This window comes from Luteitalea sp. TBR-22 (assembly GCF_016865485.1).
Lineage (GTDB): Bacteria > Acidobacteriota > Vicinamibacteria > Vicinamibacterales > Vicinamibacteraceae > Luteitalea.
Genome location: NZ_AP024452.1, coordinates 519045 through 576715, shown reverse-complemented (window position 1 = coordinate 576715; position 57671 = coordinate 519045). Strand labels below are relative to the sequence as shown.

Annotated in this window: 43 protein-coding genes (2 of these 43 cut by a window edge); 21 read left to right on the top strand and 22 right to left on the bottom strand. The window is 70.9% G+C overall.

What is annotated here, in order from left to right:
- The 3 genes from TBR22_RS02405 to TBR22_RS02395 all read right to left on the bottom strand — a co-directional run.
- Positions 1 to 1305: the 5' end (the start) of a TonB-dependent receptor gene (locus TBR22_RS02405; protein ID WP_239491360.1), read on the bottom strand. 1914 nt of this gene lie to the left of the window's left edge; 1305 of the gene's 3219 nt are visible here — the first part of the coding sequence; it begins with the start codon at positions 1303 to 1305; its stop codon lies beyond the left edge, outside the window.
- A gap of 143 nt (positions 1306 to 1448) precedes the next feature.
- A complete protein-coding gene (locus TBR22_RS02400; RefSeq protein ID WP_239491359.1) occupies positions 1449 to 2366 on the bottom strand; it encodes a phosphatase PAP2 family protein in 918 nt (305 codons plus the stop codon).
- A complete protein-coding gene (locus TBR22_RS02395; protein WP_239491358.1) occupies positions 2350 to 2880 on the bottom strand; it encodes a hypothetical protein in 531 nt (176 codons plus the stop codon). Before TBR22_RS02395 ends, TBR22_RS02400 begins: the two co-directional genes overlap by 17 nt.
- A 96-nt stretch (positions 2881 to 2976) precedes the next feature.
- On the opposite strand from TBR22_RS02395, the gene TBR22_RS02390 reads away from it, so the two are divergent.
- The 5 genes from TBR22_RS02390 to TBR22_RS02370 all read left to right on the top strand — a co-directional run bounded on the left by TBR22_RS02390 (position 2977) and on the right by TBR22_RS02370 (position 7784).
- Positions 2977 to 3519, top strand: coding sequence for a methyltransferase domain-containing protein (locus TBR22_RS02390; RefSeq protein ID WP_239491357.1), 543 nt, complete (start codon positions 2977 to 2979; stop codon positions 3517 to 3519).
- Positions 3520 to 3674: 155 nt separating this feature from the next.
- Complete coding sequence (locus TBR22_RS02385; RefSeq protein WP_239491356.1) at positions 3675 to 4751, top strand: energy transducer TonB; 1077 nt, start codon at positions 3675 to 3677, stop codon at positions 4749 to 4751.
- 9 nt (positions 4752 to 4760) lie between these two features.
- Positions 4761 to 5645 (top strand): hypothetical protein, encoded by an 885-nt coding sequence (locus TBR22_RS02380; RefSeq protein ID WP_239491355.1) that lies wholly within the window; start codon positions 4761 to 4763, stop codon positions 5643 to 5645.
- A 108-nt stretch (positions 5646 to 5753) separates the two neighbouring features.
- Entirely contained in the window at positions 5754 to 6779 is a 1026-nt protein-coding gene (locus TBR22_RS02375) for a VWA domain-containing protein (protein ID WP_239491354.1), read from the top strand.
- 264 nt (positions 6780 to 7043) lie between these two features.
- Complete coding sequence (locus TBR22_RS02370; protein WP_239491353.1) at positions 7044 to 7784, top strand: ZIP family metal transporter; 741 nt, start codon at positions 7044 to 7046, stop codon at positions 7782 to 7784.
- Here TBR22_RS02370 and TBR22_RS02365 read toward each other — a convergent pair.
- A complete protein-coding gene (locus TBR22_RS02365; RefSeq protein ID WP_239491352.1) occupies positions 7765 to 9012 on the bottom strand; it encodes an MFS transporter in 1248 nt (415 codons plus the stop codon). The genes TBR22_RS02370 and TBR22_RS02365 overlap by 20 nt on opposite strands.
- A 223-nt stretch (positions 9013 to 9235) precedes the next feature.
- Between TBR22_RS02365 and TBR22_RS02360 the strand changes: the two genes are divergently transcribed.
- On the top strand, positions 9236 to 9793 hold the full coding sequence (locus tag TBR22_RS02360; protein ID WP_239491351.1) for a BON domain-containing protein: 558 nt from the start codon (positions 9236 to 9238) through the stop codon (positions 9791 to 9793).
- A gap of 216 nt (positions 9794 to 10009) precedes the next feature.
- Here TBR22_RS02360 and TBR22_RS02355 read toward each other — a convergent pair whose 3' ends face one another.
- Together TBR22_RS02355 and TBR22_RS02350 are read right to left on the bottom strand one after the other, a co-directional pair.
- Complete coding sequence (locus TBR22_RS02355) at positions 10010 to 11398, bottom strand: cell wall metabolism sensor histidine kinase WalK (protein WP_239491350.1); 1389 nt, start codon at positions 11396 to 11398, stop codon at positions 10010 to 10012.
- The gene (locus TBR22_RS02350; RefSeq protein WP_239491349.1) at positions 11395 to 12111 is read right to left on the bottom strand and encodes a response regulator transcription factor; all 717 of its coding nucleotides are present in this window, start codon (positions 12109 to 12111) and stop codon (positions 11395 to 11397) included. The genes TBR22_RS02355 and TBR22_RS02350 overlap by 4 nt, the downstream gene beginning before the upstream one ends.
- 219 nt (positions 12112 to 12330) lie before the next feature.
- Between TBR22_RS02350 and TBR22_RS02345 the strand changes: the two genes are divergently transcribed.
- Positions 12331 to 12957: a Spy/CpxP family protein refolding chaperone gene (locus TBR22_RS02345; RefSeq protein WP_239491348.1), complete on the top strand. Its 627-nt coding sequence runs from the start codon at positions 12331 to 12333 to the stop codon at positions 12955 to 12957.
- 133 nt (positions 12958 to 13090) lie between these two features.
- The gene (locus TBR22_RS02340; RefSeq protein ID WP_239491347.1) at positions 13091 to 13630 is read left to right on the top strand and encodes a Spy/CpxP family protein refolding chaperone; all 540 of its coding nucleotides are present in this window, start codon (positions 13091 to 13093) and stop codon (positions 13628 to 13630) included.
- Positions 13631 to 13687: 57 nt separating this feature from the next.
- Here TBR22_RS02340 and TBR22_RS02335 read toward each other — a convergent pair whose 3' ends face one another.
- On the bottom strand, positions 13688 to 14443 hold the full coding sequence (locus TBR22_RS02335) for a hypothetical protein (protein WP_239491346.1): 756 nt from the start codon (positions 14441 to 14443) through the stop codon (positions 13688 to 13690).
- 222 nt (positions 14444 to 14665) lie between these two features.
- Here TBR22_RS02335 and polA point away from each other — a divergent pair, with 222 nt between their 5' ends.
- Together polA and TBR22_RS02325 are read left to right on the top strand one after the other, a co-directional pair.
- On the top strand, positions 14666 to 17347 hold the full coding sequence (polA, locus tag TBR22_RS02330; RefSeq protein WP_239491345.1) for a DNA polymerase I: 2682 nt from the start codon (positions 14666 to 14668) through the stop codon (positions 17345 to 17347).
- On the top strand, positions 17326 to 19296 hold the full coding sequence (locus TBR22_RS02325) for a heparinase II/III family protein (RefSeq protein WP_239491344.1): 1971 nt from the start codon (positions 17326 to 17328) through the stop codon (positions 19294 to 19296). The genes polA and TBR22_RS02325 overlap by 22 nt, the downstream gene beginning before the upstream one ends.
- 124 nt (positions 19297 to 19420) lie before the next feature.
- Here TBR22_RS02325 and TBR22_RS02320 read toward each other — a convergent pair whose 3' ends face one another.
- Positions 19421 to 20215, bottom strand: a complete 795-nt coding sequence (locus tag TBR22_RS02320; RefSeq protein ID WP_239491343.1) for a hypothetical protein — start codon at positions 20213 to 20215, stop codon at positions 19421 to 19423.
- Positions 20216 to 20299: 84 nt separating this feature from the next.
- Between TBR22_RS02320 and pcnB the strand changes: the two genes are divergently transcribed.
- Positions 20300 to 21619, top strand: coding sequence for a polynucleotide adenylyltransferase PcnB (gene pcnB / locus TBR22_RS02315; RefSeq protein ID WP_239491342.1), 1320 nt, complete (start codon positions 20300 to 20302; stop codon positions 21617 to 21619).
- Positions 21620 to 21703: 84 nt separating this feature from the next.
- Here the strand turns inward: pcnB and TBR22_RS02310 are convergent, their stop codons facing one another.
- The 3 genes from TBR22_RS02310 to TBR22_RS02300 all read right to left on the bottom strand — a co-directional run bounded on the left by TBR22_RS02310 (position 21704) and on the right by TBR22_RS02300 (position 26501).
- Positions 21704 to 23923: a TonB-dependent receptor gene (locus TBR22_RS02310; RefSeq protein WP_239491341.1), complete on the bottom strand. Its 2220-nt coding sequence runs from the start codon at positions 23921 to 23923 to the stop codon at positions 21704 to 21706.
- Positions 23924 to 24062: 139 nt separating this feature from the next.
- The gene (gene serC / locus TBR22_RS02305; protein WP_239491340.1) at positions 24063 to 25160 is read right to left on the bottom strand and encodes a 3-phosphoserine/phosphohydroxythreonine transaminase; all 1098 of its coding nucleotides are present in this window, start codon (positions 25158 to 25160) and stop codon (positions 24063 to 24065) included.
- 129 nt (positions 25161 to 25289) lie between these two features.
- Entirely contained in the window at positions 25290 to 26501 is a 1212-nt protein-coding gene (locus TBR22_RS02300) for a DUF1015 domain-containing protein (protein WP_239491339.1), read from the bottom strand.
- Positions 26502 to 26730: 229 nt separating this feature from the next.
- On the opposite strand from TBR22_RS02300, the gene TBR22_RS02295 reads away from it, so the two are divergent.
- Together TBR22_RS02295 and TBR22_RS02290 are read left to right on the top strand one after the other, a co-directional pair.
- Entirely contained in the window at positions 26731 to 28041 is a 1311-nt protein-coding gene (locus tag TBR22_RS02295; RefSeq protein WP_239491338.1) for a M23 family metallopeptidase, read from the top strand.
- A 288-nt stretch (positions 28042 to 28329) separates the two neighbouring features.
- Positions 28330 to 29988 (top strand): M20/M25/M40 family metallo-hydrolase, encoded by a 1659-nt coding sequence (locus TBR22_RS02290; protein ID WP_239491337.1) that lies wholly within the window; start codon positions 28330 to 28332, stop codon positions 29986 to 29988.
- Positions 29989 to 30177: 189 nt separating this feature from the next.
- Here TBR22_RS02290 and TBR22_RS02285 read toward each other — a convergent pair whose 3' ends face one another.
- On the bottom strand, positions 30178 to 31152 hold the full coding sequence (locus TBR22_RS02285; RefSeq protein ID WP_239491336.1) for a sugar phosphate isomerase/epimerase: 975 nt from the start codon (positions 31150 to 31152) through the stop codon (positions 30178 to 30180).
- 51 nt (positions 31153 to 31203) lie between these two features.
- Here TBR22_RS02285 and TBR22_RS02280 point away from each other — a divergent pair, with 51 nt between their 5' ends.
- The gene (locus TBR22_RS02280; protein WP_239491335.1) at positions 31204 to 32307 is read left to right on the top strand and encodes a winged helix DNA-binding domain-containing protein; all 1104 of its coding nucleotides are present in this window, start codon (positions 31204 to 31206) and stop codon (positions 32305 to 32307) included.
- A 151-nt stretch (positions 32308 to 32458) separates the two neighbouring features.
- On the opposite strand, the gene TBR22_RS02275 is transcribed toward TBR22_RS02280, so the two are convergent.
- The 3 genes from TBR22_RS02275 to TBR22_RS02265 form a co-directional block, all read right to left on the bottom strand.
- A complete protein-coding gene (locus TBR22_RS02275; protein ID WP_239491334.1) occupies positions 32459 to 34384 on the bottom strand; it encodes a DNA/RNA helicase domain-containing protein in 1926 nt (641 codons plus the stop codon).
- Between the two features lie 102 nt (positions 34385 to 34486).
- The gene (locus tag TBR22_RS02270; protein WP_239491333.1) at positions 34487 to 35056 is read right to left on the bottom strand and encodes a hypothetical protein; all 570 of its coding nucleotides are present in this window, start codon (positions 35054 to 35056) and stop codon (positions 34487 to 34489) included.
- A 190-nt stretch (positions 35057 to 35246) separates the two neighbouring features.
- Positions 35247 to 37292: a winged helix-turn-helix domain-containing protein gene (locus TBR22_RS02265; RefSeq protein WP_239491332.1), complete on the bottom strand. Its 2046-nt coding sequence runs from the start codon at positions 37290 to 37292 to the stop codon at positions 35247 to 35249.
- A 289-nt stretch (positions 37293 to 37581) separates the two neighbouring features.
- Here TBR22_RS02265 and TBR22_RS02260 point away from each other — a divergent pair, with 289 nt between their 5' ends.
- The 4 genes from TBR22_RS02260 (at position 37582) to ggt (ending at position 42031) form a co-directional block, all read left to right on the top strand.
- On the top strand, positions 37582 to 38619 hold the full coding sequence (locus TBR22_RS02260; protein WP_239491331.1) for a beta-propeller fold lactonase family protein: 1038 nt from the start codon (positions 37582 to 37584) through the stop codon (positions 38617 to 38619).
- A 48-nt stretch (positions 38620 to 38667) separates the two neighbouring features.
- Positions 38668 to 39657: an aldo/keto reductase gene (locus TBR22_RS02255; protein ID WP_370651564.1), complete on the top strand. Its 990-nt coding sequence runs from the start codon at positions 38668 to 38670 to the stop codon at positions 39655 to 39657.
- A 137-nt stretch (positions 39658 to 39794) separates the two neighbouring features.
- Complete coding sequence (locus TBR22_RS02250) at positions 39795 to 40319, top strand: YfiT family bacillithiol transferase (RefSeq protein ID WP_239491329.1); 525 nt, start codon at positions 39795 to 39797, stop codon at positions 40317 to 40319.
- Positions 40316 to 42031, top strand: coding sequence for a gamma-glutamyltransferase (ggt, locus tag TBR22_RS02245; protein ID WP_239491328.1), 1716 nt, complete (start codon positions 40316 to 40318; stop codon positions 42029 to 42031). Before TBR22_RS02250 ends, ggt begins: the two co-directional genes overlap by 4 nt.
- 71 nt (positions 42032 to 42102) lie before the next feature.
- Here the strand turns inward: ggt and TBR22_RS02240 are convergent, their stop codons facing one another.
- The 4 genes from TBR22_RS02240 to TBR22_RS02225 form a co-directional block, all read right to left on the bottom strand.
- Positions 42103 to 42528 (bottom strand): OsmC family protein, encoded by a 426-nt coding sequence (locus tag TBR22_RS02240; protein ID WP_239491327.1) that lies wholly within the window; start codon positions 42526 to 42528, stop codon positions 42103 to 42105.
- 133 nt (positions 42529 to 42661) lie between these two features.
- Entirely contained in the window at positions 42662 to 44140 is a 1479-nt protein-coding gene (locus TBR22_RS02235) for a thioredoxin-like domain-containing protein (RefSeq protein ID WP_239491326.1), read from the bottom strand.
- A gap of 152 nt (positions 44141 to 44292) precedes the next feature.
- Positions 44293 to 45858 carry a 4-alpha-glucanotransferase gene (gene malQ / locus TBR22_RS02230; RefSeq protein ID WP_239491325.1) on the bottom strand — a complete coding sequence of 522 codons (1566 nt, stop codon included), beginning with the start codon at positions 45856 to 45858 and terminating at the stop codon, positions 44293 to 44295.
- A gap of 8 nt (positions 45859 to 45866) precedes the next feature.
- Positions 45867 to 47033 (bottom strand): pyridoxal phosphate-dependent aminotransferase, encoded by a 1167-nt coding sequence (locus tag TBR22_RS02225; protein ID WP_239491324.1) that lies wholly within the window; start codon positions 47031 to 47033, stop codon positions 45867 to 45869.
- 81 nt (positions 47034 to 47114) lie between these two features.
- On the opposite strand from TBR22_RS02225, the gene TBR22_RS02220 reads away from it, so the two are divergent.
- Positions 47115 to 47939 (top strand): hypothetical protein, encoded by an 825-nt coding sequence (locus TBR22_RS02220; protein WP_239491323.1) that lies wholly within the window; start codon positions 47115 to 47117, stop codon positions 47937 to 47939.
- Between the two features lie 49 nt (positions 47940 to 47988).
- Here the strand turns inward: TBR22_RS02220 and TBR22_RS02215 are convergent, their stop codons facing one another.
- Complete coding sequence (locus TBR22_RS02215) at positions 47989 to 49614, bottom strand: amidase (RefSeq protein ID WP_239491322.1); 1626 nt, start codon at positions 49612 to 49614, stop codon at positions 47989 to 47991.
- 41 nt (positions 49615 to 49655) lie between these two features.
- Between TBR22_RS02215 and TBR22_RS02210 the strand changes: the two genes are divergently transcribed.
- Positions 49656 to 52091 carry a prolyl oligopeptidase family serine peptidase gene (locus TBR22_RS02210; protein ID WP_239491321.1) on the top strand — a complete coding sequence of 812 codons (2436 nt, stop codon included), beginning with the start codon at positions 49656 to 49658 and terminating at the stop codon, positions 52089 to 52091.
- A gap of 73 nt (positions 52092 to 52164) precedes the next feature.
- The gene (locus TBR22_RS02205) at positions 52165 to 54714 is read left to right on the top strand and encodes a zinc-dependent metalloprotease (protein WP_239491320.1); all 2550 of its coding nucleotides are present in this window, start codon (positions 52165 to 52167) and stop codon (positions 54712 to 54714) included.
- A gap of 34 nt (positions 54715 to 54748) precedes the next feature.
- Here TBR22_RS02205 and TBR22_RS02200 read toward each other — a convergent pair whose 3' ends face one another.
- Together TBR22_RS02200 and TBR22_RS02195 are read right to left on the bottom strand one after the other, a co-directional pair.
- Entirely contained in the window at positions 54749 to 56068 is a 1320-nt protein-coding gene (locus tag TBR22_RS02200; protein WP_239491319.1) for an SMP-30/gluconolactonase/LRE family protein, read from the bottom strand.
- Positions 56069 to 56081: 13 nt separating this feature from the next.
- Positions 56082 to 57671, bottom strand: the 3' portion of a protein-coding gene (locus TBR22_RS02195) for a S9 family peptidase (RefSeq protein ID WP_239491318.1). 45 nt of this gene lie beyond the right edge of the window; 1590 of the gene's 1635 nt are visible here — the last part of the coding sequence; its start codon lies beyond the right edge, outside the window; the stop codon is at positions 56082 to 56084.

Genomic DNA, 57671 nt, shown 5'->3' with positions numbered 1-57671 from the left:
CGTGAAGGGGCCGCGGCTGCCGCGAAGCGCACGCCCGAGCGTCGCGGCGTTCGAGCTCGTGCCGCCCTCGTCGCGCTGCTGCTCGGCGATGACGCGAATGGCGAGCCTGTCGCGCGAGCTGACCACATGGTCGATGCGCGCGATGTACTGATCGAACCGCACGTCGTCGGCGATCGTGACGTTGGCGCGGGCAATCGCCGGGATGGGGCCCTCGGGGGTGACGAGCACGCGCTGGTCGAGGTACCCGTTGCCGCTGCGCACCGGCGTCGGCGCCGGGAACTCGCGGAACAGGCGCGCCGCGACGCTGCCGGGGGACACACGCTGGACGTAGTCGCGCAGTTCGGGCGTCTCCACCTGGTAGCTGTAGGGACGTTCGATGTCGTTGCGGGTGCCCTCGTAGGCGCCGAAGAAGAAGGTGCGGTTGCGCCGCAACGGCCCGCCCACCGAGCCGCCGAACTGGTGGAAGTCCTGCTGCGGCTTGGTCGTCGCGAAGTAGTTGGTGGCGTTGAGCGCGTCGTTGCGGTGGTACTCGTACAGGCGACCGGTGGTCGTGTTGTTGCCGGCGCGCACCTGGACGTTGATGACCGACCCGTTGCCACGCCCGAACTCGGCGGCGAAGTTCGACGTCTGCACCGACACCTCGTCGACCGCCTCGGCGCTGGGCACGATGGCCGGCTCGCCGCTGTTGTTCGGGTTGGTGTTCATCGCGCCGTCGAGCACGTAGTTGTTGCCACGATAGCGGTTGCCGTTGACGGTGACGACCGGCGAACTCGTGAGCTTGGTGGAGTTTGCCGCGCCCGGTACGAGCGCCGCGCCGGCGCTCAACGACGGCAGCAGGAAGATGTCGCGCTGCGGCAGGGGCAGGTCCTGCACGGCCTTGCGGTCGAAGGTCTCCGACAGCCGCGGGTCACGCGACGCGGCGATGGTGACGCGCGAGGCGGTGACGTCCACCTGCTCGGCCAGCCCGCCAGCATCGGGCAGATCCACGGTGACGTCGACGGTGGCGCCGCTGGCGAGGCGAAGGTCCGACTGCCCCACCGGCTGGAATCCCTGCGCCTCCACGAGCAGCACGTAGTCGCCCGGCGTCAGACCGGCGAGCAGGAACGTCCCCTCGGGCGTCGTCGAGGTGTTGCGCGACTGCCCGGTGGCGGCGTGCGTGACCGTGACCGTGCCGCCGCCGACGGGCCGGCCGTCGAGGGCGCGGACGTGCCCCTTCAGCGAGGCGTCCGTGAGCTGCGCAGAGGCGCGGCCGGGCGCAAGGATGGCGGACAGCAGGAGGACGAGCGCGAAGAGCCTGGCGAGCATGGAGTGCTGACCGACACACGGGCACCAGGAGCGACGGAAACGCGGGTCGCCGATGAGCCACGCGATGAGGGACGCGTCAGCGTAGCGACCCGGCTGTAGGGGGCAAATAGTACGAACGCGGTAGGCGACCCGGCACGATTGAATCAGGCGCGGACATCAAACGAGACTGGACGGCGAGCAGATCCGTAGGCCTGCCAGGCGACCACGGACACGCCGAACAGCGCGATCGAGAGGAGCACGTCGACCGCGTAGTGCGCCCCCGAGAGCACGGTCGCCGCACAGAGCGCCAGGTTGAGCAGGGCGATGGGCACGAGCACCCACCATCGCTCGCGCACCACCCACGTGACCACCAGCGCGCCGGCGACGTGGAACGACGGCGCCGACACCAGGCCGGTCACCGCGCGGTAGTCGATCAGGGTGAGGGCGCCACTGCGGAAGCCGGCGAACTGCGCGATGAAGTCGCCCTGCGGCAGCGTCGACGTGAAGCCGTACCACTGGAACGCGCAGGCCGCCGGGAACCACGCGAAGCAGGCGATCGTCGCCAGCAGGCAGGCGTGCAGCAGGAAGACATACTCCCAGAGCGCCCGTCGCAGGCCGAGCAGCACCAGCACCGGCGGCGCGACGAGGATCTGCAGGCCGAACGAGCCGTACGCCCACGCCAGTGCCGCGGCGACGCGTGGATGCGCCCGGGTCCACGCCGCCAGGTCGGGCACGTGCACGCCCAGCGCCCGATCCGCGGCAGCCAGCCACGGATCGATGACCGGGCGCGCCAGGGCGGCCCCCGCGTACTGCATCGGCACGCTGGTCAGGCAGAGCGCCACGACCAGCGCGAAGGCGATCAGGCCGTCGGGCACCATCCAGTCCAGCGGCCCTGCGGGGCGTCGACGCACGAACACGACCGCCACACCCAGGGCGGCCGCCATCACGACGATGGGCCAGGCGAGGCTCGAGGCGTCTACACGGAGCCCGAGCCGTGCGCAGGCCAGCAGCGCCAGCGACAGACCGGCGGCCTGCACCGCCGCCAGTTGCCACGCCAGCCTGTACTCACTGCTCGGGGGCATGCGGCCGGCCGGGATCGACAAAGCCCGGCACCGGCGGCGGGGGCGGCGCAGACGGCTTGAAGATGGCCATGCCGAGCAGGCCGCCGAGCGACGCGAAGATCGCGTTGACGCACAGGCCGAGCAGGAACGACAACACCGAGATGACGCCCCCGACGCCACCGCGCGCCAGCGACTGCAGGGTGCCGCGCATCTCGGGCGGAATGTCGTTGCCGCCCTGATCGAGGAGGCGCTGCAGCACGTCGGCGCCCATCGGCCCCGTGATCATGTGGACGGGGATCGCGATCAGCGCGGCGAAGACGGCGCCCGCCACGCCGGCCAGGGCGCCAGTGATGGCCGCGTCCACGCCGTCGACCGGCGTGGGCTGCGCCTGCTGCAGCAGGTAGGTGGCCACCACGCCGCCGAGTACCACCCAGGCGCAGCACAGGCAGTTGCCCATCGAGATGACGGGAAGCGCCGACAGCACCCCGATGACGAGTCCGCCGACCAGCGCCGGCTGCAGCTTCGATGCGCGCATGGCGTCACTCTACTGCACACCACCCGCGCCGTGCGCGCGTCGGTTCGCCGTCCGACGGGCCGCAGCGCCGCGGCGACGCGATGGTAGGCTGGGGGCGTGTCGCTCGCCGAGGTCTTCGCATCGAACGTGCTGGTCCGCTGGCTGCGCGGCGACCCGGGCCGTTACGACCTGCTGACGCGCATGATCGACGCCCGCCTCGGTGACCGCCTGCTGACGGTCGGCGCCGGCGACGCGGGCCTGGTCGCCGCCCTCGCGAAGGTCACGGGCCTGAGCGGCAAGGCGATCGCGCTGGCCACGACCGCCGAGGACGCCAACACCCTGCACCTGGCCGCGGAACGGGCCGGCGTGCTCGTGGAGGTCGCCGAGGTCGAGGCCGCCACCTGGCCGTTTGCCGAAGGCGACTTCGATCTGGTCGTCGTCGACGCCGCCTCGGCTCCGGTGGCCGACGTCCTGCCCGAGATTCGGCGGGTGCTCCGGTCGGGCGGACGCGTCGTGCTGGTGGTACGCCACAAAGCGCCCGGCGCACCGCCGCCGGCCGAGGTCCAGGCCACCTGTGCCGCTCACTTCCGCGGAGCCCGGGTCCTCTTCGACCGGGACGGCGCTGCCATCGTCGAGGCGCTCAAGGGGCAGCCCGGCTGAAGTGTCCCCACGGCAGGACACGCCTGTCCTGCCCGTCGCGCCCGGCAAGCCCGCTGGCGCGTTTCCCGCGAAAGATCGCCAGATTTCGCCCCGGTGGGCATCGGGCACGGTTGTTGCGCTGAGAGTCGGCGTTCATACACCCCGCGGGGGGACGGATGCCACACACACCTCTCACGCTGCCCGACGTCTTCACCGCCCGCGAGATCGCCAGGGCTGCCGGAGTACGTCCCAAGCTGGTCGCCGACCTGATCGCGGCCGGGACGTTGCGCAGCATCGACGGGGAGTTCGTCGCACCGGACGACGCCGTGGATGCCGCCCGTCGACTGCGCGCCGGCCTGCCGTTCCCGCTGGCCAACGCGGCCGCGGTCACCGCCACGCCCGGATCGTTGTTCTCCCGCGCCAACGGCTCCAGGCGCTCGCCGGGCCTGCCGGCCGCCGCCTCGGCGGCCGTGCACGGCGCGATGATCGGCGGCCTCCTGCTGGCCACGCTGGTGCCGCTCGGCTCGACGTCGGCGCAGGCCATCGAGCGCCCCGCCGAGAAGATGCGCCTGGTCTACCTGAATTTGCCGGGTCCCGGCGGCGGCGGTGGCGGCGGCGGGCTGCGCATGAAGACGCCGGCGCCGCAGGCACGGCGTGAAGGCACGTCGCCGCTGAAGAGCCCGCTCCCCGAACGCAAGCCCGTCGTGGAGAAGCCGGCCCCGACCATCGAGGAGCCGCCTCCCACGCCGAAGGCCCCCGAGCCGCTCCCGCCGGTCGAGGCGCCGGTGGCTGCCCGCAGCCACGATGCCGACACGCAGGCCGGCGTGCTCGAGCAGCGCCCGCCAGCCCCACCCAGCCGTGGATCGGGTGACGGAGGCGGTGCGGGCACCGGCTCGGGAACCGGCCTCGGCGAGGGGCAGGGCTCCGGTGTCGGCGAGGGCGAAGGGGGCGGCGAGGGCGGTGGCCCGTTCCGCCCCGGCAGCGGCATCCAGCCGCCGCGCCTGCTGAACGAAGTGAAGCCCGACTACACCGAGGACGCGCGGCGCCGCGGGGTGGAGGGCGAGGTGGTGCTCGAAATCGTGGTGCGGCGCGACGGACGCGTGGGCGACGTGCGCGTGCTGCGCGGACTGGGTGCCGGCCTCGACCAGCAGGCCATCCAGGCCGTGCGTCGCTGGTCGTTCGCGGCCGCGACGCGCAAGGGTCGCCCCGTCGACGTCATCGTCGAAGTCGCCGTCGAATTCAGGTTGCGCTGAGGAACTCCCATGTTCATCGTCACCATTGCCGCCCTCGTGATGGCCGCCAGCCTCGGCTGGTTCGCATACCGCCTGCTGCGTGAAGAACAGCGTCGGTCCGACGCGCGCGTCGCGGTGCTGACCGCCGCGCTCGACGGTGACTCTGCGTACGCCGCCGGCCTGCCACGCGCGACGCCCGTGGGCTTTGCCGCCCGGGCCGCCGCGCCGGCGGCGGCCGCGCCGCAGGTGGTGGGACCGCGCACTCCCGACGTGGTCTATCTCGAGTCGGACACGCAGCAGCTGCGGGCGTTCAGGAGCGAGGCCGTCGACGACGACGCGCCGACGATCGACGCGCCGTTGCACGATGCGCTGGCGCACCAGTGGGCGACGACCTCGTCGCCAACGCCGTCCGACGGTCCTGCGGCGCGCACCGGCGGACTTTTCGGCGAGGGGCCGGACACGGCGACCGGCACCGACCTGCGCAAGTTCATCGCGCTCGGTGGCCTGGTGCTGGTGAGCCTGATCGCCGCCGCCTATCTGCTGTTCGGTCGCCCGGCGACGCCGGCGGCAACCTCCACGACCGCCCCGACCCAGGCACTGGCCACGACCGGCATTCCGCTCGAACTGGAGGCACTGGGTCACGAGCGGAACGGCAACACGCTGCTGGTGCGTGGCCGCGTCAAGAACCCCGTGGCCGGCTCGGCGCGCACCAGCCTGGTTGCCAGCGTGATGCTGCTCGACCAGGCCGGCGGCTTCCTCGGCAGCGCACGGACGCCCGTCGATGCCGCCCGCTTGCGGCCGGGCGAGGCAGCGAGCTTCGCGGTCGAGCTCCCCGTGCACAAGGACGGACGCCGCTACCGCGTCACGTTCCGCGGCCCCGACGGCGCGCTGGTGCCGCACGTGGACAAGCGGTAGAACCGGCGGCCTTCGGCAGGCGGCCTTCGGCCTTCGTATCGGTCACAACCGTCAAGCGTCGGGTCATTCGACATCAGGCGTTAAGCGTCAAGCGTCAGGCGTTCACCCATGATCACCACCCTTCGTCGCTCGCTCGTTCTCCCCCTGGTCGCGGCGGCTTCGGTCGTGCCGCTCGCAGCGCAGGACGGCTTCAAGTTCCGCAGCACGACGGAGCTGATCAACGTCACCGCGACGGTCACCGACGCGTCGGGGCGGTTCGTGTCCAACCTCCGCAAGGAGGACTTCGTGGTGTACGAGGACGGCGAGCGCCAGCAGATCTCGCACTTCAGCAGCGAGCGCGTCCCGGTGAGCCTCGGCATCGTGCTCGACGTGAGCGGCAGCATGTCGGGCGAGAAGTTCCGGGCCGCGCAGGCGGCGCTGGATCGGTTCATGTACGACCTGCTCGCGCCGGAGGACGAGCTGTTCCTCCTGAGCTTCTCGGACCGCACCGACCTGGTGAGCGACTGGACCACCGACCGCCGCCAGTTGTCGGCGGGCCTGCAGCAGATTCGCCCGCGCGGCGGCACCGCCCTCTATGACGCGGTGGCCGAGGCCGTGCCCATGGCGCAGGGCGGACGTCACAAGAAGAAGGCGGTGGTCGTGATTTCCGACGGCAACGACACCGACAGCAGCACGGATCCGGTGGCGCTGCAGCGGCTGATCCGCGAAACGGAAGTGCTCGTCTACGCAATCGGCATCGATGGCGGCGGCACGCCGAGCGGCTACTCGTCGGGTGGCACCTGGCAGGGACCGGCGCGCGTGCAGCTGCCCTTCCCCTTCCCGTTCCCCGGCGGCACCTGGGGGGGCGGTCGGCAGCCGCGCACCGGCAGCCGCGGTCGCACCGGCAACGACGACGCGGTGAACGTGAACGTGCTGCGGGCGATCACCGACGACAGCGGCGGCCGCACCGAGGTGATCCGCTACGCGAACGACCTCGACCCGACCACCGCGAGCATCGCCGACGAGCTCTCGCGCCAGTACTCGATCGGGTACGTGCCCCCGCGGGCCCGCGACGGTCGTTGGCACGCCATCCGCGTCGACGTGACCGGCGGCCGCCACCAGGTCCGTGCCCGGCGGGGGTATCTGGCGCAGTAGTACCGGGTACCGGGCACCGGGCAGCGCGCGCCGGGCAGCGGGCAGCGGGCAGCGGGTAGCGGGTAATGGGCAGCGCGCCCTGGTACGCGCTGCCGGACAGTTCTTCGCCGAAGCGGAGTTCGTTCGGCTTCGGCATCGGCGTTTCACAGCCCTTCCCCCGTCGCCGCCGGGAAGCGCGCGGGGGCAGGCCGCCACCAGTGTCCCGATGGGCCGGGAGCCCTGAAGGCGCTGGTGGCGGGCACGGTGCCCTTATGATCGGGGCGCGTGTCCGTCTCCCCCTTCGTTCTCGCCATGGCGCTCAGCCTCGCCGGCAGCTTCGCCGGCGTGCTGGTCGCCTCGGCGATCTACCTGTTCGGCGACGAGGCACGTGAGCGGCTGGTGTCCTGGCTGGTCTCGTATGCCGTCGGGTCGCTGCTCGGCGTCTCGCTGCTGCACCTGCTGCCGGGCGCCCTCGAGACACTGCCGCCCGAGCGCGCGCTCGGCGCGCTCCTGTTCGGCATCCTCACCTTCTTCATCCTCGAGAAGCTGGTGCTCTGGCGTCACTGCCACGACACGCACGAGTGCGAAGTGCACAGCACCGCCGCCAGCCTGGTCATCATCGGCGACGCGTTCCACACGTTCATCGACGGCGCGATCATCGCCGCCGCGACGCTCACCTCGCCGTGGCTGGGCGTGACGACGGCGCTCGCGGCGGCGGCGCACGAGATCCCGCAGGAACTCGGCGACGCCGCAATCCTGCTCAAGGCCGGGTACGGCCGCGTGCAAGCGCTGGGGCTGAACCTGTTGTCGGGACTGGGCGGGCTGGTCGGCGCGGTGTTCGTGTACCTGGCGCTGAACCAGTTGCCCACCGTGCTGCCGTACGTGATCGCCTTCGCGTCGGGCAGTTTCCTCTACGTGGCGATGTCGGACCTGATCCCGAGCCTGCACCAGGGCCACATGGAAGTGAACCCGGTCGCGCAGGTGCTCCTCATCAGCGCCGGGCTCTTCACGCTGCTGATGCTCTGACCGACCGGCCACGCGTCTCGGGGATGAACACCCAGAGCACCGCGGCGAGCACGAACGCCATGGCGACCAGGGTGAACGCCGTGGCGAAGCCGCGCGTATCGGCAAGCGACCCGACGACGAACGGCGCGGCCGCGCTGGCCAGCCGGCCGGTGTTGTAGGTGAGCCCCTGTGCGGTGGCGCGCACGGCGGTCGGATACGACTCGGCCGTGACGATGCCGAACCCCGTGAAGTAGCCGGTGCCGAAGAACGCGACGAACGGCCCCAGCAGCAACAACACCAGCGGGACGCGGACCTGCGCGTAGAGGCCGAGCAGCAGCGCGGCCATCAACAAGTACGTCACGTACGTACGCTTGCGCCCGGCACGATCGGCGACCGCGCCGAAGGTCACGTAGCCGAACCACATTCCGACCTGCATGAAGACGACCAGCCAGGCCATGGTGCCCGCCGAGAGGCCGATGCCGCCCTGCGCGGGCGGCAACGACAGGTAGGCCGGAATCCAGGAGTTGAAGCCCCACCACGCAAACAGGCAGCACGCGTTCATGGCCGCCAGCGCCAGGGTGATGCCGAGGCGGCCGTCGGCCACGACGCCGCCCAGGCCGGCGCGTGACGCGTGCCCGGCGGTCTCCCGCCAGAGCGCCGGTTCCGGGACGGCCCGCCGAATCCAGACGGTGAAGAGCGCCGGCAGCACGCCCACCAGGAAGACGGCGCGCCACCCCCACCACGGGAGCACGAGGCTGGTCACGACGGCGGCAAGCGCGTAGCCGACGGCCCACGCGCTCTGCATGAGCCCGAGCGCCTTGCCGCGGTGCTCGTCGGGCCAGCTCTCGGCCACCAGCGCCGCCCCGCTCGCCCACTCGCCGCCCATGCCGAGGCCGAGGCCGATGCGGAAGGCGGCCAACTGCGTCGCCGTCTGCGCCACGCCACACAGCGCCGTGAACACCGAGTACATGACGATGCTGGCCATCAGCGCGCGGGTACGGCCGTGGCGATCGGCCACCAGGCCGAAGACCACGCCCCCGACGGCCCCCGCCACGAGCGTCACCGACCCGATGAGCCCGGCCGTCGCCTTGGTGAGCCCGAGATCGGCCATGACCGCGGTGAGCACGAGCGCGTAGAGCATCACGTCGAAGGCATCGAGCATCCAGCCCAGCGCCGCCGCCCAGAGGGCGCGCCGGGCCGCCACGGGGGCGTCCTGCCACCAGCCGAACCAGCGCGCGTCAGGGGTCATGGGGCGGTCATTGTCCCACCTGTCCCTCGCGTGGGACATCCCGACCGCGGCCAGTCGCCTGCCGATCACAGGCGACAGGGGACATCACGAGCATTTCTCGACTTTCAGCGCGGCTGCGTCGCCTCACGGGAGTGGCACGGGGTTTGATCAAGAGGAGGGCACGGAGGACGCTCCGGGGCAGTGGCATCGAATCGCCTGCCGCCACGAGCGTTGACCACAGATGATGACCGTCACTCGACTTCTCACCGCCGGCCTGCTCGCCCTCACTCTCGCCGCCAGCGCGCGCGCCGAAGACGTGGTCGAGCGCAAGGACTTCCAGATCTTCCAGGGCGTTGCTCGCCAGGTGCAGCAGTACGTCAACTTCACCGTGTTCGACAGCGTCAACGCCTCGGTGCAGGACGGCGTGGTGACGCTCACCGGCAAGGTGACCATGCCCTACAAGGTGCAGGACCTGACGCGCCGCGTGTCGCGCGTCGAGGGTGTCCGCAAGATCGACAACCAGATCCAGGTGCTCCCGGTGTCGCGGTTCGACGACGAGCTGCGGCTGCGGATCGCCCGCGCCATCTACGGCAACCCGTCGTTCTGGCAGTACGCGTCGATGGCCAACCCGCCGATCCACATCGTGGTCGAGCAGGGGCGCGTGAAGCTCGAGGGCACGGTGAACAGCCACGTCGAGCGGATGCTCGCGCAGTCGCTGGCCATCGGCTACGGCGAGTTCTCGGTCGAGAACCGCCTGAAGACCGACGCCGAGGTGGAGGCCGAACTCGAACGGATCGACTGATTCGTTCCACGGGGACCGGCGCCCCCGCGACGCGCCGGACAGACAGCCGCAAGACCTCCTGTTGCCCCACGGACTCCTTCCTCCGTGGGGCTTTTTCTTGAGCCTTGGGCCTTGGGCCCTGGGCCCTGGGCCTTGGGCCTTGGGCCTTGGGCCTTGGGCCTTGGAACCTGGAACTTACCAGGGCCGGCGGCCGAAGCCCGAAGGCCGCCCGTGCTCTTACTGAGGAAGCACGACCCTGAACGTGCTGCCCTCCCCCGGTGTGCTCGACACGGTGGCAGTGCCGCCGTGGGCCTCGGCGATCGCGCGGACGATCGACAGCCCGAGGCCGGTGCCCCCACGGCTGCGCGAGCCGTCCTGCTTGAAGAACCTGTCGAACACGCGCGCCTGACTCTCGGGGGGCAACCCCACGCCCGTGTCGCGCACCTCGAGGCACAGCCCCTCGGGCACCAGTGACGCCGTGACGTGCACCTGGCCACCCTCGGGCGTGAACCGCAGCGCATTGGCCACGAGGTTGGACAACGCCTGCTCCAGTCGCCCGATGTCGGCGGTCACTTCCAGGGTCGTGGGCTCGAAGGCCAGCGTGACGCCGACGGCAGTTGCCGAGGGCCCGTGCCGGTCACGCAGGCGCGACCACAGGAACGACAGGGGCGCGCGCTCGGGGCGAAGGCCCAGGCCCCCCGCCTCCATCTTGGCCAGGTCGAGCAGGTCGCCGATGAGTCGCTCCAGCCTGATCGCCTCGTCGTCCACCACGGCGAGATAGCGTGCGCGGTCGTCCTCGCTGATCGGCAGGTCGCGCATCTGCAACGTCTCCACGTACCCGCGGATGGTCGTCAGCGGCGTGTGCAGCTCGTGCGAGACGTCGGCCAGCAGTTGCCGACGGATTTCCTGCTCCGACGTGACGCGCTGGATCTGCGTCGCGAGCGCGTCGGCGGTCTGGTTGAAGGCGCGGGCGACGCGGCTGATCTCGTCGGCGCCTTCCTCCGGGGCGCGCGCCGACAGGTCACCCTGGCCGAGGCGGACGGCCGCCGACTCGAGCGCCTGCAGGCGGCGATGCGCCGGTGCGAAGGCGAGCCACGCCAGCAGCGCGGCGACGCCGATGGCCGTCATGGCCGCGCCTGCCAGCGCCATCGGGCCGAGGTCGCGCAGCACCGCCAGCCCTGGACGACGCGGCAGGACCACCACACGCCCCTCGAGTTCACCGAGGACCTCGACACGCGCGATCCCCACCGGTCGCTGGCGGCCATCGTCGGGAGTGGTGGCGGCCGAGGCGACCAGGGCAGCCTCGTCGTCGGGAACGGTGACGCCGTCCGGGCCACGGACGCGCCCGCCCGGCGTCACGAAGAACGCCGGCAGCGGTGTGTCGAGATAGCGGGCCAGCACCTGCGGCACGTCGGCGGCGGGGTCCACCTCCAGGGCCTCCGAGAGGTCGCGGGCGATGGTCTCGGCCAGTTGCTGGGCCGTGATGCGCGCGTGCAGGCCTTCCGGACGCGACAACTGCGCGACCACGAAGGCCATCTGCACCGCGAGGCCCGCCGCGAGCAGGCCGAGACAGGCGAGCGCGATGCGCCAATAGAGCGACCGCACCCACCGATCGCCGTCGCTCATGGCGTCGCGACGTCGCGGAACTTGTATCCGACGCCCCACACGGTGAGGACGCGGGTGGGCTCGGCGGGATCGGCTTCGATCTTCTGCCTCAGGCGCTTGACGATCGTGTCGACGCTGCGCTCGGTGACGTGCGTCCCCGGCCCCCAGGCGCGCCTGATGATGGCCTCCCGCGAGAAGACGATGCCGGGGTTGGCGGCGAGCACCTTGAGGACGGCGAACTCGTGCGCGGTGGTCTCGACGACCCGGCCGTCGACGGTGACCTGATGCCGCGAGGGGTCGATCTCGAGTCCGTCGCGGCGAATCACGTCGGTGGCGGGCTCGTCGCCGTTGGCCGGCGCGCCGGTGGAGGCACGGCGCAGCAGCGCACGCACCCGCGCCATGAGCTCACGGACGCCGAACGGCTTGGTCAGGTAGTCGTCGGCGCCGCTGTCGAGGCCGAGCACCTTGTCGGTCTCGTCGCGGCGGGCGGTCAGCAGGAGGATGGGGGCCTTCCGGGTCGACGGGTGCTGGCGCAGGGCGCGGCACAGCGCCACGCCGTCGATGCCGGGCAGCATCACGTCGACGATGAACAGGTCGTAGGCCTGGGTCTTCGCGGCCTCGAGCGCCGCGCGCCCGTCGAGGAACCTGTCGCTCGTGTGCCCTTCGAACGAGAGGTGCAGCGACACCAGTTCACCGATGTGGGCCTCGTCGTCGACGACCAGCACATGCGCCATGGCCCCCAAGGCTACCCCGCCTCCGGGAGGCGTGCGCAGGCCTGTCATGGATTTTTCACAGTCGGGCCTCCCCCGGCTCCGGTACTGTTTGGGATTCCGGCACCTGCAGGCGACACGGTCGTTTCACACGCGCGCCACCTCCCGGGGATGGCGACGGGCGACACTGCGGGGGACGGACTCGGGCGTGGCTTCCGAGATCGGCGAGACGGAGCAAACCGCATGCGGCGAGAGAACGTGACCAAGCGCGTGAAGTGCACGACGGCGATCCTGGCGTTGACGCTGGGGGTCGCGGGCGCGGCGTTCGCGCAGCCGCCGCAGGGCGGCCGCGGTTCCGGCCCCGGCATGCCCCCACCGCACGGGGGCCCCGACGGGCCAGGCGGCCACGAAGGTCGTGGATTCGGCCCAGGGCGTCCCGGGGAAGGTGGCGGACGGATGATGGGTCCGCTCGGCGGACTGCTGGCGCTGAACCCCGACGTGCCCCTGGCCAGCCTCAACCTCACGGACGCGCAACGGGAACAGGTGCGGACGATCCTTCAAGGCCGCCGCGACGAGGGGCGCGCCTTGATGGAGCGGGCGCGAGGCGCCATGGAGGCCATGCAGAAGGCCACCGCCGGGACGGCGATCGACGAGGCGGCCGCCATCGAACGCGGTCAGGCGCTCGGAGCAGTGATCGGCGAGGCCGCCGTGCTGCGCGCCCGGCTCAGGAACGAGGTCCTCGCGATCCTCACGCCGGAGCAGCAGGCCGAAGCCAGGGCCATGGCCGCCGACCGCATGGAGCGCCAGCGCAAGGGGTTCGAGCGCATGCCGCCGCCCCCGCGCCCTCGCCCTGACGGCGTGCCGTTCTAGGCGCCTTCGTTTCTTCACAACCACGACACCGGCGGGCCATCGAGAGCCCGTCTCATGCATCAGAACGACGCGCCGGTCCGGCCTGCCGGGCGGCGCACTCGGGGCGATGGCCGCCCCCAGGAGGGTGTGTGCGATGCGTGCGATGACGAAGACGCTGATGGCCGGCGCGATGGCCCTGACGCTCGGCCTGGCTGGCGCGGCGACGGCTCAACCGGCGCCTGGTGGCCCGGGGGGGCCTGAGGGGCCGGGCCGGCATGGACGCGGCCCCGGTGGCCCGATGATGGGCGGCCCGCTGGGTGGCCTGTTGGGCCTGCACCCGGAACTGCCGCTGCCGGCGCTCAACCTGACCGATGCGCAGGAAGAGCAGGTGCGGGCCATCATGCAGGGCCACCGCGACGAGGGCCGGGCGTTGATGCAGAAGGCTCAGGCGGCGATGGACGCCCTGCGGACGTCGACGACCGGCACGGTGGATGAGGGCGCGGCGGCGCAGCAGGGTCAGGCGCTCGGCGCGGTCATCGCCGAGGCAGCGGTGCTGCGCAGCAAGGTGCGCAACGAGGTGTGGGCGATCCTCACGCCGGAGCAGCAGGCCGAGGCCACCAAGATCAACGCCGAGCGGCAGGCCCGCCAGGCTCAGTTCCGTCAGCGGATGGAACAGCGCAAGCCCAAGGGGTAGGGCGCGGTCTCCGACCGGGCCGTTTCAACGGGGTGCGGCGGCGTGGAACACGCCGCCCTACCCTCGTGCCGAAGCGGCGGCGCGTTGGTGGCCCTTGCGGACCACCCACCAGATCAGGCCCGTCAGGGTCACCGCGGCGGCCGCCATGGCGGCCAGGAACAGCGCCACGGTCATCACCAGGATCCGCTGCACCCCGAATCGCGCCTCGATCCGAAGCGGTTCGCCGGCCAGCCGCGCCTTCAGCGGCTGTTCCCACGACAGGATGTTGCCGCGCTCCACGAGCCGGCTCGGGGCGTTGTGGAACGTGACCCGACTCGGGACGTGCATCCGGACCGCTACCAGTTCGCTGCCGTCCCAGCCGACGTCGCCGACCGCCTTGTTCACCGAGGCCCCGAGTTCCTGCACGTACTGCACCGCCTCGCCCTGCCGCGCGAACGTGTACCGCGCCCACGCGAATGGCCGGGTCTCGGGCAACCGCCGCACGTCGCTCACGTCGAGGCGCACCTGCACGAAGCGGCGGCCGTCGCGTCGCCATGGACGGCTCACCCGCGTGACCTCCGTGACCGGCGAGGCGTAGAGGGCGCGAATCGCATCGCGGTCGATGGGCACGGCCGGATCCAGCGGCACGTCGAGCCCGTGCAGCGCCGCCAGAGCCGCCAGCGACGTGTTCACGACGACGCGCGCCGAGCCGTCGAGGTCGATGTAGATCTCTTCTTCGTACTCGTATTGCCGGCCGAACGGGCGAGCGCAGGAGGCGAGGAGCAGGAGGGCGAGGGCCGTCAGCGCCAGCGCCTGACGGGGCAACAGCGACATGGAGCAGTAGTGTAAACCCGGAGTACGAGGGACCAGGGACGAGTACGAAAGGGACAAGGGCGTCGAGGGACGAGAGACAGGCGGCAAGGGACCGGGGAAACGGTCCCTCCTCCTCGCCGTCTCGTCGGTTGCGTCCTTGTCCCCCGCTCCTCGTCTCTCGCTGCCCCTCGTGTCTGGCGTACGTGTCCCTCGTCCCTTGCGCTGCCCGTCTAGAATCTCCTCGTGCCCGAACGTCCGATCCTGTTCCTCATCGACGGCAACAACCAGATGTACCGCGCGTATCACGCCATCCGCGGACTGACGGGGCCGGACGGCAAGTCGACCAACGCGGTCTACGGGTTCGTGACGATGCTGCGCAAGCTGATCGCGGACCACCAGCCGGCATACATCGCGGCCGCCTTCGACCTGGCGGGCCCCACCTTCCGCTCGGCCATGCAGGCCGACTACAAGGCCAACCGGTCCCCCATGCCGCCTGACCTGGTCGAGCAGGTGCCACTGGTCCACCAGGCCTGCGAAGCCATGGGCGTGCCCGTCCTGACGCACGCCGACTACGAGGCCGACGACGTCATCGCGACCCTGGCCACGCGCGCCGTCGCCCACGGGTTCGACGCCGCCATCGTCACCGGCGACAAGGACTTCTTCCAGATGGTCGACGGCCACGTGCGCGTGTACAACCCGCGCGACGAGGGCACGTGGTACGACGCGACCGGGGTCGTCGAGAAGTTCGGCGTCCGGCCCGACCAGGTCGTCGACGTGCTGGCGCTGATGGGCGACGCCATCGACAACGTGAAGGGCGTGCCCGGCATCGGCGAGAAGGGGGCCCGGGAGCTGATCGCGCAGCACGGCACCCTCGATGCACTGCTCGAGGCCGCGCCGACGCTGCCAGGCAAGCGCTACCGCGAAGCGCTGACCAACCATGCCGAGGACGCCCGCCTGAGCCGCGAGATGGTGCGTCTGCACTGCGACGTGCCGGTGGCCGACGACATCGCCGGATTGCGCTACTCGGGCCCGGACCAGCCGCGCTGCTACGAGCTGTTCAGCCGCCTGGGCTTCAAGTCGCTCGTCACCGCCTTCGCGCCGACGGCAGCCGACGTGGTGCGCGCCTTCAGCACCTGTGGCGACGCCGAGGACCTCCGCGAGCTGGCCGACCACATCCGGGCGGCGGGCCGCTGCGCCGTGTACCTGGTGACCGACCAACGCCCCGCGCTGCAGGCCGACCTGGTGGGCATCGCGATCGGCACGGGTGAGGGTCGCGCCGCCTACGTGCCGCTCGGCCACACCTCCCTCGACGCCTGCCCGAACCTGTCGGCGCAGGCGCTGCGCGACGTCATCGGGCCGCTGCTCGCCGATCCCGCCATCGCCAAGACCGGCCACGACATCAAGGCGATGCGCCTGGTGCTCGAGCGCCATGGGCTCGCGCTGGACGGCGTGCGCGACGACGTGATGCTGGCCAGCTACGTCCTCGACGCCTCGACCGCCGCCCACGCGCTCGAACCCCTCGCCCTCGAGCGGCTCGGCTACAAGGCGATGGACTCGGAGACCCTGCGCGGCAAGGGCGTGAAGGCGCTGCCGGTGTCGCAGGTGGCCGTGGAGGCGATGACCACCTGGGCCTGCGAGCGCGCCGACCTCGGCGTGCAACTCACCCGCGACCTGCGCGAGGCGCTCGACGCCGAGCAGCTCACCGGCATCTACGAGGACTTCGAGCTCGCCTTGCTGCCGGCGCTGTGCGCCATCGAGCAGGCGGGCATCCGGGTCGACACGCAGGTGCTCGCCGGCCTGTCGACGCGCATGGACGCCGAACTGGAGACGCGGTCGGCGCGCATCTTCGCGCTCGCCGGGACGACGTTCAACATCAACTCGCCCAAGCAGCTGGGCGAGGTGCTGTTCGAGAAGATGCAGCTGCCGGTGCTCAAGCGCACGGGCAAGGAGCGCACGGCGTCGACGGCGGCCGAGGTCCTCGACGAACTCGCCCTGACCCACGACATCGCCCGCGAGATTCTCGACTGGCGCGCGATGATGAAGCTGAAGGGCACGTACGTCGACGCGCTGCCCCACCTGGTGCACCCGAAGACGGGCCGCGTGCACACGACCTTCAACCAGGCCGTCGCGGCCACCGGTCGCCTGAGCAGCAGCGACCCCAACCTCCAGAACATCCCGATCCGCACCGAGCTCGGTCGCGAGATCCGCGGCGCGTTCGTCGCCGAGCCCGGGCACGTGCTGATCTCGGCCGACTACTCGCAGATCGAGTTGCGGGTGCTCGCCCACATGGCGCAGGAACAGAGCCTGATCGACGCCTTCCGGCGTGGCGACGACATCCACGACCAGACGTCGGCGCGCGTGTTCGGGACCGACAGCGGCCTGAGCGCCCACGAGCTGCGCCGGCGCGCCAAGATCATCAATTACGCGCTGCTCTACGGCAAGACCGCGTTCACGCTCGCCAAGGACATCGGCGTCACCCAGCAGGCCGCGCAGGCCTTCATCGACGCCTACTTCGCCGGCTACCCGTCGGTGCGACAGTTCATCGACGAGACGATTGCCAGGGCGCGCGACACGGGCGTGGTGAGCACGCTCTTCGGCCGGCGGCGGCGCGTCCCCGAGCTGACGAGCCGCAACGGCCAGATCCGCGCCGCCGCCGAGCGCGTCACGGTCAACCTGCCCATCCAGGGCACTGCCGCCGACATCCTCAAGCGCGCCATGATCGACCTGCACACGGCGCAGGCGTCGGTCCCGGGGCTCCGGATGATCCTGACCGTGCACGACGAGCTCGTGTTCGAGGCGCCCGAGGACCGGGCCGAGGAGGCCGCGGCGCTCGTGAAGCACCACATGGAGCACGCCGTCACGCTCGACGTGCCGCTCGACGTCGACGTGGGCGTGGGACGGACATGGAACGACGCCAAGGCCTGAGGTCCGGATCGATCGATCGCCGCACGTGCCTCGGTGCGCTGGCCGCGCCGGTGGTCGCCGCCACGTGGGACGCGCAGCCAGGCGCGCCGGAACGTGGCCCCCGCCTGCTGTTCACCCGCGAGGAACTCGATCGCGTCCGCGCCCGCGCCTCGCACCCGCAGCTGGTCCGCTTTCGCGATACCACCCTTGCCAAGGCCGAGCAATACGTGTCGGCGCCGCGGCTCGTGCCATCCATCACCGGGCGTGGCGAGCCCGATCCGCCGGGCGAGGACAAGGGACTCGCCTGCGCTCGCGCCCTCCAGGGCCGGGTGGTCACGCTCGGCATGGCGTGGGAACTGACCGGCGAGGCACGCTTCCTCGAGAGCGCGATCGCCCAACTCGAACACGCTGTCCGCTCCTGGCACATCTGGGTCGACACCGCCCATCAGCCGCCGTTCGACCTGATGACCGGTGAGCTGTCGCTCACCTTTGCGCTCGCCATCGACTGGCTGCTGCCGGCCGTCGCCGACGACCGTCGCAGGCCGACCGTCGACGGCGTCGTGCGGCGCGCGCTCGACGCGTTCCTGGAGGCCGTCGAACGGGAGAAGCCGCCGGCATGGCACACGGCGCAACACAACTGGAACACCGTGTGCAACGGCGGCGCGGCGATGCTGGCGCTCGCGCTGCAGCCGACGCACGCCGACAAGGCGGCGCGCGTGCTCGCCAGGGCCGTGCCGGCGATGGAGCGCTACTGGGATCACCTCGGTCCCGACGGCGCCTGGGACGAGGGGACCGGCTACTGGCGCTACGGCCACCGCTACGGCCTGATGGCCGCCGAGGCGTTGCGTCGGGCAGGACATCCGGCCGGCGCCGCGGTCTTCGCGCGCAGCGGCGTCCGCCAGACCGGCTACTTCCCCATCGTCTTCAATCCGGGGACGACGCTGTCGGCAAGCTTTGGCGACTCGAACGGCCGGGCCGCCGACGCCATCTTCTACCTCCTCGGAGCCACGTACCGCGACCCTGCGTTCATCTGGTACCAGGACCGCGTGCCCGTCCCCCGCCAGGCCGAGGGCTGGCCCGACGAGGCGCTGGCGCTCCTGTGGCGCCCGGTCGATCAACCGTGGCTGCCCGAACGGCAGCGCGACTACCTGCCGCGGGTGCCGGCCGCCGCCGTGTTCCCGAGCATCGGTTGGGCGCTGCTCGCCCCGAGTCAGCCCGATCCCGCGCACTTCCTGGCGTTCAAGAACGGCTCGCTCGCAGCCAACCACACGCACCTCGATCTCAACCACGTGAGCCTTGCCGTCGGCGACCGCTTCCTGCTGGCGGAACTGGGCAGCCGGCCATATCCGGCCGACTACTTCCGGGCCGACAAGCGCCATGGCTATTACGAGATCGGCACCGGCGGGCACAACACGGTGCTGGTCGGCGGCAAGGGGCAGGTGCATCGCCGCAAGGGGCGCCTCCTGCCGCTCGTCGATCGGGACGGGGTGCAGGTGCTGACCGGCGTGGCCGACGACACGTACGACGTACCCACGCCGATCGCGCGACGCCATGTCATCGCGCTCGACGAGCGCCAGTCGTTCGTCATCGTCGATGAGATCGAGACGGCGGAGCCCCAGCCGATCGAGTTGCGCTGGCATACGGGCGGCACGTGGGCACTGGGCCCGAGCGGCAGCGCGGTGGTCACCAATGGCCCGGTGCGCGCCGCGGTGCGCACGCTCGCCCTGAGCGGCGTGCCGCCGCTGGAGGTGGCGACCCCAGAGGGGTGGATCCGGCCGGTGCAGGTGTTGAGCGCGCGCCTGGCGGCCTCGCCGCAGCACCTGGTGGTCACCGCCATCGCGCCGGGCGAGGCGGAGGCGCCGTCGCTGTCGCTGGCCCGGAGCCGGGATGGAAGGCGCATCCAGCTGCGCGTGGGCGAGCGTCAGTTGCGGTTCAGGACGACCGCCGAGGGCGGATTGCAACCGGTGTGAGCGCCGAGGGCGCGGACGCGGCAGACCCCTGACCGTCGACATGAATGTCGACGGCTACGGACCGTCGGCCAAGGCCGACGGCTACGCCCGCAGATGTCAAACGTCAAACGTCAAACGTTAAACGTCACTTCCACCGTCCCTTGGCCTCGTCCCACTCGGCGGTGAAGCGTGCGCTGGCCGATCCCGCGTCGGGCTCGTCGACCATGCGCTTGACGCGCTCGGGGATCAGGGCGGTAGTCACGAGGCGATCGAGGTCGGCGCGCAGGGTGACGCCGGCGCCGGGCGCCAGCGTGGAGCGCACCCAGCCGGCCACGGCGAGGTCCCATGCCAGTTCGAGGTCGCCGCGCGCCAGGGCCGACGCCGGCAGCCAGTAGGATGCCGCCGCCGAGTCGGGGTAGCGCGCGAGGTGCCGCGAGAGCCGGTCCGAGATGTCGTGATAGATGGCCGGGCGCTCGTCGGGGCCGCGCGTCTGCGCGTGCCGATCCATCGCCGTCGCCCACCAGTCGAGCACCTGCTCGCGGCCCTCGGGCGCCAACAGGCCCATCTGCTCGAGCACCGGCTCCAGCATCGCGGCCGCGGAGCGGTACTGGCCGTCGAGGTAGAGCGCCTCGCCGAGGCCGACTACCAGATCGACCCGGCCGCGGTCGTCGAGTCCCGCCGCCGCCACTCCGCGCAGGGCGGCGCGGCCATCCACCAGGTCCTCGGGGGCACGACTGGCCCGGTGGCGCTCGAGCAGCGCCCGACCGAGCAACAGGCTGGCTTCCGGGCGGGCTCCGGGGCGCGCCGCCGCCTCGCGGGCCGCGCTCACGGCCTCGTCGTACTTGCCGCTGTTGTACAGCTGCCGGGCTCGGGCGAGCGGGTCGGTGGCGGCCGGCTGCGCCGCGGCCGGCGCGACGGCCCCCAGCAGGACGACGAGCATCGCAGCTCGCGCGAAATCAGTAAGTGCTTCCATGTCAGCGACTTCCAAACCTCGCACCCCGGCGGCTTGCTATACTCCCGAGGCGTGGTCACTCCAATCGTCGTCCCGCGGAGCGAGCATGGGCTCTCTCGCCAGGACATCGACCCCGACGCTCTCCGCGTCCTCTATCGCCTGCACGCCTCCGGGTTCGAGGCTTACCTCGTAGGGGGCAGCGTACGCGATCTGCTGCTCCATCGTCGCCCGAAGGACTTCGACATCGGGACGAGCGCTCACCCGCACGAGGTCAAGCGACTCTTCCGTAACTGCTGGATCATCGGGCGACGGTTCCGCCTCGCGCACGTCCGCTTCGGGCCGAAGACGATCGAGGTGGCGACGTTCAGGCGACAGGTGAGTCTCGCGCAGGAGCCGCAGGAACAGCACTTCCGTTCCGACCATCCCGACGAGAGCGAACTGCCGGTCGTGGCCGATCCGTCGGTAGATGTCACCGCCGAGCAGATCGACCGCCCGATCCAGCGCGACAACGAATACGGCACGCCGGAGGAGGACGCGTTCCGCCGCGACTTCACGGTGAACGCGCTGTTCTACGACATCGGGTCGTTCTCGATCATCGACTACACGGGCGGCTTGCAGGATCTCGAGCAACGCCTCATCCGCTGCATCGGCGACCCCGACGTGCGGTTCGTCGAGGACCCGGTGCGCATGCTGCGCGCGCTGGTCCTTGCCGCGCGGCTCGACTTCGCGGTCGACGGCGCGGTGATGGACGCCATCGAGCGCAAGGCGACCCTGATCGCCGAGGCATCGTCGGCGCGCCTGCTCGAGGAGTACTACAAGATCCTGCGCAGCGGCCACGCGCGCGCCTGCTTCGATCACCTCGCCGACAGCGGCCTGCTCGAGCACATGTCGCCGGAGCTGCTCAACGACGATGGCCCGCTGACCGAGGCCTTCGAGGCCGTCGACGCCTATCGCCGGCGCTTCGACGACGCGCCGGACACGCTGACCAACCCGATCCTCGCCGGCACGCTGCTGCTCCCCCTGGGGTTGCTGCGCGACGAGGGCCACCGCTACCGCTACGCCGACGACGACTGGGAGCGCGAGGCGCCCCACATGCTGGGCCGGATGCAGGTGGCCCGCAAGGACATCGAGAAGCTGCGGCACATGATGGCGCTGCAGAAGCGCCTGCTCGACATCGACGCGCCGCAGAAGGCGCAGCGCGCGCTGATGCAGCGCGGCGCCTTCCGCGACGCGCTGACGTGGCTCGACATCCACGGCGAGCGCCCGAAGGTCGTGGAGCACTGGGAGACGCTGCTGCGCGAGGATCCGCCGCCACCGCCAACGGCCGAGGAAGAGGCCGAGCGTCGGCGTCGCCGCAGGCCGCGACGCCGGCGTGGTGGCTTCAATCGGTAAGGTGGCAATTTGAAATTTGAAATTTGAAATTCTCGGCGGGGCGTAGCCGGCGCGCCGACATTTCGAATTTCAAACTTCAAATTGTCAGAAGGCCACCCGCACGCCGCCGCGGATCCGCCGCGGCGGTCCCACCGTGCGCAGCGGCGTGCGGCCCGTGTCGTAGTCGGCGTCGAAGAGGTTCTCGATCGCGACGAACGCCCGGAGCGCCTCGGCGAAGCGGTGCTCGCCCATCAGGTCGGTCACGAAGGAACGGCCCAACTCGAACAGATTCCGGTCATCGTCGTACTGCGTGCCGGTCCAGCGCATCTGCGTGACGATCATCGAGGCGGCCAACGGCTGCCAGCGGACGTCGAACCCGCCCTGCGCGGTCGGCACCTGCGGCACCCGGTTGCCCTCGAGGCCGGGTTCGTCGGACTCGTCGAAACGTGACCGGGTCCACGCCAGCGTGCCGGCCACCGAGAGCGACGGCAGCAGCTGCACGCGTCCCTCGACCTCGAGCCCGCGCGCGCCGATCGTGCCGGCGTTGCGGCGTTCGCGGGTGATGAGCGTCGGCGTCGTGGTCACCGTGACGTTGGTGATCGCATCCTCGAGGCGCGCCGCGAACAGCGTGGCGCGCAGCGACACGCGACGCGGCTCCCAGGCCAGCGAGACGTCGCCGCCGGTGGCACGCTCGCGATCGAGCGCGGGGTTGTTCTGCGTCAGCGTGTTGCCGGCGCGGAACGAGCGCAGGCGCTCGTTGAGCGTCGGCGCGCGGAAGGCCTTGTAGGCGCTGCCGCGCAGCGTGAACGCGCTGCCGAGCGTCCAGGCCACCGAGCCCTTGGGGGAGAACGCGTCGATGTCGCGCTGCCCGCCAGGGGTCGTCTCGACGTCGATGCTGTCGGCGCGCACGCCGCCGACCACCACCACCCGAGACCAGGCCGCCCACGTCGCCTGCGCGAAGCCGCCGAGCATGTCCTGGCGGCCATCGGCGACCGTCGGCGCGCCGACCGGGCGCCTCTCGATCATGTCGCCGTCGACGCGACGGAAATCACCACCGGCCAGCAGCACCACGCGTCCGAGCGCCCGCACGAACTCCGCCGACCCGCCGCCCATCGTCGAGGCGACGCGCTGGCGCGAGCTGAGCGTCTCGGCCGTGCGCGTCGCGTTGACGGCAGAGAACGCCTGATCGTAGCCCTGGCCCAGCGCGAAGGCGCGGAGTCGCAGGTCGCCCCACGGGCCGGCGCCGGCGATGTCGAAGCTGGCCTGGCGCTGGTTGGTGTCGTTGTCCTGCAGCGGCGTGCCGTTGGTGCGGTCCTCGTCGTAGACGTGCCCGCGCAGCGAGGCGCGCCAGAGCCGCGTGATCGCGCCACCGACCGTCGCCGACAGCACCGACGACTCCACGCCGGCCGGTGTGTCGATCGGCCCGCGAATCTCGGGGGCGATCGGAATCGCGCCTTCGGTGGTGTTGAACTCGCCGGCCAGCATGCCGGTCCATGGGCCTCGGCGCGTGCCCGCGAGCGCCGACACGCGGCCGGACTCCTGCGTACCGCCCTCGACGAGCGCGCGCATCACCGGCGATGAGGGTTCCACCGACAGCACCTGGATGACGCCACCGGCGGCGTCGGCGCCGTAGAGGTCGCTCGCGCCACCGCGGACCACCTCGACGCGGTCGATGGCCACCTGCGGGACGCGATCCCAGCTCACCCAGCCGCCGAAGGGATCGTTGAGCGGCACGCCGTCGGCGAGCACCAGCGTGCGGCTGGCGCCGGAGGCCGACAGCCCGCGCAGCGTCACCCCCTGGGTGGTCGGGTTGGCCGTGCGCGACGGCGAGCGGCGGAACAGCGAAAAGCCCGGCGTGAGCCGCAGCACGTCGTCGATGGTCCCGGCGGCCGCCACCTCCAGGTCGCGACGCGACAGCACCGTGGCGTCGGCAGGCAGGTCGGCGCCGCGCACTGCCCGGCGGCCAGCGGTCACGGTGACCTGCTCGGTCCGCGCGGCCGGCTCGAGCGTGACGTCGAAGGCCGCCGAGCCCGGCTGCAGCGCCTCGACGTGCTCGCCGAACCCGGGGGCCGACACGCGCAGCACGAGCGGCAGCGCGAGCTCGGGCACGGGGACGATGGCGACGCCGTCGGCGCCGGTGATGACGGCCTTGCCGCGTCCGCGGTCGTCGGCGTCGACCACCGCACTCGCGCCGGCGATGGGATCGCCGAGCGCGTCCATCACCCGCACGCGCAGATCGGCGGCCGGCGGCTGGGCATCGGCGCGGAGCGCGCAAGCGAGCAGGACGAGGAGCGTGAGGGTGGCGCGGAATCTCTGGGGGAGCACGTGCGTGGCTTTCGGGAGAGAGAGCATCGGGGTAGGGCGCGGTCTCCCCTTCGACTACGCTCAGGGCGAGCGACCGCGCCGTTGGCTGGCTGACGGCGGGGTGGGTCCCCCGCCCTACCTGGGTGCCGTGCGAGACAGGCTATCCGTGAATACGCTCGAACTCGCGCATGAACTGCACGAGCGCCTCGACGCCCGACTCGGGGAACGCGTTGTACATCGAGGCGCGGAGACCGCCGACCGAGCGATGCCCCTTCAGTCCGTCGAGTCCCTCGCGCGTCGCGGCCTGCGCGAAAGCGTCCTCGAGCGACTCGTCCCGCAACCGGAAGGTGATGTTCATCAACGACCGCGAGTCGGCATCGGCGTGACCGCGGTAGAAGCCGGTGCGGTCGATCTCGGCGTACACCGCGGCCGCCTTGCGCGCGTTGCGCGCGCCCAGCGCCTCGAGGCCGCCCTCGGCACGCATCCACCTGGCCACCAGGCCGAGGATGTAGATGCCGAACGTGTTCGGCGTGTTGTACCTGGACCCGTGCTCCGCGTGCACCGCGTAGTTCAGCATCGTCGGCAGCGACGAGGAGGAACGCGCGAGGAGGTCCTTCCTGATGACGACCAGCGTGACGCCGGAGGGGCCGAGATTCTTCTGCGCCCCCGCGTAGACGACGCCGTAGCGGGCGACGTCGATCGGGCGGCTGAAGATGTCCGACGACGCGTCCACGACGAGCGGCACGTCGCCGACGTCGGGCATCGCCGGCCACTGGCTGCCGTAGATCGTGTTGTTCGTGGTGAGGTGCACGAAGGCCGCCGACGGGTCCAGGTCGAGCTCGTCCTGGCGCGGCACGCGCCGGAAGCCGCCGGCCTCGGTGGAGGCGGCCACACGCACCGCACCGAGCTTGCGGGCCTCGGCGATCGCTTTCTGCCCCCACACCCCCGTGATCACGTAGTCGGCGCTCCCGCCCGGGGGCAGCAGGTTCATCGGCAGCATCGAGAACTGCAGGCTCGCGCCGCCCTGCAGGAACAGCACGGCGTGCGAGTCGGGGATGGCTGCCACCTCGCGCAACGTGGATTCGGCCTCCTCGAGAATCCGGTCGAAGGGCCTCGACCGGTGACTCATCTCCATCACCGACATGCCGGCGCCCGGGAACTCGAACAGGTCGCGCTGCGCCTCGAGGAGCACCGGCTCGGGGAGCACGGCGGGCCCGGAGGAGAAGTTGAATACGCGATGCGTGGCGGTGAGGGTCATGGCAGGGGCCATTGGAAATCTCAGAATTTCAGGATTTCAGAACTTCATTCAGGACTTCAAGTAGCACCGGAGCTGGTCGACGGTTGGCAGTGCCGATGAAATTCTGAAATTCCTGTACTTCTGCAATTGCTAGATCTCGTGGCTCAGCAGCCCGTCGCGGAGCTTCGGCTCGAACCACGTCGACTTGGGCGGCATGATGGCGCCCGCGTCGGCGATGGCCATCAGTTCGTCGAGCGTCACCGGGTACATCGAGAAGGCGATCGCCGCCTTCCTGGCGTTCACGAGCTTCTCGAGTTCACCCGTCCCACGGATGCCGCCGACGAAATCGATGCGCGTGTCGGTGCGCGGATCGGCGATGCCGAGGATGGGCGCGAGGAGGCGGTCCTGCAGGCGCGACACGTCGAGCGTCCGGATCGGATCGGCAGGGTCGGTGGACTGGTCGCCGAGCGTGAGCGTGTACCACTTGCCACGGACGAACACGCCGCACTCGCCCTTGCGGGACGGCGACGGCGTACCTGCCGACATCGGGAACTGCTGCGACAGCACCGTCAGCAACGCCTCCACCGTGTGGCCGTTGAGATCCTTCACCACGCGGTGGTACGGCAGGATGCGCATCTGGCTGTCGGGGAACGCCACCGCGAGGAAGAAGCTGCCCTCCTCGTCCGGCTCGGCGCCGAGCGCCTCCTGCGCGCGTGCGGCGCTGGCAGCCCGGTGGTGCCCGTCGGCGATGTACAGGCGCGGCACATCGGCGAACGCCGCCACGAGCGCCTGCGCCTGCTCCGGCGTGGCCGCCCATACCGTGTGCGCGATGCCGTCGTCTGCCGTGAAGTCGTAGAGCGGCGTGCCGGCGGTCACGGCGGCGATGGCAGCCGTCGAGGCATCCGTGCCGCGATAGGTGAGCAGCACCGGGCCGGTCTGCGCACGCAACTCCGTGATGTGCCGGGTGCGGTCGTCTTCCTTGTCCTTGCGGGTCCGCTCGTGCTTCAGGATGACGTCGCGGCGGTACTCGTCCACCGAGAAGGCGCCGGCCAGGCCGGTCTGCTCGTGGTCGCCCATGCGCAGGCGGTAGACGTACAGGGTCGGCCTGGCGTCCTGGACCAGGGCACTGGAGCGAAACGCCTCGAACGTCTCCCAGGCGCGGGTGTACACCTCATCGGCGTAGGGAGAGACGGTCGACGGCAGGTCGATTTCGGCCCGGGAGACGTGCAGGAAGCTGTTCGGCTTTCCGGCCGCGAGGGCGCGCGCCTCCTCGGTGCTGACGACGTCGTAGGGGACGGCTGCGATCTCGGCGGCGAGGTCAGGGCGGGGGCGGAGGGCGCGGAACGGTCGAACGAGGGCCACCCGACGATTCTATCGGTCGCCATTTGAAATTGGAGAATCTGAAATTCTGGCGCGCCGGCTCCGCCTTGGCGCGGGCGAGGGCCAGGGCCCGAGCCTCTGGCATTTCCAATTTCAAATGTCGAATTGCGCGCTGGATCACAGTTGTGGGGGGTGGAAACGATACACAATCGGCAACCGAACAAAATTTCGTAGCGGGGTTGTTCAAAAGTTTGTATCCTGACGGCCCGGAATGACGACCCGCTCCTTCTCCTTCGCCTTGACGGTCGCCGTGCTCACGGCCGGCTGTTCGCAGCAACCGGCGCCCCAGGCGTCGGCCACGGCGCTGGCGGCGGTGCAGGTGCATGAGCAGGCCACCCGGCTGATCGAGGCCCGCGTGCCCCGGAACGCCACGCTGGCCAGCCTGCTGCGCGCCCACCAGGTCAGCGACGACATCGTCAACCACTTCGTCGAGACCGCGAAGAAGCGGTTCGACCTCCGCCGTCTCCGCGCCGACCGGCCGTATCGCCTGCAGGTCGGGCTCGACGGCGCGATTCGCGAGTTCACCTACCAGATCGACGCCGACAAGTTCCTGAAGGTGGTCGGCGGCGACGAGAAGGCCGCGCCCGACGCCCTGCCCGAGTACGACGTGCAGGTGGTGCCCTACGAGAAGCACAAGGCACTGATGTCGATTCGTGGCGAGATCTCGAGGGAGACCCCGTCGCTCATCGGGGCGGTGAACGCCGCCGGCGAGAGCATCGGCCTGGCGCTCGAGTTCGCCAAGATCTTCGAGGGCGAGGTCGACTTCGGCAACGAACTGCAGCCGGGCGACTCGTTCGAGATCCTGTTCGAGAAGGTCGTCCGCGAGGGCGAGTTCGGCGGCTACGGCGACATCCTCGCCGCCCGGTTCACGACCGGCGGCCGCAGCTTCGAGGCCTTCCGGTACGAGATCCCCGGCCAGAAGGCCGACTACTACGACCGCGACGGCCGGTCGATGCGCCGCTTCTTCCTCAAGACGCCGCTGAAGTTCGAGCCGCGCGTGACGTCGGGCTTCTCGTTCCGTCGCGTGCACCCGGTCCTCAAGACCGCCCGGGCCCACCGCGGCGTGGATTACGGCGCCCCGAGCGGCGCCCCGGTGCTCTCGGTGGCCAGCGGCACGGTCGTCCGGGCCGGCTGGACGGGCGGCGGTGGCAACTCGGTCTACATCAAGCACGACAACGGCTACGAGACGCGCTACCTGCACTTCTCGCGCATCGCGCCGGGCCTGCGGGCCGGCATGCGGGTGTCGCAGGGCGAGCTCATCGGCTACGTCGGATCGACGGGCCTGTCGACCGGTCCGCACCTCCACTACGAGCTCCTCAAGGGCGGCGTGCACGTCAACCCGCTCGACGAGCATCGCAAGCTGCCCCCGGGACAGCCGATCCCGGCCGGCGCCCTTGCGGCCTACATCGCGCACCGCGACCGTCAGGCCTACCGCTTCGCCGGCTCGCCGGACCGCCCCCTGGGCCGTCTCGCCCAGGCCGTCGTCCCGACGAGCAAGCCGGCCGCCGCCACCGGCAACTGACGTCGAAGGGCAGGGCCGGCGCTGGCCGGCTCTCTGCCCCGTCTCGGGGCGGCTACCGCCCCCGCCTTCCTCACTGAATCAGGACCTGATACCGATAGCAGCCGACCGTCGTGTCGGTGTAGTCGCCGACGACCAGCACATAGGTGCCGGTCTGCGGGGTCACGAAGTCGATCCGCGAATTCCCACCTTCCCGCAGCCGTCGGCGGGGCACGGGACGACAGGCTAAACTGATCGTTTGGCGCGGTCGGCCCCGTCCGGCGTGCCTGCCCGATTCAAGGAGCTGAAGAGATGCTTCGACTGTCCTCCCCTCGCCACGCGCGCCGCGCCCTCGTCGGCGCGACCCTGATCGCCGGACTGCTCGCCGCCCCCGCGGCCGCGCAGACGCGCGACCAGGCCGACCTCGACGCGCTCACCCGCATCAAGCAGGAGGGCACCAGCAACTCCAAGGTGATGGAGACGCTGAGCTACCTGACCGACGTCAACGGTCCGCGGCTGACCAATTCGCCCCTGATGTACCAGGCGTCCGAGTGGGCGCAGCAGCAGCTCAAGGCCTGGGGCCTGGCCAATGTCCACACCGAGAAGTGGGGTCCGTTCGGGCGCGGCTGGGTGAACGAGCACACGTCGGTGCGCATGGACGCGCCGCAGCCGTTCGTGATGCTCGCCTACCCGAAGGCCTGGACGCCCGGCACCGATGGCGAGGTCAGCGGCGAGGCCGTGGCCGTGACGATCGACAAGGAGGAGGACTTCGCCAGGTACAAGGGCACGTTGAAGGGCAAGTTCGTGCTCGTGTCGCCGCTGCGCGACATCGCCGCGTACTTCGAGTCGCCGACCCGTCGATACACCCAGAGCGGGCTCGACGAACTCTCGCAGGAGCAGTTCGGGGCGCGCCCGCGGTTCCCGGCCGGCATGAACTTCGGCGCCCCGGCGGCGCTGCGCAAGAAGCGGATGGCCTTCTACAAGGAAGAGGGCGTGCTCGCGGTGGTGGAGATGTCGTCGGGCATGCGCGGCGACAACGGCACGGTGATCGCGCAGGGCCCGGCGCCCGGCGAAGGTGACCGCACCGTGGACGGCCAGGCGCCGCTGCCGCAGGTGGTGCTCGCGGCCGAGCACTACGGCCGGCTGATGCGCGTGCTCGACAAGAAGCTGCCGGTGAAGCTCACGATGAACGTCCGCAACCGCTTCGTGGACACGACGCTCGACAGCCACAACATCATCGCGGAGCTGCCCGGCACCGACAAGGCCGACGAGATCGTGATGATCGGCGCGCACTTCGACTCGTGGCACACGGGCACGGGCGCGACCGACAACGCGGTGAGCTCCGCGGTGATGATGGAGGCGATGCGCATCCTGCAGGCCTCCGGCCTCAAGCCGCGTCGCACCATCCGCATGGCGCTGTGGACCGGCGAGGAGCAGGGCCTGCTCGGATCGCGCGCCTACGTGAAGGAGCACTTCGCCGACCCGACCGACATGAAGCCGAAGCCGGAGCACGGCAAGCTGTCGGTGTACCTGAACATGGACAACGGCGGCGGCGCCTTCCGCGGCGTGTACCTGCAGGGCAACGAGGCGGCGGCACCCGTGTTCGAGGCGTGGATGAAGCCGTTCCACAACCTCGGACTCCAGTCGCTCACCATCCGCAACACGAGCGGCACCGATCACCTCGCATTCGACTCGGTGGGGCTGCCCGGCTTCCAGTTCATCCAGGATCCGCTCGAGTACTCGAGCCGGACGCACCACACGAACCTCGACCTCTACGAGCGTGCCGTGCCGGCCGACCTGATGCAGAACGCGATCGTCGTCGCGTCGTTCGCCTACCAGGCCGCCAACCGCGACGCGCTCTTCCCCCGCAAGCCGATGCCGAAGGCGCGCCCGGCCGGGCAGGGCACGCCTGGCATGCCGCCGGCAGGGACGCCGGGGACCGCGGCGGCGCGGCCAGTGACGCAGCGATAGGGACCGGGCACCGGGCACCGGGCGCCGGGCACCGGGCGCCGAGAACCGGGAGGTCGGGTCGGCTGTCTCGGCACGGCCGACGTGGCAACGGGCGCGCTCATCACGGGCGCGCCCCTTCTCGTTTGCTCGTCGTGCCGCAAGCTGCAAGGCCGGAGATACCGGGGGCGGGCCGGCAAGTGGGCCAGGCCTTCAGCGCGGCGTGGCGATCGCGTCGCGGAGCTCGCCGAACAGCCGCGTGACCTCAGCGCGCGGGTCGTAGTCCTTCCGCCGCATCGACAGCGTCTCGATCGGCACGTACCCCCGGTAGCCGGCACGCCTGATGATGCCGACCAGGCGCGGCACATCGAGCCGCGGCGACGCCGTGCTACTGTCCAGCGTCTCCTTCACCTGCCAGTTCACGGCGTACGGCGCCACCAGGGCGATGTCGGCGTACGGGTCGTCGGTGAGGTACTTGCCGGTGTCGACCAGGGCGGCGCACCACTCGTGGTCGACGCGGTCGAGCAGGGACAGGTGCTGCGGGCCCGTGCTGATGAAGTCGCCGTGGTTCTGCACGGCGACGATCACCCCGAACCGCCGGCCGTGCTCGGCGCATTCGCGCAGCGCGTCGGCCATCCAGCGCTCGACGGTGTCCCGGCTCGCGTCGCCCGACGCCTGCTGCCAGGTGCGGAAGGGCGGCTGCGCGTCGGCGAACGCGCGCACGGTCGGAGCCCCGAGCCTTGCCGCCACCTCGATCCACGTCCTGATGCGCGCCACGCCTTCGGCGCGCACGCCCGGGTCGGCCGCCGTGAAGTCGTTGCGCACGCCCGTGCCGCTGATCGCCAGGCCGCAGTCGAACGTGTGGCGCTTGAGCCGCCGCAGATAGTCGTCGGCGGGCGAGGCCGGATAGCCGGGGAAGAAGTAGCCCGTCAGGTCGACCGCGTCACTGCCCAGCTCGGCGCAGAAGTCGCACACGCCGAACAGGTCGAGGCCCTGGCGCGGATCCCTGGCGTTGGCGTTGAGCAGCTCGAGGAACGAGTAGGCATTGACGGCCGGCTTGAGGCGCGCGCCACCCACCCGCCTGATCGGTGGCGCAGTGGCCGCCGCCGGGACGGCAAGCAGGCTCGACCGGCCCGCGAGCGGCAGCATGGCGGCGTACTCGAGAAAGGTCCTGCGCGGCTGTGCCATGGGAAGGCGCTAGTGTATGGCGATTGCCCGCCGTGCCGCCTGGAGCCGCTCATGATCCTGCCGGAACGCTTGCGTCACCACTTCCTGACGGGTCGCACCAGGCCGGCACGCCCCGACCAGGTCGTTCGCTGGTTCGGCGCCGTCCAGGCGCAGGACTTCGCGGGCGCACTCTGGGCGCTGGCCCAGCGCCTCGCCGCGCCGACCACGGAAGCGGCGTTGCTCGCGGCCTTCGACGAGGGCGCCTTCATCCGCACGCACGTGCTGCGTCCGACCTGGCACTTCGTGGCGCCCGAGGACCTGCGGTGGATGCTGGCGCTCACGGCCCCCCGCGTCCACGCGGCCAACGCCGCCCGATACGCCGAACTGGGGCTCGACGCGCGGACGCGCGCGGCCGCGGAACGGGCATTGGCGAAGGCCCTGGCGGGCGGCGTCTCCCTGACGCGGCAGGAGCTCGCCGAGGCCCTCGGGGTCGCCGGCATCCCGCCCGACGGCCAGCGCCTGCCTCACCTGCTGATGCACGCCGAGCTCGAGGGCGTGATCTGCAGCGGGCCGCGCCGCGGCAAGCAGTTCACCCATGCCCTCGTGGATGCGCGGGTGCCCGCCTCCCCCGCGCGCAGCCGCGACGAGGCCCTGGCGGCGTTGATGCAGCGCTACGTGGCCAGTCACGGCCCGGTGACCGCACGCGACGCCGCGTGGTGGTCGGGGCTGACGATACAGGACGTGCGCGCGGGACTGGAGGCCGCAGGCGACGCGTTGACGCGGTGGAACGAGGACGGGATCACGTGGTGGGTGGCGGCGGGTCCACAGGCGCCGGCGCGCAGCCGGCCGCGACCGGCTGGCGGCGACGACGCCGTGCACCTGCTGCCGAACTACGACGAGTACGTGGTCGCGTATCGCGACCGCACGGTGCTGCTGCACCCGTCGACGCCTGTCACGTCGCTGGCGCAGTCGGCGCTGCTGATGCAGCCGGTGGTGCACGAGGGCGTGCACGCGGGCACGTGGCGACGAGCGCTTCCGACACGTCGCGGCGGACCCGTGACCGTCGACGTGCAATGGATCGAGCGCCCTGACGAGGCGGAGGCGAGCGAGAGCGTGGCGGCAGCGGAGCGCTACGCCGCGTACCTCGGCGCTCCGCTGGTGGTCGAGGTGCGGTGAGAATGCCGCGATACCGGGAATGGAGACCGGCGGGCTGGGGGGCAGCGGCGAGCCGCCCCCCGCAGTCCGCTTTTGGGCGGCCGCATGCTTCAGGAAGACGGCAGGAGCGCCGGTCGCCATCGACTTCGTTCGGTGCGGGCCACCCCGGCCCTCACAGCACCGTAAACCCGATGTCGACAAAGTACTGCCATGTCTCGTCGAGGCACTCCAGCGGCGGGACGAAGATCGCGCATGCATCACGACCGCGCGTCAACAAGACCCGGTAGGAGTTCAGGCGCAGCTGCATGGCGTCCTTGACCATGCCGCGACGCTGGTACTTCGACGCGAGCGAGTTGGACCAGGCGCCATCGACCAGTCGCAGGTCCGAGCCCCATGCCAGCAATGTGGCGTCGAGTTCCAGCCCCTGTGCCGCAAACTCCGTGACGCACTCTTCCATCAACCGGCAACTGCGACTCGCGTACGCGTCCTCCGCATCGCCATACCAGGGGCCTACGCGTACGCGCTTGGTCGACTGAAAGTCGTTCATCACGCCGAACTTCACCAGGTCGCGATCACGGGAGGATGCCAGCACGCCGAAGCGCGCGTCCCTGTCGTCGCCATAGCGCTCCCGCATGTAGGCCTTGGCGACCTCCAGTGACCGCGTGATCCGGAAGTTGAATCCCACATGCTCGAGTGCCGCGGCTTCGGGACGCAGTTCTTCCGCAGCGGCCGCCTCGAGAAGGCGTCGTACGAAGGCGTGAAGTTCAGACGCCTGGTGTTGACGAAGGCTGGTGTCGAGGTTGAGTGCGGGATGGACGCGAAGTGGCACGAAGGCCCCCTCGAAGACCTCCGCTACAGCCAGTGGCGCATGGACGGTCCACTGGTTGGCAAGCCTCGAACCCTCCACAGCGATGCGCCACTGCCCGAGGCCGCCCTCCTCGCCCACGTGAATCTCCTGGCCTGTGCCAATCAGCCCCAGGACCACACACCACCCCTTCACCCGATCCGCAAAATCGATGAAGTGCTCGGGCTCGGACCTGGCCGGTCCATGCTGGTCGGGATGCTTGGCCGCGACCATCTCCGCATCAAAGGCACGCTGCGCTTCGTCGAAGATGAGGATGTGCTCGGGAGGCACGAGGTCAGGCCTGCGCGAGTACGTCTTGACGTAGTCCTTGACGCCGCGCACGAAGGTCTTGCCGCCGCCGCCAGACGAACGAAACTCGTACTGGAGGACCTCGACAAGGGGGCCGTTCCCACTGAGGAACACGGCTGGCGACGCCGGACGACCTCCGCCCCGCGATACGGCAAGATCGTCGAGGAATCGCGCGTGCGCGGTTTGCAGCCCCACGAGTGTCTTGCCGGCGCCAGGCACTCCGGTGAGCAGCACCAGGTGGCGCGTGCCGGTGGCGGCCGCGTGGTGGATGATCTCGCTGATCGCGTCGAGCGCGGGCGCAGTGTCCGCGTGCGCCCTGTGGATGCGGCGCAGCGTTCGTGACTCGAACAGCTCGCGTGCCGCCTCGATGAGGGTCGGGAGCGGGCAGTAGGCGTCCTCGTCGAGGAAGCGCTCGCGAGACAGCACGTCGCCCCGCACCGCCCGCGCCGACAGTTGCTCGACCAGCCAATCCACGGCATCGGGGCCGGCCACGTGCACGTGGCCCTCCTGCCCGACGTAGCCACGCGCTCTCGTTGGCACGAGCACGGGTACGACTTCGCGCTCCCAGCATTCACGGTGGTAGCACTTCAGATCGCGGGCGTACGCCGCAGCCTGGTCGATGTCTGCCTGTGACGGTTGCTCCTTGCCCTTCAGTTCGATGACCAGCACGCCGTCGCCCACGAGCAGGACCACGTCTGGCCGACGCGACTCGAGCGGGAGCTCATACTCGAGGATGGCCGAGTACTTCCCCGCCAGCTGATCCCTGAGCAGGACCTCACCGACCTCACGCTGGAGTGGCGGAATCGAGTCCGTCCACGCGCGCAGCTGTTCGGGCGAGGCATCCCGCACGAACGATTGCAACCTGTCTCGGATCGCCTTGGGATCGGACGCGGAGAACCCGGGGAAGTCAGACTCCCAACCGTAACGCGCGCGCTGCTCGGTCATGCCGCGCCAGGATACTCACGGACACTGCCGCTGGCCATGGAGTACTTCTCCTCGCCCTCACATGCCAGGCCGCGAGTGGCCGAAGGCCCTCGCCCGAGCATTTCACATGTCCAATTTCACATTGCGGAGGGCTCGCCAGCGTTGCTCGAGGGCGACAATCGTCACGGCGTAGACGGCGACGATGACGAGCGGCAACACGATGAAGCGCTGACCGGGGAACAGGTAGTGCGCGGCGACGAGCAGGAGCGTGCGTGCACCCGCGTGGAAGTAGCCCACCCAGTGCTGGAGCAACCACGACACCGGCAGCCACATCAGCCCGCTCAGGATGCCGACCGAGAGCGGCAGCGACGAGTGCTCCACCATGAAGAACGGAATCGCGATGCCGTACACCAGCAGCGACATCCCCACGGTGTGGAAGAACAGGGCGTCGAAGGCGTTCTTCGGCCGCGACCTGTCGAGAAAATCCTCGCCGGTGAGTTTCGACAGGCCGATACCGAGATAGGCGATCGAGCCGGTCGCGATGAACAGCACGAGCCAGGCGGCACGCGGCGCGAACACGCCGCCTGCGGCGACCACCAGCCACGCGACGGTGCCGGCCAGCGGCATGGCGAGGAACCGCCGCGACGCGAACTCGCGCCGCTGCTCGTCGAGGGACTGCGCGGGTGCGGCCATCAGTGGGTCGATGCGTGACTGTCGGCCTTTGACGCGAGCCCGGCGCCCGCGGTTCCGGAGCCGTGCTCACGGGCGGCTCGCCCGGCCGACGGGTCCGACGGCTACAGACTGCCTCGTGGCGCGGCTTGCCGACGTCGTGCGGCCGGTCCTGGCGGCGAGAGGCCGACGGGGCCAGACACGGGTCGGGCGATTACCTGCCGCGCGCGGCGGTGACTGATTCGTCACGCGCGGACCGAGCCGGCTGCGGCAACGGCTCGAGCGGGGGTCGGGAGGCGGGCGCCTGCTCGGCACGCGCGCGCAAGTCACGCAGCAGCGCCCTGAAGGCGGGGACGTCGCGCACCGGCGCGAACAGCGTGTCGTGCTCGATGTACGGCACGCACGGGAATCCGCTGTCGGCAGCACGGGTCAGCCACGTCACGCTCGCCTGCGGATCACGGAGTTGGGCATACGCCGCCGCAAGGCTGTACGCCACGTGGTGGTCCATGTAGCCAGTCCGCAGGATTGCGCCGATGCGCCTGCGGGCCTCCGCACGCCGCCCGCTGGCGGCCTCGATGGAGGCGAGTGAGGCCTGCGCGCGGACATCCGGATGGCCGCCGCGGCGGATCCCCGAGAGCATCGCGCGCGCCTCCTCGACATGCCCGGTGTAGTAGCGGGCCATCGCGAGGTACTGCCGAATCGCGGGCACGTCGGTCCGTGTCTGGCCGAGGACCTGAGAGGCGAGCGTGGCCGTCTGCTCGAACTCCCCGGCGGCCAGATGCACGGCGATCGTGATGCGGGCGGTCTCCAGGTTGGGGAACGGGTTCAGGGTGCGAACCCGCGCCGCTTCCGCTCGCGCCTCGTCGAGTCGCCCCAGGTGGTAGAAGGCGCGCATGCGGACCACATGCGCGAGATCGAGGGAGGGGTCGAGCGCCAGGGCGCGGCTGGTGTGCGACAGGACGGCACCCCAGTCGAACCGGCCATAGAGGGTGCCGGCCGCGTTTGCCAGCGCGAGGTGCGCGTCGGCCAGGCTCGGGTCCTGGCTCAGGGCCTGTTGTCCCTCGCGCTCCGCACGGGCGCCCCAGGCGTTGGCCTCTTCCTCGTAGGCGTACCGCACGCTGAACCAGGCGAGCCCCGTCGCCAGCGCAGCACGTGCCAGCGCGTAGCCGGGATCGCGCGCAAGCGCCTGTTCGAACAGGTCCAGCGCCTCCCGCATGTGGTCTTCCGAGTAGTCGACCAGGCGCGCACGGCCGCGCAGGTAGAGGTCGTACGCCACGGGGTCGCGCGTGTATCGCACGTGCAACCGCGCGACCTCGGGCGGCGACAGCTCCACGCGGAGCGCGTGCACCACCTGCTCGGCAATCGCATCCTGCACGTGCAGCAGGTCCGTGCGGGGCTCGTCGTAACTGCGCCCCCAGACGGCGACCCCGTCGGCCTCGACCAGTTGAACGCTCACGCGCCAAGTGCCGGCCAGCGGCTGGATGGTGCCGACGAGCAGGTGCCCGACGCGGAGGGCGGCTGCGATGCGAGCTGGCTCCAGTGGGCCGTCGCGAAACGGCAGCACGGCAGAAATGGGCCGCACCCTGAGCTGCCGCACGTTGGCGAGCCGTGTGGTGATCGCTTCCGCGATGCCGACGCCCATGTAGGAGATGTCGCCCGGCTCGGGCGAGGGCAGCACGCGCAGCGGCAGCACCGCGAGCTCGACCGACGAGGTGACCGGCGCTGCCGCTGCTGCGGACGCATCGCCGTGAGGCATGACGAAGCGGACCGCGGCGGTCATCGCCGCGACGAGTAGAACCGCTGCGGCGAGGGTCCACCACGCGTGGTCCCGCAGCCAGGCGTGCCGCCGCGTGGTGGCGGCCGCGAGCCCGGCAGCGTGCGACAGCTCCGTCGGTACCGGCACATCGGCGCCTGGCGGCGACACGACCCGCTGCACGGGCGCGATGAAGCGGTAGCCACGCCTGGCAAGCGTCTCGACGAACTCGGGCGCGTCTGCCGAGTCGCCGAGCGCCTGCCGCAGCTTCTTGATCGCGGTGTTGAGCCCGTGCTCGAAGTCGACGAACGTGTCCTGGCTCCACAACCGCTCGCGCAGCGCCGTGCGTGAGACCACCTCGCCCGGCCGTTCGAGCAGCGCCTCGAGCACCTGGCGCGGGTGCTCCTGGAGCCGAACGCGCTCGCGCCCGCGGTGGAGTTCACCTGCCGCAGTGTCGAGCTCGAATGGACCGAAGCGGAGGCGAGCCTTCGTCGCCCGGGTGTCCATGTGTCCTGCTGTGTGCGCCCAGTGTAGGCGTGCCCCTGGGAGGGGTCAAACACCGCGCGGATGAGTTCACGGCGGGCCCATCGCCGGGGCCACGCGGGCCAGTTCACGCGAAGTTCACCCGGGTCACCATCGTTTCACCACGCGTGCATCGCATCGCGCGCGCCGGTCGCGTAGGGTCAGGCCTAACCCACCACGGCACCCGGCCACGCCCGTCCGCCTGGCACGGGGATCGGCTACCCGCAGGCCGGCGGCGCGCGGCGCGCCTCGCCGCGATGCGACAGGAGGAGCGATGCGTCACTCGATTCGTGTCTACACGACCCTCGGGGCAACGATGGGCCTGGCCTGCTGGGGCGTGGTCACCCTGCCGGCCGCCAGCACCTGGCCGGGCACTGCCGGCACCATCTGGGTGGCCAACCGGGGCGCCCACAGCATCCGCGGCTTCGACGCAGCCACCGGCGCGGTGGTGCGGACGGTTCCCATGGCCACCAACTCGCAACCGGGCGACCTGGCGTACGCCAACGGCAAGCTCTATGTCGCGGAGGAGTTCGGGGCCAGCCCGGCCGTGGTCGTCGTGGACGAGGACACGGGCGAGACGCTCACGCGGATCATCCCTCCTGGCGGCATCCGCCCACACCACGTCCACGCCAGTCCGGGTGGCACCCTGGTGGCAGTCGGCCTGTACGGCACCGACAAGGTCGCGATCATCGACACGCACGCCGACATGCTGATCGGCACGTGGGACGTCGACCCGGACGCTTCCACCGCCCGCGTGCATGCCGCCGTCTTCTCCAACAGCGGGCGCACGATCTATCTGACCAGTGACGCCACCAGCGAGGTCATCGCGATGGATCCGTTCACGGGCACGGTCCTCTGGCGACTGGCGGTTCCGGGGGCACACGAGCTCGCCATCACGCACGACGAGAGGATCGCGTACGTCAGTCGCCGCACGGCCAACCGCATCGCCGTGATCGACCTCACGCAGCCCTACGGGTACGAGGACAGACTCGAGGTCGGTCTGCCCGACACGCTTCGCCTCTCTGCCAACGAGAAGCTGCTGACGGTGGGACTGCGCACCACGCCGGCGCGACTCGCGGTCGTGAACACCGAGACGTTCGAGCACACGCTCGTCACGCTCGGCAGACCGGACGAGCTCACGACGCTCGGCGCTCACCAATGGACGGCGCCGAACGGGCGCTACACGTTCGCCGCGTACGAGGGCGGCACGGCGCCTGGCGTGGCGGTGATCGATCACCCAGCCGGCCACGTCGTGGTGGACCGTTGGCCGTACCCGGGGCGGCCGCACGGCGTGACACACGCTCATCCGTGATCCGACTGCGAGAGCCCTCCCGCTTTCGCGCCAGAATGGGTCATGACCATCCCCCAGCGCGCGCTCGGTCCCGCGAAGATCCCCGTCTCGGCCCTCGGCCTCGGCTGCATGGGCATGTCCGACTTCTACGGCCCGCGCGACGACGCCCAGTCGATCGCGACGCTGGTGCGCGCCGTCGAGCTCGGCGTGACGCTCTTCGACACCGCCGACATGTACGGGCCGTACACCAACGAGCAACTGGTGGGCCGCGCGCTGCGGCCCTTCCGCGACCGCGTGCTCCTGGCCACCAAGTTCGGCATCGTCCGCGATCTCGCCGACCCGTCGAAGCGCAGCATCCGCGGCACCCCCGAGTACGTCAAGGCGAGCTGCGACGGCAGCCTGCAGCGTCTCGGCGTGGATCACATCGACCTGTACTACCAGCACCGCGTGGACCCCGACACGCCGATCGAGGAGACCGTCGGTGCAATGGCCGATCTCGTGAAGGCCGGCAAGGTGCGATTCCTCGGCCTGTCGGAGGCCGGCGCGCAGACCATTCGCCGGGCCCACGCCGTCCACCCGATCGCGGCCCTGCAGTCGGAGTACTCGCTGTGGAGCCGCGACATCGAGGACGACGTGATCCCGACGTGCCGGGAACTGGGCATCACCCTCGTGCCGTACAGCCCGCTCGGGCGCGGCTTCCTCACCGGCGCGATCCGCCGCTTCGAGGACCTGGCCGAGGACGATTTCCGCCGCCGCTCGCCCCGATTCCAGGGCGCCAACTTCGCGAAGAACCTGGCCCTGGTCGACGCCGTCGCGGTGATGGCCCAGGACAAGGGCTGCACGCCCGCGCAGCTCGCGCTCGCCTGGGTGCTGGCCCAGGGCGACGACATGGTGCCCATCCCGGGCACCCGCAGCATCGCGCGCCTCGAGGAGAACCTCGCCGCCGGCGACCTGCGCCTCGACGACGCCGACCTGTCGCGCCTGGAGTCGATCAGCCCCAAGGGCACGGTGGCCGGCGAACGGTACACGCCCGACGGCATGGCGTTCGTGAACAGGTAGCGGGACCGGAGGCGGGAGTCGGGAGTCGGGAGTCGGGAGTCGGGAGGCGGGAGTGGGGAGGCGGGACTGGGGAGGCGGGAGGTGCGGGCGCTAGTCCAAACGTCAAACGTCAAACGTTAAACGTTAAACTTCCCTCCATGTCCGATGCTCTTCGCTACCCGGTAGGCCGCTTCGTCTTCGACGAGAGCGGCGACACGTCGGTACGCCGCGACGCCATCTCCACGATCCGGCAGTTCCCGCAGACCCTGCGAGCGGCCGCCGCCTCCCTGAGCGAGGCGCAACTCGCCACGCCGTACCGCGAGGGCGGCTGGACGGCCCGGCAGGTGATCCACCACGTCGCCGACAGCCACGTCAACGCGTACGTCAGAACGCGGTGGCTGCTCACCGAGGACCGCCCCGACCTGAAGGCCTACGACGAGAAGGCCTGGGCCGAACTGCCCGACGCGGCGCTCACCCCGATCGAGCCGTCGCTGGCGCTGGTGGAGGCCCTGCACCAGCGCTGGGCGACGCTGCTCGAGGCGTTGCCCGACGAGGCCTTCGCACGGGAGATCGTCCACCCCGAGCGCGGCCCGATGACCCTCGACAAGCTGGTGCAGATGTATGCGTGGCACGGGCGGCACCACGTCGCGCACCTGCAGATCGTCGCGGGAACGCAGGCATGACGGCTCCGTCCCGATTCGCCCGCGCCATCGTCGCGGCAGCCGTGGCCGTGGCGTGTGGCGCCACGATGGTCGCGCAGGACCGGCTCTCGGGGCGCCCGTTCGCGTCGCGCTCGGAGGTGATCGCGCGGCACGGCATGGTGGCCACCAGCCATCCCTTCGCCACGCAGATCGCGCTCGACGTGCTGAAGTCCGGCGGCAACGCCGTGGACGCCGCCATCGCCGCCAACGCCTTCCTGGGCCTCGGAGATCCCGGCAACAGCGGCATCGGCGGCGACCTGTTCGCGATGGTCTGGGACCCGAAGACGCGCCAGCCGTACGGGCTCAACTCCTCGGGCCGCTCGGCACGCGGGATGACGCTTGCCGAACTCAAACGGCGCGGGCTGTCGCAGATCCCGGCCAACGGCCCGCTGGCGGTCAGCGTGCCCGGCTGCGTCGACGGCTGGTTCATGCTGCACGCGCGGTTCGGCCGCACGCCGATGGCGCAACTGCTGGCGCCGACGATTGCCTACGCGCGCGAGGGCATTCCCGTCGCGCCCGACATCTCGGACGATTCACGCCTGCGCCTCAGCCAGCGCCTTCCAGCCACGCCGGCTGGCAGCTTCGCCAACCTGCGCGCGCTCTACATGCCGGGCGGCCAGTTCCCGGCCAAGGGCGCGATCTTCCGCAACCCGGATCTGGCCACCAGCCTGGAACTGATCGCCAAGGGCGGCCGCGACGCCTACTACAAGGGGCAGATCGCCAAGGCCATCGCCACGCACATCCAGGCGCAGGGCGGCTTCCTGTCGGTCGAGGACTTCGCCGCCCATACGTCCGACTGGGTGACGCCGGTGAGCACCACCTACCGCGGCCACCGCGTATGGGAGATGCCCCCCAACACGCAGGGCAGCGCCGTGCTGGAGATGCTGAACGTGCTCGAGGGCGTCGACCTGGCGAAGGCCGGCTTCGGCAGCGCCGACCACGTGCACTGGTTCACCGAGGCCAAGAAGCTCGCCTTCGAGGACCTGGCCGCGGTGTACGCCGAGCCGGGCTCGATGAAGGTGCCGGTCGAGAAGCTGCTCACGAAGGAGTACGCGGCGCAGCGGCGCGCCCTCGTGAAGCCGGACGTCGCCGGCGTGTACGACTCGGGCTTCCCCGTCGACAGCCACACCGTGTACCTCACCGTCGCCGACAAGGACGGCATGATGGTGTCGCTCATCCAGAGCAACTCGCTGTCGTTCGGGTCGATGGAAGTGGCGGCGGGCACCGGCTTCGCGCTGCACAACCGCGGCATGTGGTTCGAGCTGCGCGAGGATCACCCCAACGGCTACGCGCCTGGCAAGCGGCCGTTCCACACCATCATCCCTGCGATGGTGACGCGCAACGACGAGCCGTACCTGAGCTTCGGCCTGATGGGCGGCGACATGCAGCCGCAGGGCCACGTGCAGGTGCTGCTCAACCTGATCGACTTCGGGATGAACCTGCAGGAGGCCGGCGACGCGCCGCGCATCTACCACGTCGGCTCGTTCCCGCGCAGCGGACACGTGCCCAACGTCGGCGAGCTGAACCTCGAAGCGGGGTATCCGGCCGAGACGATCCGCGAGCTGATGCGGCGCGGCCACAAGGTGACCCACGCCTACGGCATGTACGGCGGCTACCAGGCCATCATGCGCAAGGACGGCGTGTACTACGGGGCGTCCGAGAGCAGGAAAGACGGATACGCCGCGGGGTACTGATGGCTCGAGGCCCAGGGCTCAAGGCTCAGAATGCTCTCTGAGCCCTGAGCCTGAAGCCCGGAGCTTCGGGACTACGAGACCAGCTTCGCGTCGAGCGTGATCTCCACCGACGCGAGCGCGCGGCTGATCGGGCAGCCCTTCTTGGCCGCCTCGGCGTGCTCGAGGAACGTCGCCTGATCGATGCCCGGCACCACGCCCTCGGTCACCAGGTCGATGCGGGTGATGCTGAAGCCATCACCCACCTTCTCGAAATTCACCTTCGCCTCGGTGTTGATGCGCGTCGCGTTGATGCCGGCCTTGCCGAGGCCCGCCGACAGCGCCATCGAGAAGCACCCCGCGTGCGCCGCGGCGATGAGCTCCTCCGGGTTGGTGCCCGTGCCGCTCTCGAAACGCGACGTGAACGAGTACTGCCCCTCGTACGCGCCGCTCCCGAGCTTCACCGTCCCGTTGCCGTCCTTGAGCCCACCGTTCCACTGCGCCTTCGACGTACGAATCATCTGTGTGTCCTCTCCTGAGTGAATGTTCCGTCGACCTGGAGGTCGACGGCCACGAACCACTGCCATCCGTCGACGTGAACGTCGACGGCCACGTGTTCTGCAGCGTGCTACTCGCGTCGGCCAAGGCCGACGCCTACGTGATGCGGAGCGTGCGGACCTCGCCCGAGGCGATCTCGATCACCCGCACCGCGTGGTTGTTCGTGTCGGCCACGTACACGTGGGTCGACGATGCCGACAGGCCCCCTGGCTCGTAGAAGCAGGCCTGGTGGGGCGCGCCGTCCACGTGTCCGGGACGTCCCGACCCGACCCACCGCGTCACCCGCCCCGACACGGGGTCGAGGCGCCTGATCCGATGATTGTACGTGTCGGCGACCAGGACCTGCCCCTCCGACACCGCCAGCCCGAGCGGGTGCTGGAACCGGGCCGCGTCGCCCTCCCCGTCGACGTCGCCGAATTCGAAGAGATCCCCGCCGGCCAGGGTTCGTACCGTGTTCTCGGGCGGCAGCGCCACTGCGCGCACGATGTTGGCCTCCGCGTCGGCGACCAGGAGCGTCCGGCCGTCGATGGCCAGGCCCGACGGCTGCGCGAACGCCGCGGCGTCGACGTCGCCGTCGGCACGCCCCTCTGCCCCGGTCCCGGCATACCGCAGCACCAGACCGCGCGCCGGGTCGAGCAGCCATACCTGATGGGGGCCGGCCATCGCGATGAACAACAGCCGTCCGTCCCACGCCAGGTCCCACGGCGAGTTGAGGGACGTCTCGAGCGCCGCGCCCCCGTCGGACTGCTGCCACGTCGCCTGGCGCCCCGTCCCGGCAACCGTGCTGACCATCCCGCTCACCAGGTCGATGCGTCGGATGAGGTGGTTGCCCGCGTCGGCCACCCACAGCGTGTCGCCAGCGAGGGCGAGCCCTTGCGGCTCCTGGAACTGCGCGGCGTCGGCCGGCCCGTAGTCACGCCCCGGCGTGCCCGTGCCGAAGACGCGACCGATACGCCCGTCGAGGTCGGTCTCGACGATGCGGTGGTGCTGCGTGTCGGCGATGAAGAGTCGGCCGCCGGCCTCGTCGGCGAGCACCTTCCCCGGGAACGCCAGCGGGCCGTCGTCGGCGCGGTCCACCGGCGCCAGCGGACGTGGTGTGCGATCGAGCAGGCCTTCCTGCTCGAAAACCGTCGCCACGGCGCCGATCACCTCTTCGAGTTGCGCGCCGTGTCCTTCACCCGTCGCCGTCCCGACCACGTAGCCGCGCGGGTCGATCAGCACCTGCGTGGGCCACGCCCGCACCGTGTAGGCCTGCCAGATGCGGAACGCCGCGTCGTTGGCCACCGGGTGCCGGATGCCGAGCCGCTGCAGCGTGCGCCTGATGTTCTCGGTGCTGCGCTCGTTGTCGAACTTGGCCGCGTGGATACCGATGACCACGAGCTCGTCCTGGAACTTCGCCTGCAGACGCTGGAGATCGGGCAGCACGTGCAGGCAGTTGATGCAGCCGTAGGTCCAGAAGTCGAGCAGGACGACCTTCCCGCGCAATTGCGCGAGCGTGATCGGCGCTGGCGTGTTGAGCCAGGCGATTGCGCCATCGAGTTCGGGCGCACGGACGGGGCCGACTTCTTCTTCCATGCGTTCCTGATGTGTGACCGTCGGTTTCGCGAATGTCGCCGTCGCGCTTGCGCGACGGTCGGTGATCTGTCGCTGAGGCCGTTGATGTGTAGCCGTCGACCTTCAGGTCGACAGTCAGTGATGATTCGCTGGGCGTCGGCCAAGGCCGACGCCTACCTCCCTGACGCGTCGACCATTGCGCGCAGGGTCTCGGCGCGCTCGCGTCCCTGCTCATCGTCGAGCAGCCGGTCGACGGGGATGTGTGAGGCCCAGCTCCAGTTCCCGGGGCCGACGGTCGCGGGCACGTTGATGCGATCGCGCCAGCCGAAGAGGTCCTGCAGCGGGAAGATCACCAGGTCCGATCCCGACTGCAGCAGCGTGGCGATCAGCGCGTCGCGGATCGCCTCGTCGAACGGCTGCTCGGGGGTGAAACCGGCCCCGGCGAGCGCCGGAATCGCGAGCAGTGCCGTCTTCTCCTCCGCCGTGGCCGTGTCCCACCAGTCGGCGAGCATGTCGGTGTCGTGCGTGCCCGTGGTCGCCAGCGAGGTGGGTCCGTACGCAGCGGGATCGTGGAAGGGCTGCCCCTCGGCGTGCCAGTCGCGCTCCCAGCGCATCACCTTGTAGCCCGGGAGCTGGAGTCGCTGGAGCGACTCGCGCACGAAGTCGGGGATGGTGCCCAGATCCTCGGCGATGAGGGCCGCACCCGCCGACGCGAAGGCCTCGATCACCGCCTCGCCGAGCGCCCGCTGCTCCGCCTCCTCGCCAGGCACGAAGCGGGGAGCGGCGCCGTCGAGCGGCCGCCAGTACGTGCGGTAGAAGCCCACCAGGTGGTCGATGCGGAAGCCGTCGAACATCGCCGCCATGCGCCGCCCACGGGCGCGCAGCCAGCCGAAGTCGTCGGCGCGCATCTCGTCCCACAGGTACACGGGCAGGCCCCAGTCCTGGCCCGTCTCAGAGAAGGCGTCGGGGGGCGTGCCGACGGTGTACTCGCGCGAGAAGAGGTGCTGGTGCGACCACACGTCGGCGCTGTCGGCACTGACCATGAAGGGCAGATCGCCGACCAGGGCGATGCCGTCGAGATCTCGTCGAGCCTGCTCCCACTGCCGCTGCGCCACCCACTGCAGCCAGCAGGTCTCGAGCACGGCCTCGGCGTGCACGGTCCGCGCCTCGGCGAGCGCCTCGGGGTCGCGCGAGGCCAGCCCTGCCGGCCAGTCCCACCACGCCCGCGCCTCGTGGTGATCGTGGAGCACGCGGAACAACGCGTAGTCGTCGAGCCACCAGGCCTGCTCGGCCAGGTAGGCGCGCAGGTCGCCGGCGCGCGCCGAGTCACGCCTCCACTCGTGGTCGCGGAACCGGAGGAAGGCCCGGTGCAGCGCGCCTTCCTTGAGGGCCATCGCTTCCTCGTACGCGACCCGCGGCGAGGCGTTGAGCGCCGCGAAATCCGGGCGCGTGCCGGACTCGAAGACCGCATCGCCGAGTGCCTGCGCGTCGGGCACCTCGTCGACCGCGATGTACAGCGGCTCGAGGGCCATCGCGCTGAGGGCCGAGTACGGCGAGGTCTGCCCGGTGGCCATGTCGTTGACCGGCAGCACCTGCAGCAACCGCAGTCCCGAGGCGCGGAGCCAGGGGCCGAGGCGAGTCATGTCGGCGATGTCGCCGATGCCCCAACTGCGCGTCGAGCGCGCGGAGAACAGCGGGAGGAGCAGGCCGGCGCGGCGGCCGAGGGACGGATAGGGCATGGTCGGGATCAGGCCGGCTGCAGCAGGGGCAGCCCGCAGAGGACGTCGAGGCCCGCCCGCATGTCGGCTTCCGGCGCGAGCAGGCTCAGCACCAGGTATCCGTCGTGCGGCAGGTCGTAGAAGTAGCCGGGATGCACCACGACGTCGCGCGCCAGCAGGGCCAGCGCGAGATCGTCGGGCTCGCCCACGCAGGGCACGCGGAGCACCACGCTCCATCCGCCCTCGGGCATGCGCACGTCGACGGCGGTGCCGGCGACGCGGGTCATCAGGTGCGCGAGGTTGGCGCGCAGCCGCGCGGCGATGGCCGTGCGTACGACCGCCCCGTCGGCGATCAGGGTCGGCGCGGCCAGTTGCACGGGCGTGGACACGGAGAGGTACGTGTCGGCGATCAGCTCGAGCGCCTCGAGCGCCTGACGAGCGAGGCCGTCAGGGCCCTCGACGACGATCCAGCCCAGCTTGGCCTGTGGCAGGCCGACGAGCTTGGACAGTCCATTGAGCCTGAAGGTCAGCACATCGTCGAGGCGCGGCGTGCGCACGTAGTCCACGCCGGGAGCCAGTGGATAGGCCGCGAACACCTCGTCGACGATCAGGGCGAGGCGGTGGGCGCGGCAGGCGTCGGCCAGCGCCGCCCACTCTGCGGGCGAAGGCACCGATCCCGTCGGGTTGTTCGGCGACACGACCACGAGCGCGCGGGTGCGTGGGGTGATGCGGTCGCGCAGATCCGCCTGGTCGAGTTCCCACCGGCCGGCATCGCGGAAGGTGTACCTGTCGACGGCCACGGCGTCGAGCTGTGCGAGGTGCTCGAACAGCGGGTAGCTCGGGCACGGCACCAGGACACGGTCGCCCGGGTTGCAGAGCAACTTGAAGAGGTGGGAGTACGCCTCGCTCGTGCTCGCCGTCAGGATGAGGCGGTCGGCGTCGATGACATCGCCGACCGAGGCGTGCCAGTCGGCCACGGCGGCGCGGGCGGTGGCCAGACCCCGTGGATCGGGGGCATAGCGCAGGGCCGCCACGTTCGACCAGGCGGCGGCCAGCGTTTCCGGATATGCCACCCCTGCCGTCGTAGGATTGGACTGCGTCAGGTCGATGAGCCGCCCCGGGCGCGCGCGCCGGGCCGCCACCGCGGCAGCCAGCGGAGACGGCACGAGCGAGGAAGGCAGGCGGGTCGAGAACATCGGCCTCCGGCAGCTTACCATCCGCGTTCCGACGGCAAGATGACGGGCGGAAGCAGGGCCTCCGGGCCCGGGAGAACATGCATGCGTTACGTGAAGATGGCCCTGCTGGCCCTCGTCGCCTCGGTGGCGGTCGGCTGCATCTCGATCGATTCGGTCATCAAGATCAAGGCCGACGGCTCGGGCACGATGGAGCAGACGATGCTCATCAACAGCTCGGCGATGGGCATGATGGGGATGATGGGCGGCGGCGACAACAAGGCCGCGGCGCCCAAGATCGACCCGACGACGATCTTCTCGAAGGAGAAGCTGCAGGCGCAGGCCGCCGAACTCGGCGAGGGCGTCACGTTCGTGTCCAGCGAACCGGTCACGCAGGGCGAGATGAAGGGCGTGCGCGCGGTCTATGCGTTCAAGGACTTCAACACGCTCAAGGTGAGCACGGCGCTGCCCGACATGGACGAGGGCGGCGCGAAGGCGACGGGCAAGGGCGAGCCGCTCCCGATCAAGTTCAGCCGCGGCGCGGGCTCGTCGATGCTGACGATGAACATGCTCGACGAGCTGGCCAAGGCCGACGCCAAGCGCAAGCCGGAGGCGAAGAAGGCCGAGGGCCAGCCCGAGATGCCCAAGGAGATGCTCGCGATGCTGGCGCCGATGTTCAAGGACATGCGGGTGGCGATCGCCGTGGAACCGGTCGGCGCGCTGGTGCGCACCAACGCGACGCACGTGCAGGGCAAGCGCGTGACGCTGTTCGACGTCGCGTTCGGCGAGCTGTTCGCCGATCCTGCCGGCCTCGAGAAGATGGAAAAGCTCGGGAACAACCCGTCGCTGACCGAGATCAAGACCGCCCTCAAGGGCATGAAGGGCATCAAGATCAACGAGGTCGAGAAGCTCGAGATCGAGTTCAGGTAGCACGCTCGTGGTGGGGACGCCTCAGCGAGGCGTCCCCACCACAGCGGGCCTAGACCAGCGCGTTCGGCAGATACTGCGGCGGGCGCCGCAGCTTCGTGCGCTGCTCGTAGGCGTACGCGATCGCGATGAGCGCGCCTTCGGACCACGCGGGACCGGTGAACGACACGCCGACCGGCAACCCCCGCACCAGGCCCGCCGGCACCGTGATGCTCGGATAGCCCGACACGGCGGCCGGCCCCGAGCTGCCGCCCGTCCCATAGTCGCCGTTCACGAGGTCGGTGAGCCACGCCGGCCCGCCACTGGGCGACAGCAGGGCGTCGACCTTCTTGAGCGCGAACACCCGGTCGAGGCCCTCGGCGCGCGACAGGCGCGCGGCCCTGGCCTTCGCCGCGAGATACGCCTTGTCGGTCAGCGGCCCCTTCTTCTGGGCCGCGAGGAAGATGTCCTGTCCGAAGTAGGGCATCTCCTCCTTCGCGTGCGCCTCGTTGAACGCGATCAGGTCCTGCAGCGTCTTCATCGGCGCCGACGGCCCGAGCGTCGCGAGGTACGCGTTCACGCCCGCCTTGAACTCGTACAGCAGCACCTCGTACTCGGCGTCGCCGAACTGCCCGCGGGTCGGCAGGTTGGCCTTGTCGACGATGACCGCGCCGGCCGCCTCGAGCGCCTTGATGGCGTCCTCCATGAGGGCGTCGACGCGCGCGTCGAACCCGAAGAAGTTGCGCATCACGCCGATCCGCTTGCCCTGCAGCGCGTCGGCCTGCAGGTATTCGGTGTAGTCCCTGGCACGCCGCTGCGCCGTGGTGGCCGCGTCGCGGGCGTCGGTGCCGGCCAGCACCTGCAGCAGCGCCGCGGCGTCGGCGACGGTCCGCGCCATCGGCCCGGCCGTGTCCTGTGTGGCCGAGATCGGGATGATGCCGCTGCGGCTGACCAGTCCGACGGTCGGCTTGATGCCCACCAGGCCGGACCGTGACGAGGGGCAGATGATCGAGCCGTCCGTCTCGGTGCCCACGGCGACGGCGCACAGGCTCGCGGCGGCGGCCGTGCCGGACCCGGAGCTCGATCCGCAGGCGTTCCGGTCGAGGGCGTACGCGTTGCGGGTGAGCCCGCCGCGGCCGCTCCACCCGCTGGTCGAGTGTTCCGACCGGAAGTTGGCCCACTCGCTCAGGTTCGTCTTGCCGAGGATCACGACGCCGGCCTCGCGCAGGCGGGTGACCAGGCCGGCATCGGCGAGCGGCCGGGCATCCACGAGCGCCAGCGATCCGGCGGTGGTCTTCATCCGATCGGCGGTGTCGATGTTGTCCTTGATCAGGACCGGAATGCCGTGCAGAGGCCCGCGGACCTTGCCCGCCTTCCGCTCGATGTCGAGCCGCTCGGCGATCTCGAGCGCGTCGGGATTGAGCTCGATGACGCTGTTGAGGGTCGGCCCCTGCCGGTCGAGCGCATCGATGCGCCGCAGGTAGGCCTGGGTGAGCGCCCGCGCCGTGAGCTGGCCGGACTCGAGCCCGCGGCGGAGATCGGCCACGTCACGCTCGGCCACCTCCTCGCCGACGGCAAGCGGCGCGCTCGTGACCCGCGGCGGCTCCTGGGCGAGGACGGGCTGGGCGCGCGGATGTGAGCCGGTCGCGAGCACGGCGGTGCCGGCGACGGTGTGCTGGAGGAACTGCCGACGATCCATGGGGGCGGATGTTACAATCCCGGCCTCTCCGGAGGCCACTGATGACCCGCTCCTGGCTGGGCGCGCTCACGCTCACCGCGCTTGCGATCACGTCACCGACACAGGCGCAGCCGGCGTCCGGCTATCGCGTGCCGCCGGAGCCGATCCCGGCCATCCTCGACGCGCCCCCGGTGCCGACCGCGCAGCTGTCGCCCACCGGCGATCGCCTGCTCCTGCTGCAGGCACGCGCGATGCCGACGATTGCGGAACTGGCCGAGCCGGTGCGCCGTCTCGCCGGCGCGCGCTTCGCCGCGGCGTCGGGCGCTCCGGTCGGCGGCATCGGCTATGCCGCCCTGTCGGTGGCCGGGCTCGACGGACGTGCACCGCGCCCCGTCGCGATTGCGCTCGACGCTGCCGATCGCCTGCTGCCCATCGGCTTTGCCCCGGATGGCTCGCGCTACGCCGTCGCCGTGGTGCGCGCCGACCATGTGCAGTTGTGGCTGGTCGATCCGGTCGCGGCCAGTGCGCGACAGGTGCCGGACGTCCGCCTGAGCGCGCCGCTCGGTGTGCAGTGCTCGTGGCTGTCCGACAGCCGGTCGCTGGCATGCCTGACCGTTCCCGCCGACCGCGGCGCGATGCCAACGGCGCCACGCGCGCCCGCCGGGCCGAACGTGCAGGAGACCCGCGGCACGCCGGCGCCGGTGCGCACCTACCAGGACCTGCTCACGAGCGCACACGACGAAGCGCTGTTCACCTGGTACACGACGAGCACCATCGCCGTGATCCCGGCCGCCGGTGGCACGCCGCGCATCGTCGGGGCTGCCGGTCAGTACACCATGGTCAGCCCGGCGCCTTCCGGACGGTTCCTGCTCGTCGAGTCGATCGAGCGCCCGTTCTCGCGGCTGGTGCCCTACGACGACTTCCCGAAGCACGTGCGCGTGATCGACATGGGCGGCGCCGAGGTGTACTCACTTGCGAAGCTCCCGCTGGCCGACGCCGTGCCGATCAATGGCGTGCCGACGGGTCCGCGCCGGTACGACTGGGATCCGACGCAGCCGGCGCGCCTGACGTGGGTCGAGGCGCTCGACGGCGGCAACCCGAAGGCGACGGCCGCGCACCGCGATCGGTTGATGGCGCTGACGGTGCCCAGCCGCATGGCGCCGGTGGCCTGGCACCAGACCCAGCATCGGTGCGTGGGCGTGGCGTGGACCGAGGATGGGCAGGCGCTCGTCAGCGAGTTCGACCGGCCGACACGCGGCACGCGGCTGACCCTGGTGGCCCGCGACGGCACCGTCCGCGTGCTCTCGCAGCGCTCGGCCGAGGACGCCTACGCCAATCCCGGCACTCCGTACAGACTGCCCGGGCAGGACACGGTGCTGACGCACGACGGCGGCATCTACCTGCTCGGGCAGGGCGCCTCGCCCGAGGGCGACCGGCCGTTCGTCGACCGGCTCGACCTGGCCACCGGCACGGCGACGCGCCTGTTCCGCAGCAGCGGGGAGCAGTACGAGCAGGTCGTCGCCGTGGTGACGCGCGACGGCAGCCGGATCCTGACGCGGCATGAGTCCAGGACGTCACCGCCCAATTACGTGTTGCGCACGCTCGGCCAGGGCGGGGCCGGAGATGGCGCCAGGCTCGCCCTCACGTCGTTCGCCGACCCGGCGCCACAGCTGCGCGGCGTCACCAAGGAGCGCCTCAGCTACACGCGCAAGGACGGCGTCGCGCTGAGCGCCACGCTCTACCTCCCGGCCGGCTACACCGCCGGGACCCGACTGCCGCTGCTGATGTGGGCCTATCCCCAGGAGTTCACCAGTGCCGCGGCAGCCGGCCAGGTGAGCGGCTCGCCGTATCGGTTCGACGTCGTCCGAGGCGCCTCGCACCTGCTGCTGCTCACGCAGGGCTACGCGATCCTCGACGATCCGTCGATGCCGATCGTCGGCGAAGGCGAGACCGCCAACGACCACTATGTGGAGCAGCTGGTGGCGAGCGCCGAGGCCGCCGTCGACGCGGTGGTGGCGCGCGGCGTGACCGATCGCGATCGGATCGCCGTCGGCGGCCACAGCTACGGCGCCTTCATGACGGCCAACCTGCTCGCGCACACCGACCTGTTCCGGGCCGGCATCGCACGGAGCGGGGCCTACAACCGCACGCTCACGCCGTTCGGCTTCCAGTCGGAGTCACGGACGTTCTGGGAGGTCCCCGAGGTGTACGCGCGCATGTCGCCGTTCTGGTACGCCGACCGGATCAAGGAGCCGATCCTGCTGACGCACGGCGAGGCCGACAACAACCAGGGCACCTTCCCGATCCAGTCGGAGCGCTTCTACATGGCCCTGAAGGGACACGGCGCCACCGTCCGGTACGTGACCCTGCCCCATGAGGCGCATGGCTACGCGGCACGCGAGTCGGTGTTGCACACCGTTGCCGAGATGCTCGACTGGCTCGACACGCACGTGAAGTCCGCGCCGACCCGTCCGGCGACGAGCGCCACCAATCGCTGATCCTTCAGGAGACGTCGCCGCGGGACTCGTCCCACGGCCAGACGGCCGGACAGGACCGGACGCCACCACTCGCATGCACACCCACACACGCGCGCTGCTGATCACGCTGTCCGTCCTCACCGCCGCCGGCATCGCCCCGCCGGCCGTCGCGCAAACGGCGCCCGCCACGCTCGCAGAGCGCACGAAGGCGTGGACGCGGATGGACGGCTTCGTGCCGATGTACTGGGACGAGGCCTCGGGCAGGCTGTACCTGGAGATCTCGCGGTTCGACCAGGAGTTCCTCTACCAGGTGTCGCTGCCGGCAGGCCTCGGCTCCAACCCGGTGGGGCTGGATCGCGGACAACTCGGCCCGACCTCGGTGGTGACCTTCCAGCGCGTCGGCCCGAAGGTGTTGCTCACGCAGGCCAACTACCGCTTCCGCGCCCTGACCGAGGATGCCGCCGAACGGCAGGCCGTGGCCGATTCGTTCGCGCGGTCGGTGCTCTGGGGGTTCAAGGTGGAGGCGCAGGAGGGGGGGCGCGTGCTGGTCGACGCCACGGACTTCGTGCTGCGCGACGCGCACGGCGTCTCCGACCGGCTGCGCGGGTCGGGCCAGGGCGCCTACCGCGTGGACGGCTCACGCACGGCGCTCTACCTGCCGCGCACCAGGGCCTTCCCGAAGAACAGCGAGGTCGAGGCGGTGGTGACCCTGGTCACCGAGGCGTCGCCAGGGCCGCTCGTCAGCCAGGTGACGCCGACCGGCGCGGCGGTGACCGTGCGCCAGCACCACTCGTTCGTCGAGTTGCCCGACCTCGCGACGCACCCCTTCAGGCCCCGGGTCGCCGACCCGCGCGCCGGTGGCATCGACCTGATGTTCCACGACTACGCGTCGCCGATCACCGCGCCGATCGAGAAGCACTGGGCGCTGCGGCACCACCTGCAGAAGAAGGATCCCGCGGCCGCCGTGAGCGACGTGGTCGAGCCCATCGTGTACTACGTCGACAACGGCACGCCGGAGCCGATCCGCACGGCGCTGGTCGAGGGTGCCCAGTGGTGGGCGAAGGCCTTCGAGGCGGCGGGCTTCCGCAACGGCTTCCAGGTGAAGGTGCTGCCGGCCGACGCCGACCCGATGGACCTCCGCTACAACATGATCAACTGGGTGCATCGCTCGACGCGCGGCTGGTCGTATGGCGCCGCCGTCGAGGATCCGCGCACCGGCCAGATCCTCAAGGGCAACGTCAGCCTCGGCTCCCTGCGCGTGCGACAGGACATCATGCTCGGCACCGGGCTGACGGCGCAGGCCGGCAACGACGCGGCCGGCGCGCCTGTCGCGGGCGCCCTCGCCTGCGCGGCCGGCGACTCGCCCGACGCCGAGTACCTCGCCGCCCTCGACCCGAGCACCGACGCGACGGCGATGGCCCTGGCGCGCATCCGCCAGCTGTCGGCGCACGAGGTGGGACACACGCTCGGCTTCACGCACAACTTCGCCGCGAGCACCTACGGCCGCGCCTCGGTGATGGACTACCCGGCGCCGATGGCGAAGATCACCAACGGCAAGGTCGACCTGTCGGAGGCATACGGCGTCGGCGTCGGCGCCTTCGACGAGTTCGCGGTGAAGTACGCGTACAGCCAGTTCGCGCCGGGCGCCGACGAGGCCGCCGAGCTCGCGCGCCTCGTCGACGAGGCCACCGCGAAAGGCCTGTTGTTCATCGCCGACAACGACGCGAGGCCGGCAGGCGCCGCGCACCCGCTGGCCAGCCTGTGGGACAACGGCAGCGACCCGATCGCCAACCTGAAGCACGAACTCGCCGTGCGCGCCCTGGCGATGGGCACGTTCGACATCGGCAACATCCCCGAGGGCCGTTCGCTCAGCTTCCTGGAGCAGCAGTTCCTGCCGCTCTATCTCCACCATCGCTACCAGGTGCAGGCGACGGTGAAGTCGGTGGGCGGACAGTTCTACACCTACGCCGTGCGCAAGGGCGGAGCGCCGGCGCCGGCCGCCACGCGGATCGTGGCTCCCGAGGTGCAGCGCGCCGCGCTCGACGCCCTGCTCGCGACGTTGTCGCCCGACGTGCTGGTGGTGCCCGATCGAATCCTGGCGCTGCTGCAGCCGCGGACGGAGGCCTTCGGCGGCTACAACACCGAGATGTTCCCGCGCCGCACCGGCCTCACGTTCGATCCGGCGTCGGCCGCGGCCATCGCCGCGGACCTGACCATCTCCGGCCTGCTCAATCCCGAGCGCGCCGCGCGCCTGGTGGAGTTCCACGCGCGCGACGCGAAGAACCCGGGCCTGCACGAGGTGATCCAGGCGATGCGCACGGCGCTGCGGCCGGCGAGCGGTCGAGAGGATGCGGCAGCCCTGGCGCTGCGTGCCGCGCAGACGGTGTTCGCGATGCGGCTCATGGAACTCGGCGCCAACGAGTCCGCTGCCGCCGATGTGCGCGCCATCGCGCAGCAGCAGGTCGGCCAGCTCGAGATGCTCACGATGGCCCGCGGCACGGCCACGCCAGCGAGCCCCGAGTGGGTCGCGCATGCCGCGGCACTGCGCGACATGGTGACGCGGTACCAGGCACGGCCGTTCTCCCCCTACACGCCGCAGAAGCTGCTGCCGACGCCGGCAGGCGATCCGATTGGCGGGATGTAGCCAAGGGACGAGGGACAACTACCTTGTCCCTCGTTCAGCTCGCCAGGTTCACGCGCCTGATGACCGGCTTCTGCAGCGTGTCCATCGAGGCAGGAACGCCGGGCGCAGTGAAGCGGCGGATCTGGCTGTTGGCGATGTAGTAGAAGCCGTCACCGACCACCACGCCGGCCGTGGGCATGTCGTGGTCGGGGAGGTTGGCGTCGAGGACGTCGAGCGCCCGGACGTTGAGGCCGTCCGGCGTGAGTCGCAGGCGCACCACGCGCGACAGGCCAGGCAGGCCGTTCTGCACCGCCACCAGGTCCGACTTGTGTGTCGCCAGACCGTCGATGCCGACCAACGTGACCGATGCCGGATGGCCCACCGGCTCGATGGCCCTCGTCGAGAGCATCACCCGCGACACGCCCTCGAGGTGGGCGACGTACAGCGCCCGTCCGTCACCGCTCCACGCCAGGCCGGCAGGACGCAGGTCGGGGTCCAGGCGCACGAAGGGCTCGAGCGCCCTGGTGCCCGGGCGCCAGCGATACAGCACGCCGGCGCGCGCGTCGGTCATGTAGAGCGCGCCGTCAGGCGCCTGCACGATCTCGTCGAGGCGATGTCCACCAGCGGCCAGCGGCGGCGCCAGCCGCGTGACCTGCCGCCCCGACGACAACTGCAGCCGATGCAGGTACGACTGCCCCTCGTCGGCTGGCGCATACGCCTGCATCTCGGGTCCGCCGGCGCTCAACACGTAGAGCGCCCCCCTGGTGTTGTCGGCCTCGAGGCCGCGCACCCCCAGGAAGCCGGCCTCGCGCGACGTCGCGTAGTCGGCGGCGCGCCCCGTCACCTCGTCGACCACCACGACCTTCCGCTTGTAGAGGCTGCCGACGAGGAACCGGCGTGATCCCCGGTCGTACGTCATCGCCTCCGGGAAGAAGTCGGGCTCGTTGAGGCGGAAGGCGACGACGCTGTGCTGCGCCGGCGCGACGAGTGCCTGCAATCGCTCCTGCCACTCGGGCCAGCGCGGCTGGTCGCGCAGGACCTCGAACGAGGGCGACACCAGCACGTCCGCGGCGATGCCCTTGTCGGCGAGCAGGCCGAGCGCGGCGAACGCCTCGTCGTAGCGCCCCGCCCGCGCCGCGGCGTGGACCTGCGCATGGAGGATGAAGGGATGGTTGGGCGGCGCCCGCCGGGCAGCTCGCGCGACCGCCTCGACCGCCGCCGCCACATCGGCGCCTGCCAGCGCGACGAGTGCCTGCTCGTAGAGGGTCACCCATGGCAGGGTGGGGTCGGCGGCCGCGCGCGGGAGGCGGCCGCGCGCCGGCACGACGGTGCCGAGCACGGCCGCGAGGGCCAGGGCGAACTGTCGGCGGCGCATGCCGCGATTGTAGTTACTGGAGCTCGGTTGCCGCCATCACCGCTTCCTGGGATCGCGCCCGCACCCAGTCCGTGCGCGTCTCGAAGTAGCCGGCCACGAAGCCGCCCAGGGTCGGCTGCTCCTGCTTGCCGCCCGTGATCGCCTGGAAGAAGCCGTGGTTGGCGCGGGCGAACTCGCGGATCGTGACGTTGGCCTTGCCCGCCTCGCGGACCGCCTGCTCCATCCGCGCGCGATGCACGCGCGGCGGCACGATGGAGTCCAGTTCGCCGTACAGCACGAGCATCGGAACGGTCAGCTGCTTCAGGACTGGCAGCGGGTCGTACGAGAACACGTGCTCCCAGTTCCAGCGGAGCGAGTCGAGCGAGGTCGGCGCGTTGACGTAGGACAGCCAGCCGCCCCGCGCCGCCGTGCCGATGGCCGCCTCGAGCCGATCCCAGCCCTCGCCCGTGCGGGCGACCTCGAACTTCTGGTCCATGAAGGCGACCGCGGCCGCGATCGCCTCGCCCTTCTGCCCGTCGGCGCGCATCGTCGACTCGACGCGCAGCCGCTCGTGCTCGAGCGGCGTCATCACCGGCGCCGACTCGACGATGACGAACGCGACATCCGGGGACCTGACCGCCGCGAGGGGGGCGACCCACCCACCGAGGCTCATGCCATGCAGCCCGATCGCCGAGGCCTGGATGTCGGACCGCGACCTCAGGTACCGCACTCCCGCCAGTGCGTCGTCGGCCAGGTCGTCGAACGTGGCGCGTGCCCATCGGCCGGTCGAGACGCCCGTCCCACGCTTGTCGGTGATGAGCACGGCGACGCCGTTGCGGGCGAAGTGATCGGCGAACGGGCGCAGGGTGTCGCGGGTGACGGCGCCCGACCCGTGAATCATGACGATGGCCGGATGGGGACCGGGGCCGGCCGGGAGCAGCAGGCTGCCGGCGATGCTGACCTCGCCGCTGGCATAGCGCACGAACTGCTCGGTATAGAACTCGCGGCGCTGCGCGGCGACGACGTGGCCGCGGCGGGCGTACTCGATGCGCCGCGCGACACCGTCGGCATCACGCTGGGCGCGGATGCGCACCTCGACGGGATAGCCCGTGGACAGCGACGGGCCGGCGACGAATTCGTCGGCGCTGATGGGGAACAGCATGCCGGTGCGCCCCGACTCGTAGTCCACGTACACGGGCGCGTCCTGCCCGGGGGCCACGAGCAGCACCTTGCCGGGCGCCCACTCGTACGTCCCGTACACCCCCTGCATCTGCGTGGGCGTCGGCTCGGCCAGGCGCAGCATCTCGAAGCGGGCGTAGGCATAGCCCTGGCGGACGTTGCCCTGCAGTCGTCCCTCGCCCTCCAGGCGGCCCTCGAAGAGAAGGTTGCCCTGCTGCCCGGGCACCTCGAAGGAGAGTGAGCGGCCCCGCTGGGTGACCGCGCGCAAGGGGATGCCCGCCTCGCCGCGCTGCGGGAGCGCGATGGTGCCCGACAGCGAGTCCGTGGTCGTGAACGTCGCATCGACGGTCACCACGGTGTTGCGGTTCTCGAACCCGCCGATCCATCGCCCCTCGATGCCGGGCGCAGACGCGAGTGCGGGCGCCGGACAGAGGGCTGCGAACAT

What these genes read in the sequence shown, in the direction of transcription:
- TBR22_RS02400 (WP_239491359.1), bottom strand. Translation starts at nt 2,366, where the DNA reads ATGCCCCCGAGCAGTGAGTACAGGCTGGCGTGGCAACTGGCGGCGGTG.
- TBR22_RS02395 (WP_239491358.1), bottom strand. Translation starts at nt 2,880, where the DNA reads ATGCGCGCATCGAAGCTGCAGCCGGCGCTGGTCGGCGGACTCGTCATC.
- TBR22_RS02385 (WP_239491356.1), top strand. Translation starts at nt 3,675, where the DNA reads ATGCCACACACACCTCTCACGCTGCCCGACGTCTTCACCGCCCGCGAG.
- TBR22_RS02380 (WP_239491355.1), top strand. Translation starts at nt 4,761, where the DNA reads ATGTTCATCGTCACCATTGCCGCCCTCGTGATGGCCGCCAGCCTCGGC.
- TBR22_RS02375 (WP_239491354.1), top strand. Translation starts at nt 5,754, where the DNA reads ATGATCACCACCCTTCGTCGCTCGCTCGTTCTCCCCCTGGTCGCGGCG.
- TBR22_RS02365 (WP_239491352.1), bottom strand. Translation starts at nt 9,012, where the DNA reads ATGACCCCTGACGCGCGCTGGTTCGGCTGGTGGCAGGACGCCCCCGTG.
- TBR22_RS02360 (WP_239491351.1), top strand. Translation starts at nt 9,236, where the DNA reads ATGACCGTCACTCGACTTCTCACCGCCGGCCTGCTCGCCCTCACTCTC.
- TBR22_RS02355 (WP_239491350.1), bottom strand. Translation starts at nt 11,398, where the DNA reads ATGAGCGACGGCGATCGGTGGGTGCGGTCGCTCTATTGGCGCATCGCG.
- TBR22_RS02350 (WP_239491349.1), bottom strand. Translation starts at nt 12,111, where the DNA reads ATGGCGCATGTGCTGGTCGTCGACGACGAGGCCCACATCGGTGAACTG.
- TBR22_RS02345 (WP_239491348.1), top strand. Translation starts at nt 12,331, where the DNA reads ATGCGGCGAGAGAACGTGACCAAGCGCGTGAAGTGCACGACGGCGATC.
- TBR22_RS02340 (WP_239491347.1), top strand. Translation starts at nt 13,091, where the DNA reads ATGCGTGCGATGACGAAGACGCTGATGGCCGGCGCGATGGCCCTGACG.
- TBR22_RS02335 (WP_239491346.1), bottom strand. Translation starts at nt 14,443, where the DNA reads ATGTCGCTGTTGCCCCGTCAGGCGCTGGCGCTGACGGCCCTCGCCCTC.
- TBR22_RS02325 (WP_239491344.1), top strand. Translation starts at nt 17,326, where the DNA reads ATGGAACGACGCCAAGGCCTGAGGTCCGGATCGATCGATCGCCGCACG.
- TBR22_RS02320 (WP_239491343.1), bottom strand. Translation starts at nt 20,215, where the DNA reads ATGCTCGTCGTCCTGCTGGGGGCCGTCGCGCCGGCCGCGGCGCAGCCG.
- serC (WP_239491340.1), bottom strand. Translation starts at nt 25,160, where the DNA reads ATGACCCTCACCGCCACGCATCGCGTATTCAACTTCTCCTCCGGGCCC.
- TBR22_RS02295 (WP_239491338.1), top strand. Translation starts at nt 26,731, where the DNA reads ATGACGACCCGCTCCTTCTCCTTCGCCTTGACGGTCGCCGTGCTCACG.
- TBR22_RS02290 (WP_239491337.1), top strand. Translation starts at nt 28,330, where the DNA reads ATGCTTCGACTGTCCTCCCCTCGCCACGCGCGCCGCGCCCTCGTCGGC.
- TBR22_RS02285 (WP_239491336.1), bottom strand. Translation starts at nt 31,152, where the DNA reads ATGGCACAGCCGCGCAGGACCTTTCTCGAGTACGCCGCCATGCTGCCG.
- TBR22_RS02280 (WP_239491335.1), top strand. Translation starts at nt 31,204, where the DNA reads ATGATCCTGCCGGAACGCTTGCGTCACCACTTCCTGACGGGTCGCACC.
- TBR22_RS02275 (WP_239491334.1), bottom strand. Translation starts at nt 34,384, where the DNA reads ATGACCGAGCAGCGCGCGCGTTACGGTTGGGAGTCTGACTTCCCCGGG.
- TBR22_RS02270 (WP_239491333.1), bottom strand. Translation starts at nt 35,056, where the DNA reads ATGGCCGCACCCGCGCAGTCCCTCGACGAGCAGCGGCGCGAGTTCGCG.
- TBR22_RS02265 (WP_239491332.1), bottom strand. Translation starts at nt 37,292, where the DNA reads ATGGACACCCGGGCGACGAAGGCTCGCCTCCGCTTCGGTCCATTCGAG.
- TBR22_RS02260 (WP_239491331.1), top strand. Translation starts at nt 37,582, where the DNA reads ATGCGTCACTCGATTCGTGTCTACACGACCCTCGGGGCAACGATGGGC.
- TBR22_RS02250 (WP_239491329.1), top strand. Translation starts at nt 39,795, where the DNA reads ATGTCCGATGCTCTTCGCTACCCGGTAGGCCGCTTCGTCTTCGACGAG.
- ggt (WP_239491328.1), top strand. Translation starts at nt 40,316, where the DNA reads ATGACGGCTCCGTCCCGATTCGCCCGCGCCATCGTCGCGGCAGCCGTG.
- TBR22_RS02240 (WP_239491327.1), bottom strand. Translation starts at nt 42,528, where the DNA reads ATGATTCGTACGTCGAAGGCGCAGTGGAACGGTGGGCTCAAGGACGGC.
- TBR22_RS02235 (WP_239491326.1), bottom strand. Translation starts at nt 44,140, where the DNA reads ATGGAAGAAGAAGTCGGCCCCGTCCGTGCGCCCGAACTCGATGGCGCA.
- malQ (WP_239491325.1), bottom strand. Translation starts at nt 45,858, where the DNA reads ATGCCCTATCCGTCCCTCGGCCGCCGCGCCGGCCTGCTCCTCCCGCTG.
- TBR22_RS02225 (WP_239491324.1), bottom strand. Translation starts at nt 47,033, where the DNA reads ATGTTCTCGACCCGCCTGCCTTCCTCGCTCGTGCCGTCTCCGCTGGCT.
- TBR22_RS02220 (WP_239491323.1), top strand. Translation starts at nt 47,115, where the DNA reads ATGCGTTACGTGAAGATGGCCCTGCTGGCCCTCGTCGCCTCGGTGGCG.
- TBR22_RS02215 (WP_239491322.1), bottom strand. Translation starts at nt 49,614, where the DNA reads ATGGATCGTCGGCAGTTCCTCCAGCACACCGTCGCCGGCACCGCCGTG.
- TBR22_RS02210 (WP_239491321.1), top strand. Translation starts at nt 49,656, where the DNA reads ATGACCCGCTCCTGGCTGGGCGCGCTCACGCTCACCGCGCTTGCGATC.
- TBR22_RS02205 (WP_239491320.1), top strand. Translation starts at nt 52,165, where the DNA reads ATGCACACCCACACACGCGCGCTGCTGATCACGCTGTCCGTCCTCACC.
- TBR22_RS02200 (WP_239491319.1), bottom strand. Translation starts at nt 56,068, where the DNA reads ATGCGCCGCCGACAGTTCGCCCTGGCCCTCGCGGCCGTGCTCGGCACC.